This window comes from Asaia sp. A2, from assembly GCF_057319415.1.
This window is the reverse complement of record NZ_JBXWTO010000006.1, coordinates 1-57,671: the sequence shown is the minus strand read 5'-3', so window position 1 is coordinate 57,671 and position 57,671 is coordinate 1. Positions and strand designations below refer to the sequence as shown.

The window sequence follows — 57,671 nt, the reverse complement described above, 5'->3', positions numbered from 1 at the left end:
CATGCGCTGTGATGCATCGCACAGGCGGCGCACGTCCCACAGAAACGCGATCAGTCCGGTATCCCAGCCCGTGACGCCAGAGACATCGCAGGCCAGTATGGTGGCCTTGCCCATTGGTGCGAGTGCCTCAACCGTGCAAACCGGCAACGCTGAATCATGGCTGAGCCAGGATCCGGTCAGGACGAGTCGTGCTGGGAGAGATGCCGTGTCCCGCGTCATGCGATCAGGGGGCGGGATGATCTCGAACCGGCCGGTTGGCGTCGTCCCAGCCGTGTCGGCCGTTGGACGCGTGTTCAGGACAGGCGATGTTTGGGGGGTGTCGGGGGTGTGACGCATCAGGCCGTCACGCTGTCCGGTTGTCTAGACAGGAGGCGTCTTGTCGGGGCCGTACCGGAGGCTTTTGGTTTGCTGCCATCATAAGGGTGTATTGTGAGGGCAAGACTGCGCCCGCGCAAGAACAGCGGGCTCCACCCGGGGGCAGGCTGCCCGATATGTGATCACTGCAGACCGTTCCGGGCGGCGGCAGTCGGGTCGCTTTCTTGCCCCGACATCCCGGTCCGGGCCAATCGATCAGTGTTCCTCCATATAGAATTCCACAGGAACGGTAAGGCTCAGTGTGGCACCCGGTATGGTGTCGGGCGGGGCAGGCAGAGGTTCGGCGCGCCGGACAAGTGCGAGGGTCTCGTCATCCAGCAGGGCATAGCCGGTCGGTCTGACGAGACTGGCCGAGAGCACATGGCCTTTGCGGTCCATCGTAAAGCGCAGCATCACCGTTCCTTCCTGATGCTCGGCCTGTGCCTGTGCCGGATAGCGCTTGAAGCGTTCAAGCCGCGCCAGAAGGCTGCCCTGCCAGCTTGCCTTGGCCTGCGACATTTCCCGCGCCGAAGGCGCGCCCTTGGCGCTGGTGGCCGATACGGTTGATGGGGGCGCATCCGAGGGTGGGGGTGCGGTATTCGCTGTTGACTGCGTTGGTACGAGTGGAGCGACGTGGCGCGGTACGGGCGGTGTGGGCGTCACCTTGCGGCGCACCGGCGGCACCTTGATCCTGGCAGGCACCGGCACGGGCGGCAGGGGGGCGGGCGACGGAGGGGCCATGATTTCGGGAGGTTTTTCAGGCGCGGGCAGTTCCGGCGTGGCGACCTGAGGCGGCCCGGGCGGCCGCTCCTGGGGCGGTGAAGGAATACTGGCGGGCTCGGGTGCAAGATCGATGGCGATCGCAGCAGGCGGGGGCGCGTAGGGAAGGGGCGGGGTTGCGCGTAGCGTCGAGGCTGCCCAGACCCCGAGACCCGTCACGGCAAGGATGGCGAGTGCGGAGCAGCCACCAAGACGCCTTTGCCTCTGCCCCTCAAGCTTCTGATGAAGCTGGTAGACAGCGCGAAAGGACAGCATGTCTCCTGCTGCGGGTGAAGCCGCTGCCGGGGTGGCTGGCGCCGTGCGATAACGCCTTGCGGTCACGGTTCGTCGCCCTCCTCCTGACCTTGCAGATTGACGAGCGCCACCTTCAGGAACCCTGCCTTGCGCAGCAGATCCATGGTTTTCATCAGCGTCTCGTAATCCACGGTCTTGTCTGCGCGCAGGAAGATGCGCTCATCCTTGTGGCCATTCGTCAGGGTCATGAGACGCAGGGGGAGTGCCTCATTGCTGATATCGTCCTCACCCAGAGCCAGGGATTTGTCGGCTTTCACCGTGACGAAGATCGGATTGGCCGGACGCGGGGCAGGTTTCTGGGTTGAGGAGGGCAGATCCACCGGAACGTTGACCGTGCTCAGCGGTGCCGTCACCATGAAGATAACTAGAAGCACGAGCATGACATCGATCAGCGGTGTCACGTTCAGCTCATGGGCATCGAGCGCCGTGTCGTCGGCATGACGCATACGCAACGCCATGATCAGCGTCCGACCTGCTCGGCACGCGGTGTGGCAAAGCGCAGCACCTGCCCACCGCCACCCTGCACATGCAGGCGGCTCAGGTCGCGTGAGACGAGACGCAGAATAAGCGCTGTGAGATCACCCACCTGCGCCTTGCAGCCAAGGCACTGTCGCGACAGGAAATTATAGATCACGACGGCTGGAATGGCCGCCACGAGCCCCAGCGCAGTGGCAAGCAGGGCCTCGGCAATGCCGGGGGCAACCACAGCAAGGCTCGTGGCCTTCGTGGCGGCAATACCGGTGAACGAGGTCATGATGCCCCATACCGTGCCGAAAAGCCCGATAAACGGCGATGTCGCGCCGATGGTGGCCAGAATTCCCGTGCCGCGCATGAGGCGGCGCCCTTCTGCCGCTTCCAGACGCTCGAGATGCAGCATGATGCGCTCTTTGAGTCCTTCGCGGTCTTCCAGCACATCGGCAGAGCGTGTCCATTCATTGGAGGCTGCGAGCAGCAGGGCGCGGACAATGCCGATATCGGGGCAAAGCGACTGGGACTCGGCAAGCGAGGCTGCGTTTTCCAGCTTCAGTTCGGCCTGCGACAGCGCACGCCTGACGCGCATGACCTCAACGACCTTGGCGACAAACACCGCCCAGCTGATCACGCAAGCCACGATCAGCAGCATCATGACAAAGCGCACGACGGGGCCGGCACCGAGGAACATTTCCCACGGGGTGAAGGGAAGTGAGGCGAGGTCGCCAGCGGGCGCAGCCATGGGGCTCTCCTGTCATTCTGAGGGGCGGTCACCCATCCGGGGACATTTTGCTCTTGTTACGGGGTGTAACCATCCGCTGAGTACCTGTTAATCAGATTCATTCTCAATTACAAGAAAACGATTGCACAGGAGAGCGCCCATGCTGGTTCACATTCCCAATGTCCTGACACCTGAAGAGCTGCGTCATTGCCGTCAGATGCTTGAGCAGGCGTCGTGGCTGGACGGCAAGGTGACCGCCGGGCAGCAATCGGCAAAAGCCAAGCACAACCTTCAGGTGCCTCAGGATTGCGAGGCCTCGCGCGAACTGGGCGAGATCGTGTTGCGGGCGCTGGGACGAAACCCCGTGTTCAATAGTGCCGCCCTGCCGCTGCGCGTCTTCCCGCCGCTCTTCAACCGCTACGATGTGGGCATGAAATTCGGCGCCCATGTCGATAACGCCATACGCCCCATCCCTGAGAGCGGCTTCAGAATCCGGACCGATGTGTCCTCAACGCTCTTCATCACCGGGCCGGATGAATATGACGGGGGTGAACTGGTGATTCAGGACACTTATGGTGAGCAGCGTGTCAAACTGCCCGCTGGTGACATGGTGCTGTATCCGTCTACCAGCCTGCATCGCGTGAGTGAGGTGACACGCGGCTCACGCTGGGCCTCGTTTTTCTGGAGCCAGTCCATGGTGCGCGACGATACGAAGCGTGCCCTTCTGTACGACTTCGACCGTTCGATCATCGAGACCCGGAAGGCACTCCCCGATGATCATCCGGGTGTACTCGGGCTGACCTCGACCTATCACAACCTGTTGCGTCAGTGGGCGGAGCTCTGAGCGCCCCTCCGTTCGCGCTTCCGCCTTGCTGGAGTAAATGAAGGGGGGGGTGCTTTGCCAGCGAGGCTGACGCCCTGACTGCTTCATTTGTCCCGGCGGCAATTGAGCCGTGATATTCAGGACTGGCCCCATGATGGCACTTGCCGTTATGTCCGGGGTTCCGGTCTCCTGAATCCGAGTGTGCCATGTCGCCCCGTTTTTCCCCTCGCTGGCAACGTCGCCTGCTAGTGGGAGCCCCGTTCTGCGCGGTTCTGCTGCCCATGCCGTTTCTTTATGGGGCTTCATGGCGCCTGCTTGGTGTGCCGGTGGTCCTGTGGTGGCTGTTTGCCTGTCTGCCGTTCACGACGTTCTGCCTTGCCGTTGCGGCCGGGTCTTCGGGGCCGATCGCTGAACACGCGCCACCTGTCGAAAGGGCGGGACGTTGAAGCTGGCGGGTTTCATTGTTGTCCTTCTGCTCGCTCTGGGTCTGGCCTGCGCGCCGCTGAGGGGCCGTATCTTCCGTGACCCTCGCGCCTTTTTTGCCGCACGAGGTCAGTTCGGCGTTGCGCTCTTCTTTCTGCTTTCACTGGGCGAGACCTACTCGATTGGTTCGGTTCTGGGCTTTCCCGGAGGTATTGCCGCAAGCGGTTCCATCGACGTGGCACTGTGGTTTGTCGGGTATATCCTGCTCGCCTTCCCGGTCGGGATGGTGCTGTATCCACGGTTATGGCAGGTAGGAAACCGCTTGGGCGCCATAACCCTGCCAGACCTTCTGGGGGGGTATTTCCAGAGTACGCTTGTCGGGCGGGTAACAGGTCTTGTGCTCGTGATTCTGATGCTTCCGCTGGGGACCATGCAGTTTATAGGGCTGGATGCGGTATTCTCGACCCTCGCCCTACCAATTTCCCCTGTCATGCTCAGTGCGTTCGCAGCATTGCTGGCGTTCCTTTTTGTGGCGGGTGCCGGATTGCGCGGGGCGGCGCTGAGTGCGGCTCTGAAGGACGGTCTGATTCTCCTTTCCATCGTCTGTGTGGCGTTTGCAGCCCTTGTGGCCTGGCCCCACCAGGCGACGCGTCCTCTTGCCGTGGCGCTGCGTGGTGCCAGTCCGCATCCTTTTTCTGCCTGTGTAATGATCATGAGCACGATCGTGACGCAGGCTTTCGGCTTTTGCATCGCGCCTCAAACCGCGGCGGCCGTCTTTTCCGCCCGTGATCCGCAAACCATTAGACGCGCCCAGATCTGGATGCCGCTCTATATGGTGTTGTTTCCCCTGCTGGTTGTCATTGCCTGTTACGGCCTGACGCATCCCGTATTCATGGGAAAGCCCGATTCAGTTTTTCTCTCTGTAGCGTCGCATCTGTTGCCAGGTTGGGGTGTCGGAATCGTATCAGGCGCGGTGGCCCTGACTGCACTGGTCTGGCTTGGGGCCGTATGCCTCAGTCTCGCTGCCATCGTGACGGGCAGTTTCATGCCGCATCTAGGGGCTTCCTCGCGCAAGCGCACAGGGCTGGGGGTTATTGCGCTCTATCTCGGTCTTTCGGTCCTGACGGCCGCCATGCACACCGCGCTGATCGTGACGCTCAATCGGCTTTTCTATGTAGGCCTGGCGCAATTGCTTCCTGCCGTACTGATCTGCGTGATGGGGTATCGGGTTTCGCCCGGCCGGTTAGTTGCTGCGTTGGCTCTGGGCCTGCTGTCAGGCGGGGTTGTTTTTGGGTTGGGCTGGACACCCTTCGGGCTGAGCCCTGCATTGCCTGGCTTGCTGGTCAACGTCGCAGTGCTGTTTCAGGCAGGAATGCTGCGCAGGGAACCTCTTGCAGTCTGGACGCAAGGTGAGGAGCACGGTTCCTCTCAGTCGTGATGGCAGTTCATGATGCATCGGGGCATTGATCGCATCAGGTATCCCATCTGGCTCTATCTTGCCTGGAGAGTGAGCTACCCGTCTGCCTCGCGGGGGTGCATCAGATGGCCAGCATAGGTCTGGCAAGAGTGAAGGATGAGAGAGGGCGCTTAGTCGAATGATAGCCTGATCGAATCAGCTGCGTGTACCTGTCCGATAAAGCTGCCTGTCTTATGTGAAAAAACAAGGATGAATCCTGTCGTATCATGGCCATTGGAAGGCTGGGCGGTCTAAACGACACAAAACATCACACTTGTGCAGTTTGCTTGGGCGCAGTTCCCTGCCTGCTTATCCTGCCGTTTGAGCAAAATCGATAAACAACATATTGATACCATTATATATTATATCATTTTTCGAGATCGAACGTTGCCGGAAATTCAATCTGGATCGCCCCAGTCCCACATAATAGGTAACGAATATAACTCTCGTTAGTGTGATTTCGTTCATAACTGCTGTTATGGTTATGGTTCTTGGGCACTTAGGGTGTTTTCCCGGCACACAGTATGGGGCCCATTATGGTTCATTCAATCGTTCACGCAGCGCATACCGGCCATGGTGATGGCGCTTCGTCCCAGTCTTCCGCAGCACGGCCCAAGCTGGACCGCATCTTCAACGATCCCGATGGTGTGGTCGAAGACGGGGTGCGCGGCGCACTTCTTGCCCATCCCGACATCATTGTCGAAACGGCTAATCCGCGTGTCGTCAAGCGCGCCAAGACCACGGGCCGTCGCAAGGTCGGCGTGATCACGGGTGGCGGTTCGGGTCATGAGCCGGCTTTCCTTGGCTATGTCGGTACGGGCCTTCTGGACTCGGTTGCCATTGGCGAAATCTTTTCTTCTCCGACGGCTGTGAGCTTCCTCGATGCCATGAAGGAAGCCGATATGGGCGCTGGCGTTGCCTGTCTGTTTGGCAACTACGCGGGTGATACGATGAATGTCCGTATGGCGGCGCGTGATGCGCAGCAGGCTGGCATCAAGGTCGAAACCGTAGTCGCTACCGATGACGTCGCTTCGGCTCCGGCAAGTGAGGCAGAGCGTCGCCGTGGTGTCGCTGGCGAAATCCTGATGTGGAAAGCCGCCGGCGCACGCGCTGAAGAAGGTGGCTCGCTGGATGAGGTGATTGCCGTGGCGCGCAAGGCCATTGACAATACACGCTCCATCGGTGTCGGCCTCACGCCCTGCACCATTGTCGCCAACGGTCATCCGAATTTCTCGATCGAACTCGGCACCATGGAAGTCGGTATCGGTCATCATGGCGAGCCCGGCGTGTCGGTTCAGGAGCTCGGCCGCTCGCGCGATATCGCCAAGCTGATGCTTGAGCACATCCTGCCCGACCTGCCCTTCACCAGGGGCGACCGCGTGACGGTGCTGCTCTCGGGTCTGGGTGCCACCCCGATCATCGAACTCTATGTGCTTTACGCTGACGTTGCCGATCTCCTGAAGGAGAAGGGCATTGAGGTGGCGCATCGCTTCGTTGGCAATCTCTTCACCTCGCTCGAGATGAAGGGCGCCACCCTGACGATCATGAAGACCGATGAAGAGCTGGACCGCCTTATGGCTGCGCCCGCCGAATCCATCGGTCTGGTGCGCGTCGGCGCCGGTGCGGCACAGGTTCAGGCTGCTGAAGCGCCGACGGCCAAGGCCGACCCGGTCGAAGCACTGGTCAAGACCGCGACGGGCGAGAAATACGTGCCCAAGAGCGGTATTCCCGTTGCCGAAACCACGAAGGTCATCCCGGCCTTGGTCGATGCCATCGTCAAGGCACGTGACTGGCTGAGCGAGATCGACGGCAAGATCGGCGATGGCGATCACGGCATCAACATGGCCAAGGGCTTTGCCCGTTGCGGTGATGCGCTGGGTGCCAACCCACCGGTCATGGAAAAAGGCCTCGATGCCCTGTCAGACTCCTTGATGGCCGGTATCGGCGGCTCGATGGGCCCGCTTTATGGCCGTTTCTTTGAAGGCATGGCGATCCCGCTGCGCAATGTCGAATTCCTTGATGGCAAGCTCTTCGCCCAGATGCTTGATGGAGCGCTGGCCGGAATCAACAGCCTTGGCAATGCCCGCGTGGGTGACAAGACCCTCGTCGATACGCTGCAACCTTCGGTTGAAGCCTTCCACAAGGCACTGGATGACGGAAAGTCGTTCGAGCAGGCCCTGATTGCAATGTCGGAAGCGGCAGAACGCGGTCGTGACTCCACGATTGATCTGGTGGCCCGTATCGGCCGCGCCAGCCGACTGGGCGAGCGGTCACGCGGCGTGCTCGATGCCGGTGCAACCTCCTGCTGCCTGATCCTTCAGACAATCGCCAAGGAGCTCGTGGCTCCGGCGCGCAACCACAACGCCTGATACGCCACGAACCGAAAGACCAAGACCATGAACAAGATTGTTACGCCAGATCTGGGTGCCCTGCAGAAAGAAGCAGCCAGCGTCGCCCTGCCGGAAAAGATGATGGCCGTCGTCGCCTACGAACCCGGCGATTATCGCTGGGAAGAAGTGGATGTGCCCCGTGCCGGTCCCGATGACATCATCATTGAGGTCGAGACCGTTGGCATCTGCGCCGGTGACATCAAGTGCTTCCTGGGCGCCCCTTCCTTCTGGGGCGACAAGGAACAGCCCCGCTACGTCAAGCCGCCGATGATCCCGGGCCACGAATTCATCGGGCGCGCTGTCGAAATCGGCGAAAACCTGCGCGGGCAGTACAAGGTGGGTGACCGCCTGATCAGCGAGCAGATCGTCCCTTGCGACGATTGCCGCTACTGCAAGGGCGGTCAGTACTGGATGTGCGAGCGTCACGACCTGTACGGTTTCCAGAACAACACCAACGGCGCCATGGCGAAGTACATGCGCTTCCCCAAGACGTCGCGCACCCATCGCGTTCCGGAGGACATGCCTGCCGAGGCGGCTGCCCTGATCGAGCCCTATGCCTGCTCCGTTCACGCTGTGAACCGTGCGAACATCCAGCTTGATGACGTGGTGGTTCTGGCCGGTGCGGGTACGCTGGGTCTGGGCATGGTGGGCGCTGCCCGCCTGAAGAACCCGAGCAAGCTGATCGTGCTCGACACCAAGCAGGATCGTCTGGATCTGGCCAAGAAGTTCGGCGCAGATATCGTGATGAACCCGCTTGAAGAAGACGTGGTGGCGAAGGTCAAGGAACTGACTGGCGGTTATGGCTGCGACGTGTATATCGAAGCAACCGGCCATCCCTCGAGCGTTCGTCAGGGCCTGCACATGATCCGCAAGCTCGGCCGCTTCGTCGAGTTCAGCGTGTTCGGCGATGAAGTGACCTGCGACTGGTCGATCATTTCCGACCGCAAGGAACTGGACGTACTCGGCGCGCATCTGGGCCCGTATTGCTACCCCTTCACCATTGCCGCCATTGCCGATGGTCGTCTGCCGGTCGAGGGTGTGGTGACCCACTCCCTGCCGCTGGACCAGTGGAAGGAAGGCTTCGACCTGATGAAGAAGGGCGACAAGTCCATCAAGACGGTCCTGATCCCATAAGATCAAGCCTGTTTCAGGTGAGAAAGGCGGTTCCGAAAGGAGCCGCCTTTTCTGTTTTCAGAGTGTCAGCGTGCCCGCAATGCGTGGCGTGACAGTTCCCCCGACCCAGATCGTCTCCCCGTCCCTGACGATTGAGACGCGGCCATTGCGGCCCATCGCAGTGCCCTGGCTGGCAATGTAGCTCTCCGGGGCTGCGCCCTTGCCAATCATCCACTGGGCCATGGCGGCATTGAGGCTGCCTGTCACCGGGTCCTCAAATCCCTGGTTCTGACCGACAAAGGCCCTGATCTCGAAGGCAGCGCCCGTCTCATCACGATCTTCCTGCCAGGGCGCTACGATCCCGTAGAGATTGTCGCCCATTCTCGACCAGTCAGGCCTGACCGAAAGCACATCCTTGCGCTCACGAAGGGCAAGCAGTTGCCAGGGTGGGCCATTATCCCCCCAGGCAGCATCCAGAATATCATCTGGAGCAAGGCCCAGCGCCGCGCAGGCGGTGTTGCGCTCCTCGATCGTCAGGGGGGTGGCCCGTCGCCTCGGTGGGGCTGCGAAAGCAAAACGTGTGCCATCGACCCGCACGCGCACCAGCCCCACACCACATTCCTGCACAATGGTGCCATTATGGGTGTTGCCGGGGAGGGAGGCCCATACAAAGGCTGTGCCGAGTGTCGGGTGCCCCGCAAAGGGAAGCTCACCGCCGGGCGTGAAGATGCGCACGCGATACGAGGCCTCGGGCGTCGTGGGGCGCAACAGGAAGGTTGTCTCGCTCAGATTGGTCCAGTTGGCGATGCGGGCCATCAGCGCATCATCAAGGCCATCGGCATCCAGAATGACCGCCAGGGGATTACCGGCGAAGGGCGTGGCGGCGAAGACATCGACCTGCCGGAAGGGATGGTCGCTCATGATCGACCCTTTCGTAGAGCGGGAGAGACAGAACACAAGCGTAACAGACAAAAGATTGCACAGGCCAGCCCGGCCGAAAATCGCCACAAACCGCCGCTTGAACCACGGGACGATAGAGAGGACCTGAAGGCAGGAGGAGCACAACCATGAGAGGCGTGTCTAGACTGGGCGTTACGCTCGGGGTCAGCATCATCATGGGTCATCCCGGGATTGCGCGGGCTGATTCTCTTGCCATGCTCGGTAGTCTCTCGGCGTTACGCGAGCACGGCGTGATGTTTCACGTGCAGCATACCAACGAGACGCAGGCGATGATCGGCTCTCCCACGCCCGGGCTGGGGCTGGAGAAGGGCGTCGGCAATGTCGGTATCTTAACCTATGGCAGCGATATCGACTGGGAACGTCTGGCGGACCTGCAAGGTGTCTCGACGCATATCATTCTCGCCAGTGGCTATGGCAGCCCGACGAGCCACAAATTCGGGGATTTCCTGAATCCAAGCCAGGCCACCTATGGCGGTGTCGGCAATGTCGTGATCCATCTGGTCTCGGCCTATGTCGAAAAATCCATGCTGTATGACCGGGTGAGCGCTGCCGTGGGGCGCATGACGTTTCTCTCCGATTTCTCGGCCAATCCGCTCTACTGCAATTTCATGAACGGCGCTTTTTGCGGCAATCCGCGTGCGGCATCGGATAACAAGGCTCATGCGCCATTCCCCATGTCGAATTGGGCGACACGGATGCGCGTGCAGATTGCCGATGAGATGGCCATCAAGACCGGTCTCTACCTGACTGAAACCGAGGCGATCTATACGCACCATCAGACACGCACGGGCTTCAAATTCAATGGCGCCACGATCGATGGCATGGCCCTGCCGCTTGAGGTAAGCTGGACCCCGGCCTTCGGGCCGAGGAAGGGCCTGTCGGGTCTCTACAAGCTCGGCTTTGTTTACGACACGGCGCGTCATGACAGCCGTTTCGAGGGCATGGGGGGGCAGAACCTCTATCTGGTTGAAGCATCGCCACGCCAGATCAAGGGGGCATGGTCGGCATGGGTCATGGCGGATCAGATGGTCTGGCGCTTCAATGGGCGTGGTCGCGATGCCGGGCTGACCCTGCTGGGAGCGGCCTACTGGAATGCGCCACGCACAGCCTTGCGCAAGGCCCAGTACTCTCTGGGGTTGTTCATGAGAGGCATGATCGCATCCCGCCCGAGCGATGCCATCGGGCTTGATATGACGGTCATTCAGGTCTCACGTGCTGCACGCCTTGTCCAGCTTGCCGCCTATGCCCAGGAGGGGCGTTTGCGGGGGCATACCAGGCGACCTCAGGATTGGGGGGGCATCATCGAGGTGTTCTATCAACTGCATATCTGGCGTGGTGTCTCGATTGCGCCTGACATCCAGTATTACATCAACCCTGGACTACAGCCCGGGCTGCGGAACCAGCTTCTGATGGGCGTGAAGACGCATATCGAGTTCATCTGACAAAATACACTCTGCCTCGCGTGAACCAGGCGCCCCTCGCCAGGCAAGCCTGCTCGCGCTGTGCCGACGAAATGTTGCAGAAAAAGCACATATCCGGCCCGAGTTAAGAAAGATTTTAAGAATCGTTTGCATCTGGATGTAACTTGATCGAAACACAGCATCGAAGGCCAAGCGCCACGACTCTGAGTATTGATTCCTGCATGGTCAGGTAATGGACGGACATTACTGAATTACATTCGGGTATGTCAAAACATGTCAGGTCGTTTTGTGCCTCGCTTTCGCTGTCATTAACGGATTTCTGGTGAGTCGTATGCCTGAAGACTGCACGTTCCCTTGTGGAACGCTGAATAATAGCGCCCCCCGCACAGTGGTATCCGGTAGTTGCTCAGGTAAACAGAAACGTCTTCTGCTGCTGGCGCTCACGGCCGGTATGGGGCTTGGCGCTGCCGACGACGCTGAAGCGCAGGATGCCGTCACGACAGACCAGAAGGCGAGTGATGGGCAGTCCATCGCGCTGCCAGCCGTGCGCGTGCATGGCAAGGAGCAGATCAACACGCTCAACACCAACACGACGACGCTTGATATCGGCCGTATGCCCGATAACGTGCGTGAAACACCCCAGACGGTCAGCGTCGTGCCCAAGCAGCTGATCGAGGAGCAGCGTCTCTTCACGCTCGATCAGGCGCTGTCCAACGTGCCGGGCATCACCATGTCTGCCGGTGAGGGCAATGGCGGCATGAACGGCAACCAGTTCCGTATTCGTGGCCAGCAGGCACGTGGCGATATCTATGAGGATGGCCTGCGCGATTTCGGTAATTATGTGCGCGACGTTTATAACACCGAGAGCGTCGAGGTGGTGAAGGGACCGTCTGGCGAGTATTTCGGTGCAGGCAATGTGGGCGGCGTCATCAACCAGACGCTCAAGAAGGCGCATAGTGGCAACGCTTTTGGGGCTGATCAGTCCTTTGGCAGCGGCATGCAGTATCGTGGTTCGGCGGATGCCAATTACGAGATCAATGCCCATACCGCGCTGCGTGTGAACGGCATGTACAACAAGCAGATGGTGGCAGATCGCAACAATGTCCGCACCGATCGCTATGGCGCTGCTGCCGATCTGGGTGTCGGGCTGGGCACGAAGAACACCTGGCATCTGAACTATCAGTGGCTCGGCAGCCGCGGTCGTCCCGATTACGGCGTGTCGATGATCCAGATTGGCAAGACCTATCGTCCAATCACGGAATACGGCCTGCCGCGCGACACGAATTATTCGCGCAATTTCGACCGCGACATGGGCAATGTGCACATGGTCACCTCGAAATTCGCTTCCGTGCTCTCCAAATGGTTGACCCTGTCGAACGACACACGCTACTCGCATTACACCCGCAATTTTGCAGCGACGACGCCCGCAGCCTGCTCCGGAGCGTGCGCGACCTCCTTCCTGGCTGGCGGTAACCCGACGCTGGCTTATGGCGCCGGTGGAGGCATGGGGTATGATCAGGCCGGCTGGGGCGTGCAGAACGTGAGCATGGGCCATTCCAAGTTCCGGACCGGCTTCATGCACCACGATATTCGCGCTGGTGTGGACATCAATTATACGAAGGATGACCGACTCTACGGCACCTGGATCAATCGGGTGAACAACCAGCAGATCCGTACGCCGCAATTCGAATATCCGGGCACCATGCTGACCTTCCCGGCAACGGGCAGCCGCACGGCGGATTTCCGCGATCTGGGCCTGTTTCTGGCAGACAAGATCCACCTGACCAAACAGATCTCGGTCTATGGCACAGTGCGTTGGGACGATTACCGCTCGACCTATTGGAGTGCGGCTCAATCCTCGATTGGCGTGCAGAAGCAGAAATCGAACAAGTTCAGCCCGTCAGCCAGCCTGATGTACGAACCGCTGGAGAACACGACCTTCTATTTCACCTTCTCGCAGTCCTATAAGCCTGTGGGTACGGATGTTTCCTCACTGACCATGAGCTCGACAAGCATCGGCGATGTGGCGGCCAATGGGCGCGACCTCAAGCCGCAGCGCAGCGACCTGTATGAACTGGGTGGCAAGGCCGATTTCTTCAACAAGCGCCTTGGCGTGACTGGCGCGATCTTCCAGATCGAGCAGAACAACTCCTTCACCTATGACGATGACGGCAACATCATCACCGGCTTCCAGGATGCAGGCTCCGGTCGTCGCATTCGCGGTCTTGAAGTCAGCGCCACAGGCAAGTTGACCCGCGACTGGGAGATCTATGGTTCCTACGCCTATATGGGGGGCAAAGTGACCAACAGCGCGCTTTATGGCGGCAATCGTGCACCGCAGCTGCCTGCGAACAGCCTGTCGGTCTGGAGCACCTATGATGTGTCCAGTCTGGTCCTGAAGCCCAATAATGGCAAGCTGCAGGCCGGTGGTGGTGTGCAGTATTCGTCGGGCTACTGGTCCAACGAGGGCCGTACAGGGCGTATGCCGGATAACGTGTCGCTCAATGGCATGATTTCCTACGACATTTCGCACTACCATGTTCAGTTCAACGCCAATAACCTGACCAATCATCGCAACTACGCCTCGGCCTTCTCGACCTCGCGTGCTGTCCCGCTTTCGGGTCGGACATTCCTCGGTTCGGTCGGTCTGCGCTTCTGAGCCATGCAGGCTGACGTTTCTGATCTGGATCGGGACAATCAGGAAGGGGAGGCAGGCGTGAAGCCTGCCTCCCCTCAGGTTATTGCGCCGCGTTTGCCGCCGCTCGAAAATTCGGCGGCGGCGCAACTCTATCTCGCACAATGGAATCTTGATCGTGGGGCGGTGAGCGAGGCCTTCTGCCTTTTCTCACAGGCCGCGCGGTCAGAACATCCGACATGTCTCAATATGCTGGGGCGTGTTTTCGAGCAGGGCTGGGGGACGAAACGCGATGTGCATGAGGCGCGTCGCCTTTTCGAGCGCGCAGCGTCCGGCGGTGAGGGATGGGCGTTTTATAATCTGGCCGATCTTTATCTGAACGGTGATGGTGTGGTGCAGGACCGCGCTCGTGCCTGTACCCTCTACATGGAGGCAGCCCGTCGCGGTGTGGGCAAGGCGTTCAATATGCTCGGGCTGATTCATGAGGAAGGATATGGCGATGTACCTGCCAATTCCTGTCATGCCCGGCAATATTTCCAGGCGGGGCACGATTGCGGTGACGTGGCCGCGATGATCAATCTTGCAAGGCTCGATGCCTTGTCCTGAACCAGAGGCCCCCCCCCCCCGACAACGAGGTGACCTGCGGATAGCGTGGGTTCAGAGTCAGTTGACAGAGGCCTCCTTGCGTTCCCCCATGGCAAAAGCCTTGAGGATGGATTCAGCCAGGAGCTTGGCCGCTTTGGGGGTCAGGCGCAGATGAGCGGTTGGCGCCACGACGATCTCGTTACCATAAGGGCGCTCGGCTGCCAGAGTGACGGTGATGATACCCCCGACATGACCATAGACCGGAACATTATCGGCAAAGATGATTGGCGCGGATTCCGCACTGAGAGACGCAATCCCCTGCGCAATCTGATGCAAGATGTTGTCTGAAGTGTTATCTGCCATTTGCAGCGTGCCTTTGATTATTGATTGATGCAGCTGGATTGAAGTATCACGAAGCATGTCACAATGTGCACACCCGAACAAGCGCTGTCACGCAGGCAGAGTGGTATGGCATGTCGTCCAGACAGCGAGCGAAGATCCGCTGCTTGCTATCTGAATACATGACTGGACGGACAAAAAACAAGGTTTTTAGCACTCGATATTCGGAATGCGAGAAAAGCAGTAGATGGTATGGGTGCTGTTCAACTTTTATTTTGGCCAGGATAGGTGCTCAGAAGTCAGATCATGAGACCCAGACCCGTGGCAACTGGCATCTGCGTGTCTCCCGAGGAGACAATGGCAGATTTCTCGGACAGTATGTTCCCAAGTGTCAGATCGGCCCGTATCTTGCCACTCGGAGTGCGGATCACGAATCCCTTGCGAATAAAGTAGAATTTGAAACGGGCAATACGATAGCTGTTCATTGTGTTGATAAGACATTGGCGTAATGCCTGAATATTTGCGATATCGTCCTGTTCGATGATCAGGCTTGGCAGATCCCGCTCCGGCAGGGCGGGAGGCACAACAACGCAAAGCGCACCGTCAAGGGCCTGGCTCAGTGCCAGCGCAACGTCATTCGTGTAATAGACATTTCCTTCGTAGAAAAACTTCTCGCTCAGGCGGCCCATATGGAACAGTTCGCCTTGATGCATGAAACCGAAATCCTGCGTGCGCAGATAACGCTTGCCGCTATGCTCGACAAAATGTTCCTTGTTCCGGAGCGGATTATTGAAATATCCAACACTGACGCTGGGGCTATCAATCCAGATCTCACCAACGCTCCCCTCTGACAGAAAAGACTGACTTTCCTGATCGACAATGTGGACAAGCTGGTCTTCATGCGGTGTGCCACAACTGGCAAGTACAGATATCTTTCCGTTATCAGCCTTACCCGGCACGATGCTGGCAGGAACAGCAAGGCCGTGACTCAAGGCCTCACGATCAAAGGCGATGAGATTGACGCCGCCTCCCTTATGTCCGGACGTTACAAGAAGCGCGTTTTCCGCCAGCCCGTAACATGGATAGAATGACGTCTCGCGAAACCCGTGGTGATCGAAACGCGCGCTGAATTTTGCCAGGGTGTCCGGGTTGATATTCTCCGAACCGTTGAACGCGATGGCCCATCGCGAGAAATCCCAGTCCGGAGAGATTTCCTTCTCAGGTAAACGCGCACAGTAGCGATAGGCAAAATCCGGACCGCCTGAGATGGTTGCCCCATACCGGCTAATGGCTTGGAGCCAGCGCGACGGTTTTTCAATGAATTTGTCAGGACCCATGAAGTAGAAAGGGTTCCCAGCTGCAAGCGCTGGCAATACCGCTCCAACAAGTCCCATGTCATGTGTGAAGGGCAGCCAACTCAGTCCAGTATCGTCATTCTGATATTGAAACGATATCAGTTGTGCATGTATATTGTGACAGATATTTCGATGGGTGAGGCAAACCCCTTTTGGATTTTCTGTCGAGCCCGAGGTATACTGAATGACAGCCAACGCATCAGATCGTGGCTCTGCCGGCTCGATTGGTTTATGAGCATTGAGAGCGCTCTCGAGCGGAATCCATTTTACGTTACTTCTGTTGCTCGGACCCTGATGAAAAAGGGTAAGCGTATCACGTTTGCCCAGAACAGCTCTCGCCTGACTATCCTGCAGGATGAAGGCAAAGCGTTCTGTCGCACTTATGGAACTCGGATAAACACCTGAAACCGGCACGTTGCCTGCATAGAGGCAGGCGAAGAACGCGACGATATAATCAATGCCGTTTTCAAACAGCAGAAGCACGTGAGCCTCTTTCGGGACAATGCGCGACAAGTGCGCGCCTGCCACAGCAGCCCGCTCGTGCAACTCGATCGCACTGAGTGTATCGGTGACGTTTTCTCCGTCGCCAAGAAAGAGGAAGATCGGATTTTTCTTTTTTGTCAGGCAGCGGAATCTCAGCAGATCGATCAGGCTGCGTTCCTTCCAGGCTTCTGCCCCGATGAGTGACTGCTCATCCTCATACATCGTGTTGAACCTGTTTGTTTTTATTCGTAGAGGCAGGATCGAGGCACAGGCGCTGTGCATGTAGCTGGTCGCAAAAAGCAATGACATGTTCGGGCGCAATCAGCCTGGTGCATTCAAAGTGCCTGGGCGTGCCTGCATGGCGCGGGCAGAACAAGAGGTTGCCGTGCTCGAACGGTGTTCTGATGTCGTGCCAGCAACTATTGCAGATATGAGGATTGAAGATGCGATACGGGGTGTGAAACTCGTTTGACGGATGAGTAAAGCCGCTGATCATGATGACTGGCGTTCCTGCGGCCCACGCCAGCCAGGATAGTCCGCTGGACAATCCGATAAAAAATGCAGCATGGCGCAACCAGTAGGCGCGTTCGGCCAAGGGCCTGTCGCCTGTCTCGTCACGCGTACCATGTGGGATGTGGTTCCAGTGATTGCCGTGCCCCGAGACGTGATTTCTATCGATGCAGACGACTTCGTAACCGAGCTTGTGCAAGTGATTGATAACCGAGGACCAGCCAACCGGGTTGTTCCAGTATTTGCACTGGCTGGATGCCTGAGTGGCTATAACCACATAGGGTTTGTCTATGGGTGGCTCTACCACGGGCCATTGAGCAATACGCGGTGGGATTTCCCTGTCATCTACATCAAGAATATGAGCTGCCGTTCGATGCAGGCCAACAAGCCGGAAATCCGAGGGCTGCCAGTTATGTTCATCATCCTGGAAAAAGAGACCAATATGATAGGTGGCATAAAATTTATCACATTCCGCTTCGTATTCCGACAAGGTGCAGCATCTGATTCCCGGATACTGGCCTGAGAACAGTTTGCAGGCATCGGGGTTCATGCCGATTGTAAGGCGGCACTGATGCTTCTCCTGGAATTTCAAGGCGTAGGAAAACCAGCCGATCGCATCACCTAGTGTGCTGCCGGGAAGGAGGATCGCCACTTCTTTGTCGCGGCAGTCGTAATCATGGACGAATACGGTCTCGTTAGTATCGACGGAATCAACCTCGATACGTGTGCGAATGAAGTAACGCTTCGATCCCAGAATTGTGCAGTTACTGGCCTCGGCATCGTAAAGATAGAGGCCACGGTCAATGTCCAGCAGCCTGACGCGCCAGCGGCCCGGCGGAATGCTGATACGTGCTCCTGCGTTGAAATCGAAGGCGATATCATGCGTTGCCCGTTGAGTTGGAAAGGGGGGCGGATTAGGAAACGCCTTGCCGTCATAGGATTGAGCCGTGGTGCTTTCGCATTGAGCGCTTGGTTCTGTTGATGAAGTGTCCGGGCTATGCGTTCCGGCTTCAATATCAGTTGCCGTAACGATGTTTTCATCGGTCGAAACGGGCGATGTATCTACCGTCTCGAAATTCAGTATCGAGTCGATAATCGCATCGATCTTGCTCATGTCAGCCTCGATCCTGTTGGTCTGCGATAACCTGATCGATCATCGATGCGACCTGCTCGGGCGAGATCATTTTTGTGCATTCAAAATCGCGCTCCGTATTGGCGTGACGCGGACACCACATGTAATTCGAGCGCTCGAACTCGATGGTGACATCGTTGGAGCAACTATTGCAGACATGGCGGTTGATAACCCGATAGGGCGTCTCGAACTCGTTGAAAGGTTCTGTAAATCCGCTGATCATAATGACGGGGCAACCGCTTGCCCATGCCAGCCAGGAGAGACCGCTCGATAGGCCGATGAAGAATGCGGCATGCCGAAGCCAACGTGCACGCTCGCTCAGGGGGATTGTGCCGGTCATGTCCTCCACGCCGTGTGGTATATGATGCCAGATGGTGCCCTGACCTGAAACGCGGTCGCGATCGATGCAGACGACGCGATACCCCTTTTCCTTGAGATAAAGGACGGTTCGGTGCCAGCCCTCCGGGTTATTCCAGTATTTATTGTGGCCCGTCGCCTGGGTGGCGATGCAGACATAGGGCTCGTTCAGGGGGCGGCCACCCTCGGCAATATGGATAGATGGTTTGCGCTCCCTGACCGGTAATCCCAGTATGTAGGCGCCGGTAACGGCAAGCCCGACCTGTCGGTAATCAGTGGGTTGGTGGTCACGATTCGTATCGTTGAAAAAGATGAGCACCTTGTAACGCGCGTAGAAACCACGTTGTAGAATGGATTCGTCGTCCGTGATGATGATGGAGTCAGCCTGATTGGCGAAAAGCGCGGCGAGGCCTGGTCGCACCAGGCAATACACGCGGCATCGATGTCTGGCAGCGAAAGCCTCTACATGACCCATCCAGGCCAGATGATCGCCCACGCCCCCCAGATGCATATCCACAAGGATATCCCTGTCAGTCAGATCTATCCGGTGCTCGAAGACGACCGCGCCCTTTCGCGAAACCGTCAGGGCAAAGGGGATAAAATATTTCTTGGTACTGCTGACGATTCCCCCTGAGAGATCTTGGGAAAAAAGCACGGTATGCGTGGCAGTGTCACGGATTTCGGTGTGCCATTCGCCTGGAGGCAAGCCGATGCGGCATCCATCCTGAAAATCATAGCAAATGCCTTCGGGGCCGGTCTGACTTGGCAAGATGTCCATTAATGGCGCCCTTGGTTATCCAGCTCGCATTCGTGTTTGGTGATCGTCAAGTATTCCTTGATAGATTTTCAAAACAGCCTCGTTGGTTGCGGCAACAGAATATTGAAGTGCAGTCTTCTCAGCGTCGTCCAGCATTCTTGCTATATGAAGAGAAGAGTTTCTGAAGCCTGATATCAGTTGAGCAAGGCAGTCGACAACTTCTTCGCATTGCTCGGGTGAGAACCAGTGACCATTGCGGTGAGAGGCGTAGTCCTTGCCGCCTGTTCCATGAAAACCAACCAGAGCGCATCGAGATGCCATGGCCTCAAGCGGCGTGAGAGGGAGTGCTTCCTGTCGGGATAAAGCCAGGAAAATGGCAGAATGGCCCATGATTTCGGCTACTTCAACCTGGGATCTGTTCTCAAGCAGTTGCCACGGAACATCGCGAGTTTCCGGATACTTCAGGTGGAGCATAGACATGATAATGAAATACAGCGGGGAATTAACGCCCTCTGCCGGCCATTTTCCTGGATTGGTAGCAATGCAGAGATGTTTCTGACGCGGGTAGAACAAGGTTGTATCGACAGAATTCGGTACGCTGTACACATTGGGTACACGCAGGACAGAACTTACTGATTGAGCTGCTTCTCGGCCAGGCACGATAAAATGCCTGAAGCCCATATTAAGTAGTGCTTCTCCGCTCTGATTATAGCTGTAAAGATAAAAAGGATTCTGACAAAAAAGGATTTTTGTGCCCTCGAAAGGCGTCTTTGCCATATCAAGGATAATATCCGTCAGAATTTCCGGGAAAACGAGCACATCTTCTTTCCCCGCCTGGAAGCTGTCGCACACCGTTACAGCATCGGAAATGCTCAGCCATTCCGGCTTGCCGGAAGGCTGATAGACTTCAACCTGATGACCCTCCCCCGCAAGGATTTCTGCGTGCTGATAAGTGACCTTGATGCCGCCAGATATGGTCTCCGGGCTGAACGGGTTGAGAAATATGATCCTGGCCATGAAACGTGTCCTTTTGACGGGGCGGGAATGGCTCAGGTGCAGCAAACCCACGCAAGTGAAAGTCGTAACTTACCTGAATTTGTGAATCTCTCAATAACGTGATCGATAGCGGCAGTTATTCACTGACTATGGAGACAAGAAATTACTCGTAATACAGGCGGTAGCTCGAACAGTTTTGCGATCGTCCAATTTCTGAACTGGGATAGATAATGAAATTGAGAATCATGCATTGTATTATGAAAAAGAAATATTAATATACATTAAATGGGTTTAACATTTAATTAGAAAATAAACATACAAAAATTAACGACATGTCAAAGAGTTTTATTTTGTATTAACGTTTTAATACTTCTAAATCATAAAAATTTTTCCAGATTCTGTTTTTAAAAACAGAATTGAATCATCCTCGTTGTGAGATAATGTTTGTATTGTAAAAAAGTTCGTGACATCGGTTGTTTGGTAATCGGTAACCAAATGACCGCATATGGGATGATCAATATCATGGTCGGCGGCTGGAGGTGTTCCGAGAACATCGATCATGCTGCGCGGGGTGGACGAACGTAAGCGTCACGCCGCCTTTCTCGAGGATTTGAAATGGCTATTACATCTGACCTTACCGCGAGCGGCGCAACGATTACCAGCTCAGGTGGCATCTATAACATTCTCAGCGGCGCGACACTGATTGTCCAGAATGCGGGATTTGTCACAAATGGTGCGGTGATCTCTGGCTTCGGTGACGGGCCAAATAACTCCAATGCCCTTCCTGGGCAGTCAGGTGGTACCAATTACCCGGCGCTGCTTGTTGCCTCTGCCGGCGGTATCGCATCGGGGTCGACGGCACTGTTTGGTGGCGTTGGCCTGGGGGTGTATGGCGGCACCATTGCGGGCGGTTCGGCTTATGATAGTGGTTCATTTGTCGCTGCGAATGGTGGGTATGTCAGCGGTGTGAGCATTGGGTCAAACGGCGGTGTGCTCGCGTCCACCATCTCTGGTGAGGGCGGAGGCATGGGCACTGTGCTGGATTCCCATGTGTATGCTGGCGGCTATGCAATGGCCGGTGGTGGTTTCACTATCAAAGGGCAAAAATTCGCAGGTTCGGGCGTTATCTCCAAGAGTCGCTTCGATGTTGGCTCCACTGAAATTCTTGTTTCAGGGGGCTCTGACGTTGGAAGTATCTTAGGTGGTACCCAGATCATCTCCTCCGGCGGCAGTGCGATGGCGAGCATTTTCAGCGCCGGAACTCAACTTATCTGGTCTGGTGGTTATGCAAGCGGATCGATCGCGTCCGCTGGTGGTCGCATTGAAGTCTATTCTGGCGGGACAGGGCTTGGGCTCCAGATTGGCTCGGCTGGTTCGCTGCATGTCAACAACGGTGCGGGCGTGAGTGGCGTTCAGGTGCTCGCTTATGGGGCAGTGACCGCAGAGCAGGGCGCTGTGATTTCGACAGCAGTGATCTCTGCCGGAGGTACGTTAACACTCAATTCCGGTGCGACGCTCGCAGGGGGTACGCTCACCAAGGCGCTTGGCGAAGGACAGGCGGGTGGCCTGCTGGTGCTTGAGTCTGGTGCCGTGTTGAGTGGTGCGATGCAGATGGGGTGGAAAAGCCGCCTTGATATCGACGGGTTGCTTTACACTTCCGGGGCAAAGATCACTGCTACTGGTAGTCGTGTCACAATTACGGATGCTGCAGGAAATGTTCTGTGGGTGGGCAACATATCCGGTACAAATGGTATTGGATACCATCTGGAGAGAGATCCTGTCGATGGTAGTATGGTGCTGGTTTACGATAACTGCTTCCTGAAAGGGACAATGATCCGGACAGACCGGGGCGAAGTTGCCGTCGAAGATATTGTTGTTGGTGATCGCGTGCTGGCCTTTGTTAATGGCAAGGAGGTTGCACGTGGGATTATCTGGACCGGGCATCGCGCCACGGTCGTGCGTCAGGGGCTGCCGGAAGACGAAGCCGGATATCCCGTGCGTATCAAACGCCACGCTCTGAGTGAAAATATCCCGCACAAGGACCTGCTTGTCACACCCGAGCACGCGATGTTCCTTGATGGCGCTTTCATCCCGGCCCGCATGCTGGTGAACGGGCGTAGCATCTTCTTTGATCGTACGATCACCCATTACGACTACTATCATATCGAGACAGACGTGCATTCGATTGTGTGGTCGGACGGGGCGCTCAGTGAAAGCTACCTCGATACGGGTGGTCGTAGTGCTTTCTCCATGAACAGCCCGACCATACGCCTGATGAATGTAGCCAGACGCGACTGGGCTTCTGATGCTGCGGCGCCGTTGAGAGTTGATCGCGCCTTCGTGGAGCCTGTTCATGTCCGCCTGGCGGAGCGCGCCCGCGGGCTGGATCTGGAATCCGTGGCATCAACCATACAGACGACCGACGATCCGGACCTCCGCCTTATCGACCCGACAGGGCGCGTTCATCGGGCGATCCGGACTGTAAACCGCTCACATGTGTTTATGGTCCCCGCGGATATCGAGGCTGTTCGTATCGTGTCGCGTGCAGCGCGGCCAGTTGATATGATTGGCCCATTCCTTGATGATCGCCGTTATCTCGGCGTGCTCGTTGGTAGAATTCAGGCATGGGAGGCCGGCGAGACGCGTTGCATCGATGCGCATTTGCAGTCTGACGATCTCGCAGGGTGGGCCAATCGTGAGCCAGGGGAATGCCGTTGGACCAGGGGCGATGCCGTGCTGCCTCTTGCAAATCTGCGTCCTGGTGTCATTGCGATGCTCTCTGTGGAGATACTGGCAGGGGGGCCGTACCCTCTGGTTGATGACGCTCCATCCACGGAATTGGCCGCCGGCTGATATTGGGGTAGGAAAAGACGGTATTGGGGGCAATCGCGCAGGTCCTTACTGTATCGATTGCTCCAGGCGTAAACCTCGGTCCTGATTTTACTTGCAAGACTGAGAGAAAACAAAAATTTACGATATTTTTACGAGTAAATTTGTGTTTTCCCACTGCGCTCAGGCACCGGTCATGCGATTCTTCAGAAAGATATTCCATCTTTTTCAAAGAGATAGCCGAGTTTCATCATTGTAGTTTGTATTTTGAAAATTTCCTATCAGAGTATACTATAATAATATCCGATACATCTCGATGTTGCGCGGCTATTTCTTCTATGTCAGAAAATAATTAGTTAACTAATTGTGAATGATTTCGCGGCGCGTTCCGTTTTTATTGCGTGTGCTCAAGATGTTTACGGAGTGTCTGCTCGTAGATATTGGAGCCCGGCGCATGCCCGAAACGTTCCTGGTGGGGAGGATGGTAGGTGGGTATTACTTCAGCAGGCATGAGTGGCAACGCGTCGATCATTACGGCAGGAGCGGGGTCATACAAGGTTCTCAGTGGCGCGACACTTATCACGACCGGCGCCGGGTGTTCGACATCGAATGTCTGGGTAGAAGGCTTTGGCCTTGGTGGAACGACCAATCCTGCCATGCTCATTGCTTCCGCTGCTGCGGTTGCCTATGGCGCTACGGCCGTGTCGGGTGGTGTGGTTCTGGCGGGTGGCCAGGGCAAGGTTGCCGGGGGGACTGCTTACGACAGTGGAGGCTTTGCCGCCATCAATGACGGTGTGGTCAGCGGCGCGACAATCGGCAATCTGGGTGGTGTGCTTGCCAGCAAGATGTCCGCTCACGGCGGCGCGGCTGGTCTGGTGGTTGATACTCATGTCCAGGCGGGCGGTGTTGGTCTGGCTGGTGGTGGTTTCACGCTCAAAGGGCAGTCATTCGTCGGGCCGGGCGTGATCTCTTCATGCAAGTTCGATATCGGATCGACCGAAGCGCTCGCCAGTGGGGGTACGGATATTGGCAGTATTTTAGGCGGTATTCAACTTGTCTCGGGTGGCGGCTCTGCGGTCAACACGCTGTTCAGTGCAGGCACGCAGCTTCTTGGTGCCGGTGCATGGGCAAGTGGGTGTATCGCCTCGGCGGGGGGACTTATCCACGTTGGTGGCGGTGCCCAGAGCATCGGCACGACACTTGGTGCTGGGGGAAGCCTCGTTGCTGATGCTTCTGCAAAAGTAAACAACCTGACCATTCAGGCTGCTGCCGCGGCAACGCTCCGGGCACAGGCCTATCTGACGAGTGCTTTTATTGCCGCAGGTGGAACGCTGAGGGTTGATTCGGGCGCGACACTCAACAGTGCTGTCATTTCAGGTATTGGGGCAGAGGGCGAAGGTCCGGGGGGCTTGCTGATTGTTGAATCCGGTGCCGTTCTAAAGGGGGTCACGATCGGCTGGAAAGGGCGTATCGATGTCGATACACTCAGCTGGACCGACGGTCAGCGTATTCTTTATGGCAATAATACGATCAGCATCATTGATGCTGCGGGTAATATTGTCTGGAGTGCGGATGTTCGCGGCACAAAGGGAAATGCTGCGACAGATTACCATCTTGAGCGGGATCCAGCTGATGGCAGTACGATCATCGTCTACGATAAATGTTTCCTGAAGGGCACCCTGATCAAGACTGATCGCGGTGAAATCGCGGTAGAGGATCTGTCCGTAGGCGACCGGGTGGCCGCCCTGGTTGATGGGGGGACCGAGTACCGCGAGGTTATATGGATGGGTCATCGCTCGACGATTGTACGCACGTGGCTTGATGACGACGAGGCGGGATATCCGGTGCGCATCCTCCGAAATGCGCTGGGTGAGAACGTGCCGAGCAAGGATCTCCTGGTCACACCTGAGCATGCCATGTATCTTAACGGAGCCTTCGTGCCAGCACGCATGCTCGTGAATGGCCGCAGTATTTTTTATGATCATTCAATTACGCATTTCGATTACTACCATATCGAGACAGATGCGCACTCGATCATATGGGCCGACAATGCCCTGAGCGAGAGCTATCTGGATACCGGCGATCGCAAGCGTTTTGCGCAGCCCGGAGCAGTTGTTCATCTCCTGAATGCGCCTGAAGCGACATGGGAAGGCGATGGTGCCGCGCCATTACGGGTCGATCGTGGTTTTGTTGAACCTCTGCATGCGTCACTGGCACATCGCGCAGCATCACTGAATCTTGGTTCGACCGTGCCGTTGCCGGAAGTGACAGAGGATCCCGACCTTCATCTGGTTGATGAGAAAGGGCGTATCATGCGCAAGATGCGTGTCGTCAATCGATCGAGTGTGTTCATGGTGCCTCCTGACGCCAGGCGCGTCAGACTGGTCTCACGCGTTTCGAGACCGGCTGATACCATAGGGCCGTTTCACGATGATCGCCGTCATCTCGGTGTGCTCGTGGGGGATATCCAGATATGGGAGTCTCACAGGACACGTCATCTCGCAGGTCATCTGACTGAGGAAAATCTTGATGGATGGTCGAATATCGAGGACGGTCGTCAACGCTGGACGACGGGTTCTGCAGTGATCGATCTGAGTGATCGGCAATCGGAAGCGGTCTGTATCGTGGCCGTTGAAGTCTTGGCAGGTGGGCCGTATCTCGCTCACGTCCCTGCCGAGCTTCATGAGGCTCAGGTGGGCTGAGTTTTACGTCTTTCATCGGCCCCTCTCTGAGCAGGGGATCCAGGGCGGCCATTACGGCCGCCCCGTTTGCGTTTGGGGATTGTTATCCATGTTCCATGTTATGGCTTTGCGTTATGCACGGCAAAATCCACAATCCCTGGCTTTTGACAGTCTCGCGCAGGACTGGACCTATGGCCAGCTGGAGCGGGACGTTACATGCGTAGTCCAGGCCTTCGTCAAGTTGAAAGACGCCAACCCGAGGCTTGTCGGTGTTCATTGCGGAAATCTCTATTGGCACTGGGTGTTTATTTTGTCGCTTGCGTCACTCGGTCTCGCGAGCGCATCGTTTCCGGAAAGTTCCGACCCTTCCTTTCTGCGCGATGTACAGTTGCTCGAACCGGATATCATGATCTCAATGGGGGGGCTGTCCCTCCAGGACGTGCAGGTTCTGGAGATCAACGAGAACTGGCTGGGGCGCGTTCGTCAGATCAAGGCCGAGTACTGTAATCACGCGATCGATCATGACGCCATTTGCCGCTACGCAATTGCTGCAGGAACAGATGCGGAAAGACAGGTGCTCGCCATGTCTTTTCGGCAAGCAGAGATGGCGATCATGCATATGGTGATGCAGGATCAGTCGCTGAGAGCTCTCGCAGCCGCGCAGCCGCATATCCTCTCCACGATTGGCGTGATTTCGCTTACTGGTTTTGTCGTGGGGTGCAGCGGGCTATGTAGCGGGTCCCCGCTCAATTTCGTGAACCACACCGATATTGGTATCCTCATTGCCAGAAGGATCCCGACGCTCGCTATCGTGACGCCCAGTCATCTTGCCCACATTCTCGAGGTGCTACCGCCGGGGATGAAACCGCTCGATACGCTCAGACTGATTGTTACGGGTGGTCGGCTCAACCACGTTTTGCGTGCCCGCGCGCTGGCTAGGCTCACGCCTCATGTCGTCTCTGCCTATGGGGCTGATGAGTGCGGTGCGCTGGCTTTCGGCCATGCGGCAGACCTTGTGACCGAGCATATGGTCGGGGTGGTTCTCCCGTGGGTGACGTTCCAGATTGTTGATGAGCGCAATGCCCCTGTTGCGCCGGGTCAGGAAGGGATTGTCCGTATCAGGAGTTCAGGGCTGCTCAACGGCTATGTCAGCGAGACATCGGGTCAATCGCGCCGGTTTTCTGATGACTGGTTCTACCCCGGCGATCGGGGGCAGATCAGCGAAGATGGCATGGTTTGTATCACCGGACGCGTTGATGATCTGGTATCGATCGGTGGTGAAAAATTCGATCTCGGTGTGATCGATGACATCGCGCGGGACCTTCTCGCTATCCCGGAGCTCGGCAGTTTCCTCTCTCTCGATGAAACCGGGCGTACGCGCATCAACATTGCGATGGCTTCCTCGTCAGGGTTTGATGCCGAGCGCCTCGCACAGGCGCTCAGGGCTTTTTATCCCACGCTGCCCCCCGTACGGGTGATGCCTGTCGATCATATTCCCTGGTCGCTGGATGGTCGTGTCGATCGCGAGCGGCTTTCAGGCGCCTTTCTGCGCTCCGAGAATGCACAAGTCTGATTGAAAGACGGGTCAATAGGGATGACCCGGGACGAAGCCCGCAGGGTGCGCAACCCTGCACGCTTGAAATGACAGGTAAGGTCCAGGTTACAATATGCAGCGCAACAAAAAATCTGATGTCGCCATCATCGGGATCGGATGCCGGCTGGCACCCAACATCACCAATGTTGACGAGCTCTGGTCATTTCTTTGCGCCGAGGGGGAAGCGGTTACCGACATCCCGGAGGAGCGCTGGAGCGTCAAACGCTTCTATGCCGAGGAAATCGAGTCCCCGTCGAAAACCTATATGCGCAGGGGGAGTTTTCTTAAGCGCAACATACATGAATTCGAACCGCTCTTTTTCGGAATTTCGCCACGTGAGGCACAGATCCTCGATCCCCAGCAGCGCTTGCTGCTTGAGGTGACATGGGAAGCCATGGAGACGGCGCGTATCTTGCCGTCTCGTCTGTCCGGTCACAAGACGGGTGTGTTCATCGGCATTTTTGCAATTGATGCCCATGCTCACACATCGAGCCCCTATAATCTGCCGACCGTGCGTGATCATTTTGCGGCCACCGCCACGCCCTCAACCATGCTCTCTGCCCGTCTGGCACATGTGTTCGATTTCCAGGGACCATGCATGTCGATCGACACCGCATGTTCGTCATCCCTTGTGGCCCTGCACCAGGCCTGCCGTGCCTTGAATGAGGGCGATATCGATGTCGCCATCAGCGGCGGTGTCAGCCTTATGGGATGCCCCCAGACGTCGATCTTCATGTCAAAGGGGCATTTCATCGCGCGTGACGGTCGCTCGAAAAGCTTCGATGCCGCAGCCGATGGTTATGGTCGTGGCGAAGGCAGCGTGGTGTTCATTCTCAAGCGTCTGGAAGACGCCGAGCGCGATGGCGATACAATTCATGCTATCGTGGGCGCAACCGGCGTCAATTCGGATGGACGCACGCAGTTTCTGACGTCGCCCGATGCTGGCGCGCAGTCGCGTCTCATGACCGAAGTTCTGGAACGCGCCGACGTCGATCCGCGCGACGTGGCCTATGTCGAGACGCATGGCACCGGAACGCCGGCAGGTGATCCGATCGAGACCTACGCGCTGTCGCAATCCATTGCGCGTTTCAAGGACGAGAAACTCGTTATCGGTGCGGTCAAGGCCAATCTTGGTCATACCGAAGCAGCAGCCGGTGCGCTTGGTACGCTCAAGGCGGCACTCTGCCTGCGTCATCAGGCGGTACCACCCCAGCCGGGGCTCAAGACGATCAACCCCTCGATCCATCTGGACGAGTGGAATCTGGAGATCCCGCGCGGCTCGACACGATCGCTGGGTGAGGGGAAGATCGCGCGTTTTGCAGGCGTCAACTCGTTTGGTTACGGTGGTACCAACGCCATTGCGGTCCTGCGTCGCCCCGATGACAAGGCCCCCGTTCGCAGCGGGCACAAGGCTGCCCGTCGCATCAACGGCAAGATTCCGTTCCTGCTCACAGCGTTCTCCAAGACCTCGCTACCGCTCATGGCAGCAGCCTATCGCGAGCGTCTCGATGGTGAGGCACAGCCTGCTCTGGGCGATCTCGCTTTCAGTCTCGCCACGTCACGCACCCTGTTCCGTCATCGCCTGCTTGTCATGGCGCGTGACGAACAGGAACTGGCGGACAGGCTTGATGCCTATCTGAAGGACCAGCGCGAGGAAGGGATGTTCCAGGCAACGGTCGAGGCAGAGTCCGGCCGTGGCATGGTGTTTGTCTATTCCGGCGTCGGCCCGCAATGGTGGGGTATGGGTCGTTATCTGCTGCGTGAGGCGCCGCAGGCTGTTCTGGACAAGGCGCACGCATGTGACGCCTTGTTCAAGGCGTTGTCAGGTTATTCGATCTGCGATGAAATCCTGCGTGAGGAAGCCGATAGTCGTATCGACAACACGGCCATTCTCCAGCCCGCCATTTTCCTGATCCAGGTTCTCGTCACCGAATATCTGGCCTTGCAGGGTATTCTGCCGGATGCCGTGGTTGGTCACAGCATGGGCGAGGTTGCTGCCGCCTATGTCTCTGGCGGCCTCAGCCTGGAAGACGCCGTCACCGTTATTTATTACCGCAGTAACCTTCAGGGTACGCTCGACGGCACAGGCCGCATGCTTGCTGTGGGCCTCTCCGCAGAAGCGGCAGCCGAGCTGATAGCGGCTGAAGCACTGGAACTCTGCGTGGCTGCTGTCAACGCACCGACCACCTGCACGCTTGCAGGGCCGGAGGAGGCGATACGCCATCTGGCCGCGCATCTCACGCAAAAGGGTCTTTTCAACCGCGTTCTGAATGTGGATGTTCCCTTCCATAGCGCCGTGATGGACCGGATCGAGGGGGATCTCAAAAAGGCTCTCTCAGGGCTCGCACCGGGTGCGGCATCGACGCCATTTTATTCGACAGTTTACGGCAAGCGTGCCGATGACGACCACCGGGCAGATTCTGGCTACTGGTTCAGCAATGCCAGACAGCCCGTCCTTTTTGCCTCCGCTATCGAAGCCTGTCTGGCCGATGGCTTCACGCAGTTTGTCGAGATCGGACCGCACCCGGTCATTGGGCGGGCGCTGAAATCTGTCGCGGACAAGCAGCAGGCCAAGCTCAGTGTCATCAGCACCCTCAACCGGCAGGAAAGCGAGGCAAAATGCCTTGAGAAAGCCGTTGCCAATATCATCCTGCATACGGCGCGCCTCGATTGGGCAGCCATTACAGGGGGGACGCTGATCGACCTGCCGACCTATCGTTGGTCACGCGAGGTTTTCCATGCGGAAAATGAGCGCGAGCGACGGTTCCGCCTGGGCGGCACGGGCCATCCGCTGATCGGCTTTGGTGCCATGACACCGGGGAAATCCTGGGTTGTTGATCTTACCGAACTGGGCGTGCCCTGGCTCAAGGATCACTGCATCGACAATGTTGTGCTTCTGCCTGCCGCGGGATTCATCGAGTCCGCTCTGGCGGTCGGTCACGAGATCGAGGGTCAGACAGGTGTCGTGCTCGAAAACCTCGAGATCCTGGCGCCGCTGGTGGTGCAGTCGGGCGATAACCCGATCCTTTATCTCGATTACGACGAAAGCCGCCGTACGCTTCGCTTCCACAGCGCCAAGGAAGAATTCTCTGAAATGTGGATCGACCACGGCAAGGTCGATATCCTCTCCGCAGCGCCGTGGCCCATGCCGGTCATCGACCGTGCGATGGTCGAGCAGGCGCTCGAGCAGGGCGTGGATGGGGCCGGGCTTTATGAAAAGATCCGCAATCACGGCTTCCATTACGGGCCGCGTTTCCAGACCCTGCAGCGCCTTGCTGTGCAGGAGCGGGTGGCCTATGCGCGTATCGGCCTGACTGAAGACGAACTGGGTTCGGCAGAAACCTATTATCTGCATCCGGCCCTGCTTGATGGCGCGATGCATGCGCTGATCGGGCTCGTCCCCGAGAGCTTCTCTGATCATATGTATGTACCAGTCGGCTTTGATCGTCTGAGCTGCTTCGGCATGGGCACGACCGAGGTGCTGGCGCGGGTCGAGATCACGGCGATCACCAAGAGCCAGATCGTGGCCTCACTGCGCCTTTACTCCACGACCGGTATGCCGGTCGCCGAGGTCAAGGGCATGCGCCTTGCCGAAGTGCCGCGCATTCACAAGGAGGCCGCTACACGCGTCGAGACGCAGGAATATTACACCAAATGGATCGAGTCCGAGGCGTCGATCCTGTTTGCCGAGCCCAAGACCGTGCTCCTCGTCGGGCACAAGAGCACGGCACAGAAGAAGCTCTGCGCCTTGTTCGAGGAAAATGGTGTGACGGTTCTCTCGACGCCGCGCAGCGGAGAGATCACGCCCCAGACAATCGGGCTTGAGGCGGGCCTTACGCTGGATGCCATCATCTACATGGCAGGCCCGACCCCCGACGCGGATTTCGAAAAGCTCGTCGGACAGATTGATGACATGGTGACATTTGGCACCCGTCTTCTGATGGAGGGGCAGGACAAGCAGCCGAAATTCATCTGCGTTTCTGAAAACGCAATCTTCTTCGATCCGGAAGATGTGCTGGCCCACAAGGCCAAGGTGCATCCGGATGGGGCCGCGCTGGTCGGGTTCTTCAAGGGACTGGTCGATGAGCGCCCCGACCTTCAGGGCAAGGTCGTCGATGTCGATACACTGGCCGGTCATGAGGCGCTGACGGCGCTCGCGGCTGAAATCCTGCACGAGGATAACGAGGCTGAAGTCGCCCTGCGCGAAGGACGCCGTTTCACGCCGCGTTTCATGCCTGTCGAAGGGCAGCCTGATCGCCCGCTTGCGCAGCTTCCCGGTACGCCGGGCATCAAGCTGCAAAAGAGCCGTACGGGCACGCTCGATGGCCTGTATTACAAGGCTTTCGATGTCCGCCCACCGGGACGTGGCGAGATTACCATTCGCGTGCTGGCCACATCGCTGAACTTCAAGGACATGCTCAAGGGCATTTCGGTCCTGCCCGACAAGTTCCTGCTTGATACCTATCACACCACCGAAATGGGCATGGAGTGCTGCTTTGAGGTTGTGGCCGTTGGCAAGGGCGTCAAGAATTTCGAGGTGGGCAAGCGTTATCTGACCTGTCATCCGGGGTGCTTCACCTCGCATATGACACTGCCGGTCAAGGGCTTCCGCGTGATGGCGCTCGACCTGTTCGAGACGGCCGGTCGCCCCCTGACTGTTGCCGAGGCAACGGGTCTGCCGATTGCCATTGCGACAGCGCTTTACTGTCTGCACGACCTTGCGCGCCTCAAGAAGAACGAGATCGTCCTGATCCATTCGGCGGCAGGCGGTGTGGGTCTTGCTGCGATCGAAATTGCCAAGATTATTGGCGCACGCATCTTTGCAACGGCCAGCAGTGACGAGAAACGCCAGATCCTGCTCGATCGGGGCTGTGAAGCTGTGTGGGATTCCCGCAGCCTCGCCTTCTATGACGGTATTCTGGAAGTAACCGGTGGTCAGGGCGTCGATGTTGTCCTGAACAGTTCCCCCGGTGAAATTCAGGCTCATAGCCTTGCGCTGCTGTGCAATACCGGTCGCTTTGTCGAAATCGGCAAGAAGGATATCTGGGAAAAGCGCGATCTGTCACAGTTCAGCTTCAACGGCAACGTGTCTTTCCACGCCTTTGATCTTGACCTGATGATGGCGCGTGATCACCGCAAGGCGGTGTCGATCTTCGACCGGATTCCCTATCTGTCACGCAAGTTCGACACGGTCATTCTGCCGCACAAGGTCTATCCCGCTTCCGAAGTGCGCGATGCCTTCAAGTTCATGTCGTCCTCCAGGCATATCGGCAAGATTCTTGTGTCGTATGAGGACCTGACGAATGTGCGCGCGCAGCGTCAACCGGTTCGGCCTGTCGATCCGGCGGCTGCCTATCTGGTGACAGGGGGGCAGGGCGGCCTTGGTCTCGCTACGGCGGCCTGGCTGGCGGCCAGTGGTGCACGGCATCTGCATCTGATGGGGCGCAGCGTACGCCGTGACAAGGAAACGCTCGACAAGATCAAGGCTCTGAAAAAGGCCGGTGCCCGCGTTATGCTGCATTATGGCGATGTCAGCGTTTACGAGGATGTGGCCCGTATCAAATCGGCCATTCTCGAGACGGGTATCCCGCTCAAGGGTGTGTTCCACGCCGCAGGTATTCTCGATGACCGACTGATTTCAAAATACTCGGAAGAGAGCCTGCGCAATGTGCTCAAACCCAAGGTACTGGGCGGGCACCATCTGGACGTGCTGACACGCGACTGCCCGCTGGATTACTTCGTGCTCTATTCCTCCATTGTGACGGTCACGGGTAATATCGGGCAGAGCAGCTATCTCGCGGCCAATGCCTATCTCGATGCGCTGGCCAGCGCCCGCCGCAAGGCAGGTTTCCCTGCGGTTTCTGTCCAGTGGGGCCCGATTGCCGAGGTTGGCATGCTGGCCCAGGAAGGCAGTGTCGTGCAGTTCTTCGAGAATGCAGGGTTCCGTCTGCTCGAAAGCAACGAGGCGCTATCGCTGCTACCCACACTCATTAATCGTGACCGCGATACCGTAGCGGCCATGGCGATCGATTGGGAGACATGCTTTGGTCAGCATGGCGCGATCGAGCGTAATCCCAAATTCGCTCTTATCCGGCGTGAGAAAAGCATCAAGAACACCTCGGCGCAGAAGCTGGCTCATCTCCAGAGTCTGTCACCTGAGGAGCGTTACGAGTTCGTGCTGGACAACGTGAAATCGATCCTGGGGAATGTTCTCAAGCTCGAACCAGACAGCATCGATCCGGGCGCACGGCCAAACGAGCTGGGCGTCGATTCACTGGCTGGTGTGGAAATCCAGACGGCGATCAAGACAGAATTCAATGTCGAGATCTCTCTGCTTGTCCTGTCGCGCAATGAACCGATACGCGAAATTGCGCGTAACGTGCTGCGTCAGATCAGTCTGAATATGGCGTCTGCCTGAGGCGGGACGGCATCGGGAGGGTTTGATAAAAAGGCTGGTGGACGAGAGTCCACCAGCCTTTTTTGATGTCTGACCGTATGAGGGCAGGGCGCTACACTATTCGTTTTCCATCGTTTCGCCCGGAAGCTCGTCCGGCTCTGCCCACGCAATGGCGCCCACGATCACGCTGGACCCAATGACAAAAAGCTGTGCCGACAGCGGAAGGCCGAGATTGCGCCCGAATACCGGGACAAGCTTGCCTGCAAGCCCCTGCCCAAGCGAGCCAATGGCATAGCTCAGCCCCATGCCGAAACTGCGCGTGTCTGAAGGAAAGCGCTTGGCGAGATAATGCGGCACAAGGGCAAAGACGCCCGAGGCAGCTAGCCCCATGATCACGGCCGATACCAGTAGAACCGGATAGGTCTCCGCACTGAGGAAAGGATAGATTGTAAGGATCACCACAAGCAGTGTGCCGATAATCACGCGCAGATCGCCGAAGCGGCTGGCCAGCGCCCCGCAGGACAGCTTGCCCACCAGCGAGCCGATACAGAAACAGCCGATGGGCCAGAAAACGAGCGCCGGCGTCAGGTGATGGACATTGCGCAGGATCGTCGGATAAAGGCTGTAGATGGCGGCCTTCTGAAACTCCAGAAACGACATGAGCGCAATGGCCTGCACGGCCGCCAGCGTCAGGATGAATTTGGCCTTGGGCTGGGGTGCGGCACCATTGAGCCCCTTCTGGCGCTCCTGCTTGAGCGTCCATACCGGGCTTTCCTGAACGCCCCACCGTATGAAGAGGGCGAGCACGGCGGGCGCCAGCCCGATAAAGAACAGCAGGCGCCACGAGTAATGCGGCAGAATGACCGCCTGGGCTGCGGTCGCAGCCAGAAACCCGAGTTCGTAACCCGACATCATGATGGCAGAGGCCATGGCGCGGCTCTTGCCTGGCACGCTTTCCATCAGGAGTGCGGCAGACGCCGTCCATTCGCCGCCAAAGCCAATGCCGAAAAGGAACTGGATGACAATCAGGCTGATGAGGCTATGAGAGAATCCTGTGGCCGCGGAAAACACGCCAAACCAAAGCACACCCAGCAGAAACGCCAGACGGCGCCCGTAGCGGTCTGCCAGCCATCCCCACCCGGTATTGCCAACGGCACGCCCGATGCTTTGCGCCAGAAGTACCGTGCCCATGGCGCTGATGGTGACCCCGAAATCATGGGAGATGTCAGGCAGGGTGAGCAGCAGCGCTGTCTGGTCGAAGGCGTCGAGAAACCAGCCGAGGAAGGCGGCAAAGGTGACGCGCCAGAAGGGTTTGAGCGCGACCAGCGGGGGGTAAGTGAGGATCTGGGACAGGTAGGATTGGCGGGCGGAGGCCGACATGGTCTCGTCCTTGAAATAGGGGGCAGGTAAGAAGCGGGAAAACTGGAAGAGGAGGTAGAATCGGCTAACAGCGAAACGGTTCCTTCCATACTGAAACTCAATGTGACGGAAGGCAGCTTAACAGGTAGTTCTGATTGAGGACTGTTTCACTCCTCATTCTGCCCTGATAGAGCTTGGGAATCGAGTCCCGTTTCATAGGCTGAGGGTATTGTATCGTTATGAAAGATCACGATTTAGCCCAAGACCGTGATCATAGCGTTAAGGCCATATTATCGTTCTCGCTCTAGCATCGGGATAGTCACCCTGATCGCGAGGAGCTACGCCGCGTTGCCACCACATAGCAGCCTGATGAAAGATCATGCTTTAACAGGATTTATCAGCCCCGTGCTGTGTGATGTGGCTTCTGAAGAGCGCCCACGCGCGGCGGTAACGGAGGTGGATTCGTGTCAGTCCCTACCGGCTCTTGCGACTTTCATGCTTCCCGATCAGGCGTTGCAGGTGTTTGATCAGACGGGTGTCCATGTTTCCTGTGTAACCCTGTCGAATATGATGCTCCCCGGTATGAACGAACCCGGTGGGTGTAAGTCATCAATGACGTCGCCAGGCCTGGCCTCTTCCTCTGGAGGAGACACAGCTTCTGGTGCAGTGCCGTTCTGGGCAGAAGGGGCAGCGTCGGAAGGTAATAAATGCCGAGCCCGGCCCGGCTCGCTTACAAGTCAGGGAGCAAGAGCAAGAGCAGGGAACGAGCGGTCCGATTTGCGGTGGATGGGCCGATATGGTCGTGTAAAGGGGCATATCAGGCTTATTGGGTGGGACGTCACGTCATGCTCGGCGCAGGGGATTCGTCGCACAGCTTGCAAGAGACATGAAGTTATTAACGATGATATCGTTATGTTGCGTGAAATCTGTCGTCGCATGGTCCCTCTCGAAGGGCGCTACCTGGTCAGCATGACTCTGTCGGCTCATACTGTGCCGCATGAAAATTTCGTGCGAGCCATGCGCGACGTTTTTCTGGAGACCGGCCTTCCTCCGCAGGTCCTTCGACTTCTCCTTGATGAACGCCGGCTTTCTTTTGCCGGGCATGAGGAGGCACTTTGTCTCGCGACACTGGTCGATTGGGGGGTAGAACTGTGGATCGAGCGTTTCGGGCAGGGGGTATCCAGTCTAAGCCTGTTACGCGAGCGCGCTAAATCGGGACTGATTGCCGGGGTGAGCCTGGAAGCCGGTCTGGTATCAGCGCCATCTGGACTTTGGCGCACAGCTCATCAAAGGCGGGAACAGGCCGAGGAAAGACTCGACCCGGTTGCGGCGAAATTCTTTTCTGCCTCGTGCGGGGCCTTGCAGGCACTTGGAATCAGGACTCATTTCGGCCGGATCACCAGTTCTGCTCAATATGGTTACGCCCTGGCCGCGGGATTTGACGAGATGACCGGTTCTTGCCCCGAGCTTGACGGCATTGCGATGGAAGCAGAGCCGCTCTGCGTGTGAAGCGGGACTGGACGCAACGCCCTTCCTGTTACAGGTTTGCCCCAGGCGCGCCACAGGCGAGCCCAAACCCATGACGTGAGTTTAACTTGCCCTGCAACGCGGTTGGCTGTTCTGCGCTATGGTTCGACAAGAGGGAAGAACGAGATGGCGCAAGTGGATACAGTCTATGACAAGTATTTCCAGACAGCTCTGGACGGTCTGAAGGCCGATGGTAGCTACAGGCATTTTGCCGAACTCGAGCGTCACGCTGGTCAGTTCCCCCACGCCTATCATCATGGCCTGAAGCGCGATATCACCGTCTGGTGCTCCAATGACTATCTTGGCATGGGCCAGCATCCGGATGTGCTCAAGGCAATGCATGAGAGTCTTGCCCGAAGCGGTGCCGGTGCAGGTGGCACACGTAATATTTCGGGCACCAACCATGAGCACGTTGCGCTGGAGAAGGAACTTGCGGCCCTCCACGGCAAGGAAGCGGCGCTGCTGTTCAATTCAGGCTATCTTTCCAACTGGGCCACGCTGGGCACGATTGCGGCGCGGCTCAAGGGCTGCGTTGTGCTTTCTGACGCCGCCAATCATGCGTCAATGATCGAGGGCATACGCCACTCACGCGCCGAAAAGATGATCTTCCGTCATAATGACGTTGAGGATCTTGAGGCAAAACTCAAGGCGATCCCGCTTGAGACACCGAAAATTGTCGCCTTTGAGTCGGTCTATTCGATGGATGGCGATATCGCCCCGATCGAGGCAATCTGCGACCTTGCCGATCGTTACAACGCCCTGACCTATCTGGATGAGGTTCATGCGGTTGGCCTTTATGGTCATCAGGGTGGTGGCGTCGCCGAGGAACGCGGTCTGGCACATCGTCTGTCGGTGATTGAGGGAACCTTGGGGAAGGGCTTTGGCGTGGTCGGTGGTTATATTACCGGCAGTGCCGCACTGTGCGATTTCGTCCGCTCTTTCGCCTCGGGTTTCATATTCTCGACGGCACTCCCGCCGATGATCGCAGCAGGGGCGCTGGCGAGTATCCGGCATTTGCGTCACAGCCAGAGCGAGCGGGCGGCGCATCGTCAGGCAGTGGCATGGCTGCGCGAAAGCCTCGACCATGCCGGTATCCCCCATCTGGACAACCCATCGCATATCGTGCCGGTCATGGTGGGCGATGCGACCCAGTGCCGTGCGCTTTCTGACGCCTTGCTTCAACGCTTTGGTCATTATATCCAGCCGATAAACTACCCGACCGTCCCACGGGGCACCGAGCGCCTGCGCATTACACCGGGGCCTTTGCACAGCAAGGAAGATATCGCCTCCCTTGTCAGCGCTCTGGCTGCACTGTGGCGCGAGCATCGTCTGGCCAACGCGGCCTGACGAGCGGGTCATCAGGGCATCTCACCGAACGTGCTTGACGTGCTGACCTGATGAGCATCGGCCAGAGGTTGTCATTGCGGTGCGACCTGTGGGGCCCCCTGACGGGTTTACCCACCACCCGTTGTCCATCGCTTACGCGTCGGCTGCGGATTACTGTATGATCCGGCGGCACGCAGGCGAGACGGCAGATCACACAGGCTGAGCCGCCTGTCTCACCATACTGCCTCATTCAGGCTTGTTTGGCCGTTGCAGCTGGTCGAGTTTCATTTTCCTTCTTGTTCGCGAGGATATTCCTGATGCTGTCCCTTTCGCGAGCGCCCAGATCGGGCGCCACGTTCCTGACACTCGAGAACAGGGATCCCGCGCGACGAACCTCCTTGCTGGTATTGTTTGTTTGTTTGATTGTGGGGGGCTTCTCCCTGCAATCGGGCCGTGCGCTTGCCCAGACGCCCTCTGGCACCTCAATGCCGGATGCGCCGCGCATCTCGGCCGATCAGGCGCGACAACTGGCATCGGTGCTCAACAACGAGGCAAAGCGACGCGAATTCCTGACCACGCTGCAAAATCTCAGTCAGGCACAGCAAGTCGCGAGCCCGTCCAATACGAGCGAGAAGGCGGGGCCCAAGCTCAAGCCCGATGGGCTGGGGGCTGAATTGCTTGGCAGCGCTTCTGACTGGACTCACGCAGCGAGCGTACAGGCGCATACGCTTTTGCGTACGGTCGTGGATGTGCGCGCCATAGCACCGTGGTGGCGTCACATGCGCAACGATCCGGCTGCCCGCCAGGAATCGCTTAAGCTGCTGCTGCGTGCCTTGATTCTGGCTGGCGTGAGTACCTGCCTGTTCTATGCGCTGCGTTTCCTTCTTCGCGGCGTGCGTAATCGGGTGGAGGCTCTGGCGCGCATCAAGGGACGTTCAGCGCTGGCGCGTGAGATTGACGATCGCCAGGCGGCGGAACAGGCTGCGGACGACGCAGTGAGAGAAGATAAGATTTCTGACGGTGAGGGGGCATCGGCCACCGAGCTACCTTTTCCGAAGGAGGCCTCGTCTGACGCGCAGGACCATGGTGATGCGTATCAGCAGGCGGCAGACGAGACGTTGTATAACAAGCCTGACGCCCGGACCGATCATGCAGAGGATTTGGCTGGTGGAAAGACACCGCAGTCCGATAGTCAGGATCGGGAACGTCTGTCGCGTCTGCGTCATCAGGGCGCACTTGCCCGGCTGACGCTGGTTCTCAAGCGGCTTCCCTACAGTTTCATGTGCCTGTTGCTCGACTGCCTTCCGGTTCTGGTCGTGCCGTTCATCGCCCTGCTGATCATTATTGCCGATCCGGCGGCCGATGAGTTCACAACCGCACTCTTGCGCGCACTCAGCCTGACAGCCTTGGTGGGCGGGGGGCTTATCATCGCCATACGCACCATTCTTGCGCCTGGCCGCCCTTGGCTGCGCCTTGCCCTACTGTCGGAGTCGGCCGCCAGCTTCCTGTTTGACTGGTTGCGTCTGCTGATTCTGACGACAGGAATTTCCGCGGCTGCGCTCGAGACGCTCGATGATTGTGGGTTGCCCGATCGGGTCATTGAAGCGCTGCTCAAGATCCTGACACTCGTGCTGCATCTGATGGTCGCCGTCATGATCATTCGCAGTCGCCCCAAGGTCATGCGTTTTTGCGAGCGCAGGGAACGGCGTGGTTTTGGCGCCAGCATGTTGCACCTCTTCGGCCGCACCTGGTGGGTGGTCGCGCTCTTCTTCGATATGGGCCTCTGGCTTGTCTGGGCGGCGGAAATCCATCACGGCTACGCGGCAATCTGGAAGCTCTTTCTGCGCAGTGCTATGGCGCTGGTGGTCATGCGCTGCGTCAGCATCGTGTTGTTTGGGCTGCTGGAGCGCGTGTTCCGCTCGGCCCCTGGCTGGGTCACGTTGAGCGAGGATGCACAGACACGCTTCAGCCGCTATTACGCCCCGGCACAGCGGGTCACGTCTGTCATCATCATCGCACTGACCGTTCTTGCTTTGGCTAGCGCCTGGGGCGCGCCTATCAAGGCCCTGTTTGGCGCTGGTGGTCTTGGCTATCGTCTGGCCTCGTCATCCATGACCGTGCTCATCGCCTGCCTTCTCGGGGTTGTGGTCTGGGAGGCGAGCAACATCGTGCTCGAGCGCTATGCCCGCAAGGTGGGCGGCCTTGATGACGGTGCGGCAAGGGTGGCGCGTGTGCGCACATTGCAGCCCATGATCCGTATCGTCCTCATGGTCATTCTGGTGGCCGTCATCGGGCTGACGGTGCTGAGCGAGATCGGCGTGAATGTCGCCCCGCTTCTGGCAGGCGCCTCGATCTTCGGTGTCGCGCTGGGTTTCGGCTCGCAGAAGCTGGTACAGGATTTCATCAACGGGATTTTCCTGCTCATGGAAAACGCCCTCACGGTTGGCGATGCCGTCACGCTTAACGGTACCTATGGCGTGGTCGAGCATCTCTCGCTGCGCACGGTTCATGTGCGTGCCAATGATGGCTCCATGAACATCTTTCCGTTCAGCTCGCTTGGTCAGATCATCAATTACAACCGCGATTTTGCCCGTGCCATCATCGTGGCTGAAGTCGGGTATGAGACGGATACCGATGAGGTCGTGCAGGTCATCAATGATATCACGGCCGAGATGCGGGCCGATGAAAATTTCAAGGCCCTGATCATCGACGACTTTCAGATGTGGGGTGTGGACGCGCTCAATCAGACCTCTGTCACCGTGCGCGGTACGTTGCCCACAATCACCTCCGGGCGCTGGCCTGTTCAGCGCGAATTCTATCGCCGCCTGAAAAAGACGTTCGAGGCGCGTCATATCCATCTCCCTTATCCAACGCGCTATGTAGAGGTTACGGGGCTGGCAGGTATGGGAAGCAGCGATGGGTCAGAGCGCGACCGGCAATCAGCTGAAGATGGTGCCACAGCGCGAGAGGGACGCGTCCCATCCTCCCGACCCGAATGACAGGTTGTGCGGCCTCAGGGAGGCTCGTAGTTGCCTTGAGGCCAGGCGGCCCGTGCCGCATGATGGGCGCTGAGACGTTACGCTGTAACGACGGGGCAGTGTGAAGATGGGCGCAAAAGCGCCTTGCCGCAGGGGCTTTGTCGCAGGGGCTTTTTCGCAAGGAATCTGGCCGCTCCAGGCCGGTCGGCACGGAGAGTAAGACCGATCGGCTTCTTCTGTGAGGCTAGCCGCGCCTGAGGGCGCTTCTCAGTTTCTCGTCAAACATGGCCGTGGTAAAGGGTTTGGGCAGGATATGGATTTTCTCATCCTGTCTGCTTCGGTCGAATATGGCCTGTTCTGCGTAACCCGTTATGAACAGCACCGCGAGCGACGGCCGCAGCACAAGCGCCGCATCTGCCAGTTGCCGTCCATTCAGACCACCCGGCAGGCCGACATCGGTAATCAGCACATCATACAGGCGTTCCCGGTCATTGAGCAGGGCGAGGGCTGCCGTGCCATCGCTTGCCTCCTGAACAATGGCGCCCCAGTCTTCGAGCGTTTCACGAACGGTAAAGCGCAGCGTCTCCTCATCATCGACCAGCAGGACACGCAGGTTACGCAGGGCGTCGCCATCCGGCGAGAGGTCAGGCGCGACGACGGGCGAGGGCAGGGCGGCGGCATGGCTGGGCAGCCAGATATGCACCGAGGTTCCCGCGCCGGGGATCGAGGCAATGCTGACCCGTCCCCCCGATTGTCTGGCAAAGCCATAGATCATGCTCAGCCCCAGCCCGGTCCCCTTGCCCAGAGGCTTGGTGGTAAAGAAGGGGTCGAAAGCGCGTGCCATGACATCGGCGCTCATGCCCACACCCGTATCTGTCACTGAGAGCACCTGATAGATACCGGGGCGCACTCCCCATTCCTCGGCCTGAAGGACACCGAGCGTGGCGCGTGATGTGGCAATTGTCAGGTGTCCGCCCTCGGGCATGGCATCACGGGCGTTGATGGACAGATTGAGCAACGCATTTTCAAGCTGGTTGGTATCGACCAGGGCCGGCCCGATGGTATCGTCAAGGCAGAGTTCGAGCACGACAGCTGGCCCAACCGTGCCGGCAATAAGGTCCTGAAGCCCAAGGATGAGAATATTGATGTCAGCGGGTTGCGGGTCGAGCGTCTGACGACGTGAAAAGGCCAGAAGGCGATGCGTCAAAGCGGCGGCGCGATCCGTGGCACCCTGCGCCGCGGTGATGTACCGGTCCAGCCCCTCTGTACGCCCCTGGGCAATACGACGCGTCAGGAGCGAGAGTGCACCCCCGATCCCGGCCAGGATATTATTGAAGTCGTGGGCCAGGCCGCCTGTCAGCTGTCCAACTGCCTCCATCTTCTGTGACTGGCGAAGCTGATCCTCCAGAGCGATGCGATCGGTCACGTCACGTCCGATCAGATAGATGTCTTCTCCCTCTGTCGAGCCGGACCAGTTGAATGTGTGCCACTCCCCGTCCTGATGCAGGAAACGCAGATCAACGCCATGATCGAGCCTGCCTTCACGCAGCAGGGCAAGGGCCTCGTTTGCGCGCGCCATATCGGCTGGATGCACCAGTTGCTCGGCCTTGCTGCCAATCCAGTCACGCGCCTTGTCGCCAAAGCAGATCTGCCAGCTCGGATTGAGGTAGCGCAGCCTGCCGTCACGATCGGTAAGGGCCAGCAGGTCGGCGCTGATCGCCCACAGCCTGTCGCGTTCGCGCGTACGGCGCAGGACCTGCTCTTCGAGGGTCTCGTTCATGCGGCGCAGGGCTTCCTGCGCACGCATCTGGCGTATGGCGGCCCAGCTTCTGTCAGCAATCGTACGAACGAAGGAGAGCGTGATGTCGTCCCAGCAATGGGCATGGGCAAAATGGACGATCGCGACAGCCTGCAGAACACCGTTATCCATGATCGGCACATTGAGCAGGGCGCAGATCTGAAGCGGTGCAAACTGTGCAGCCTGCGCAGCGGTCAGGGGATCAGTCCTGACATCATCGATGGCGACCACCTCGCCGGCCTTGAGCAGATCGATATAGGAGCCGAAGGACCGGAAGGCATAGAGCCCCGAAACGTCGGGGGTTTCAGGGTCCCTGCGCCAGCAATCGGTGACCTGCGCCAGTTCGCGCTCATGATCCACGTCGGCAAAACCGGAACGGTCTGCCTCGATGGTCATGCCCAGCGTCCGCGCTGTAAGCGCCAGAATGTCAGCCTCACCCGTCAGCGCGCGCAGCTCATCACCGAAAGTAACCAGCGCCTCGCGCTTGAGCGTCTGGCGTTTGGGCGCGTCGATATCGAGCAGAATACCGGGGAAATGACTGATCTGGCCGTTATGGTCATAAGTGCACGAGCCATTCGCCTCGATCCATCGGCTGCCACGTGAGCCGTCATCGCACAGACGAAACTCGCAGCGAAACGGCTTGCGCTCCTGCAATGCCGTGTCGAGCGCTGCCCGAAGAACCGGACGATCTTCAGCCGTGATGCAATCCAGCAATTGCGTGAGCGTCATTCCCTCGCCCAGTCGGGCCGGGGAAAGACGGAGCGTCTGCGCCATGCGCAGATCGCCCGTTACAAGCTGACGTTTGGCGTCCCACAGCCACATGCCGATGATGGTACCGGCCGCAAGTGCAAGCTCAAGGCGCTCGTGCTCCTGATTGGCCACCGTCATGTCACGCGAGACACCGAGGATACGCTCGGGCCTGCCCCCGGGGCCAAGTATGGGTGTCACCACGACATCCCACAGGCGTTTGCGCCCATCGGTTGTCTCGACATATTCCTGAAAATGGCTGGTAAGCCCGTCCCTGGCAGCGTTGATCGCGTCCAGCGACAGCTTGCGCCCGCGCTCCTGCCAGACATCGGGCCAGTAGATCCCCAGCATGTCGGCGGGCGAGCAAAGGCCAAGCACCAGAACAGCGCCGTGATTGACGAAGGTGATATTGCCGTCGAGATCTAGGATCTTCACGCAGTCACTGGCGCTGACGAGCAGCGAATTGACGAAAGACTGGCTGGCGCGCAGTGCAGCCCGTTCATCCGGATCGATCGTGGTGTCGATGACCGTCCCGGTGCAGCCATCGGGATGGGGATGCACACTGATATGAACGGCTCTCGGTGGTCCGTCCGTCTGCCGGAAGGCTACATCGCCTGTTTCAGCCCTCGTCAGCCATGCGACAGGATCGGTTTCCGGCAGGATTTCAGCATTTTCATGGAAACAGGCCAGAAAAACCGGCCATTCGACACCGAGACGTAGGGCTTCAGGGTCGAGGCCACAAAGAGACGCGAGATAGGGATCGCCCGTCAGCAGACCACTCTTCGCATGCCAGAGCAGAAAGCCGAGCGTGGCCTCGCGTGAACGGTTCTCGCCGGGAGGGAGGGGCGCAGCCCGTGTGACGGCAGGCGTCAGTGGCTCACTCTGCAATGGTGCATGGAGGGTACCACCCCGGCCTGGCACAGCGAGGGCACTCGCGTCCCTTTGGCCCATCGTGCCGAGAAGGGTGGCATGAGCCTGAACGATGCGCTTTTGTTGCGGGGTTAAAGGGTTTCGCCGAGCCGCCGCTGCAATCAGCCCTGCGACAGGCGTGCCGAAGGGAAAGAAGTCCCAGCCTGCAAACTCATCCTTACCTGAAAAGGATGTTTCGCGGGTCCAGCCCTGTTCCGTCGTGCGTGAGAGGTCGGGAAATACCGGTATCGCGTCACGGGTTTCAGACCCGCCCTGTGCCCTTGCGACAAGATGCGCATGACCGCCGCTGACAGCAATGAGCGCGAAACCGATCTCGGGGAAGGTTTCGCACAGGGGGTGCAGTGCCGGGTGTGTTGTGGTGGCGGGTGAACCTGTCAGGTTATCCGGACCGGGACGCTCCCAAAGCAACATGTGATACGCCCCCGGATGTTCAGGCTGCCCCCGGGTTGCGGGGGCAGGACAGGCGTCTCAGGCACCATACGATGAGCCCGCTTGATCCGGTCCAGTCATAGCCCCCTGAACGTGAAAGCGTAAATACAGAATCCGGGGCCGATTACACGGATGCCGTCAAACCCCCGTCAACAGTCAGTATATGCCCGTTGACGAAGCTCGATGCCTCGGAGGCGAGAAAGACAGCGGCGCCTACCAGCTCCTCACTCTTGCCCCATCGTGCCGCGGGGGTACGCTGGCACAGCCATGAGGAAAAGGCGGGATCAGCAACGAGGGCTGCGTTCATCTCTGTTTCAAAATACCCAGGGGCGAGCCCGTTGATCTGTAACCCGTGCCGTGCCCAGTCGGTCGCCATGCCCTTTGTGAGCATTTTCACGGCCCCTTTGGTTGCGGTGTAGGGGGCGATGCCGGGACGCGCCAGCTCGCTCTGCACAGAACAGATGTTGATGATCTTGCCGCACCCACGCGTGATCATGCCTTTCGAGACCGCCTGGGCAACGAAAAACACTGAGCTGAGATTGGTGGAAATCAGGCGGTCCCATTCGGCACGTGGAAACTGCTCGAGAGGCGAGCGGAACTGGATGCCGGCGTTGTTGATCAGGATATCGATCGGACCTTCGGCCTCGATCGCCTCGATCCCTGCAATGACCTGATCCTGATTGGTGACATCGAAAACGCTGCCGCGTGTCACAATACCCTCACCCTCCAGACGGGCCCGCGCGGAATCGAGATGTGCAGGGTCACGCCCATTGAGAATGATTTCGGCCCCGTAGCGCCCCAGACCCTGTGCGAGCGTATAGCCGATGCCGCGCGAGGCGCCGGTGATGAGGGCGCGCTTGCCCTTGAGGGAAAAAAGGGCGGGCTCGGACATGGCTGGATCCTTCTCTGGACGGTCCGCCCCGTAACTGTCGGGGCGGACATGATCTGGCGGCTCGCTGAACAAATTTATCGTTTCGAGCCGCTCATATGCTGGGCATGGTATCAGGGATGGTCAGACTGCCCAGCCGACATTTTCGTGTGGTTTCTTTCAGTCATCCTTAGCCTGCACCCTCGTTATGTCAGGCAAAGGGATGACTGGGGCCTGCGCGCGAGGGTTTTTCAGGCGCCCATGTCGGGGCCAGCAGGTGGGCGTGTGTCGTCGCCGATCTTGGCGCGGCGCATGGGGCACGCCATACAGGAGAAATGACCAAGGAAGCGACCTATCTCCCTATCGCCCTGCGCCTCGATGACGGCCGCGCCCTCGTAATCGGGGGCGGGCAGGTGGCCGCCAACAAGCTGCGCCTGCTTCTGGGGCGCTGTGATGATATCGCCCAGATCGGTCCGGTTCATGACATCGAAATCCGCCAGGCGATCGACAGCGGCAAGGTCACCCATCTCGGCGAAGCCTTGGACGCGCGTCGTATCAGCGCGTTGCTGGGCGGGATGCGGATTGTTTTTGCGGCCACCGAGGACGCTGCGTTCAACCGTGTCATTGCGGCACAGGCGCGCGAACAGGGGGTGAATATCTGCGTCGTTGACGACCCTGAACCATCCACCTTCATTACCCCTGCCATCATTGACCGGACACCGGTTCAGATTGCGATCTCGACCAATGGCGCAGCGCCCGTACTGGCCCGGCGCCTGCGCACCCAGATCGAGGCGCTGCTTCCCGACGGGCTCTCGCGCCTGGCGCGCTTCATGCAGGCGCAGCGCGCATGGATACGCCATGCTCAGCCAGACACCATGATCCGGCGACGGGCATGGGAGGATTTCGTGGATGGCGCGGGTGCCGAGCAGGCCCTGCGGGGAGAAGATGAGGCGGCAAGAGCCAGTCTCGAACGCAGCCTGGGCGGCGTGCCGAGAGAAGGCGAGGTCTGGCTGGTCGGTGCCGGGCCGGGTGATCCGGACCTTCTCACGCTGGCGGCTCTGCGCCTGATGCAGAATGCCGACACCGTTTTGTATGACCAGTTGATTCCACCTGCAATCATGGACCGTGTGCGGCGTGACGCTGAGCGTGTGTTCGTTGGCAAGAAGCGCAGCCACCACACCTTGCCGCAGGAAGGGATCAATGACGAGTTGATACGCCGCGCCAAAGCGGGTGAACGCGTTCTGCGCCTGAAGGGAGGCGATCCGTTCATTTTCGGGCGTGGTGGTGAGGAAATGGAGGCGCTGGTGGATGCCGGTGTCACTGTACGCGTCATCCCCGGCATCACGGCAGCCAGTGGGTGTGGCGCGGCGGCAGGCATCCCGTTGACGCATCGGGACTGCGCACAGAGCTGTGTGTTTGTCACCGGTCACGCCCGCGCCGATGGCACGCTCAATCTGGATTGGCCGAGTCTGGCCAAGAAAGGGCAGACACTCGCCATCTATATGGGGCTCGCGCCGATGGCGGATCTCTGCGCCCAGCTTCAGGCCCATGGCCTGCCCGCCGACTGGCCCGCCGCTGTAATCGAGCATGGCACGCGTCATGATCAGCGCGTGCATGTGGCAACGCTTGCGACGCTGCCTGCGTTGGTTATCGAGCGCAATGTGGCAAGCCCGGCGCTCACCCTCGTGGGGGAGGTGGTGAACCACCGCCGCTCGGGGCATGGGAAAGCAATTCACCATAAAGAAGCGTGAGTTTGTAGTTTACCCATTGCACGGTGTTGTCTGAGGTATTATGTCGAGCGTGATGGCGCAATAAGCGATTTTTCAGTGTGGATTCAACCGATCATGGCCCTGACCCAGACCGAACGGCAGATCCTTGAAACGACCGGCGAGGAAGCAATCCTGGAGCGCTCCATGGAGGTGCTTTCAGGGCGTATGGCGCTTGTCTCGTCCTTTGGGGCCGAATCCGCGCTGCTTCTTGCTCTGGTTGCCGATATCGACCGCGATTTTCCGATATTCTTTCTCGATACCAGGCGTCACTTCCCCGAGACGCTGAGCTATCGTGATGCCCTGATCGATCACCTTGGACTGACCGGGGTTGTAAATATCGCGCCCTCGGCCAAGGCGCTGCATGATCGTGATCCGCAGGACATGCTGGCCGATTTCGACCCGGATGCCTGCTGCGCCCTGCGCAAGGTCGAGCCTATGGATGACGCATTGAACGATTTCGATGCGTGGATAACCGGGCGCAAACGCGGTCAGGCAGCGACACGCGCCTCGATGGCCGTCTTCGAGCCGCTTGCGGACGGGCGAGCCAAGATCAATCCACTTGCCTCCTGGACGCGCGAGCGCATCGCAAGCGAAATGACCCGGCGTAACTTGCCGCGTCACCCCCTGACGGCCCTCGGTTTCAAATCCATCGGCTGTGCGCCCTGCACACGGGCCGTGGCTGAAGGTGAGGACCCCAGAGCCGGACGCTGGGCCGGCCAGACCAAAACCGAATGCGGCATTCACCTGCCAGCGCGATAACGGAGCATAAAATGAGTTTGGCGTCCCCCACCCTCGCCACGCCGCGTGCCATGGATGACCTCGATCAGCTTGAGGCGCAGAGCATCTTCATTCTGCGTGAGGCCTATCGCAAGCTGCGTCCGCTCTCCCTGCTCTGGTCTCTGGGCAAGGACAGCAATGTCATGGTCTGGCTGGCGCGCAAGGCGTTCATGGGCCGCGTGCCGTTTCCGGTCATGCATGTCGATACGGGCAAGAAATTCCCTGAGATGTATGCCTTTCGCGAGGAATACACCAAGAAATGGAACCTCGACCTGATGTTGGGCGATTGTCCGCCGGTTGAGGAAATCGACCCGTCCCTGCCGCCTGCAGCGCGCTCAGCCGCGCGCAAGACCGCCGGTCTGGCCAGCCTGATTGAAAAGCACAAGCTGCGTGGCGTCATTGCCGGTATCCGACGTGACGAGCAGGCAACCCGCGCCAAGGAACGCGTGTTCAGCCCGCGTGGGGCGGGTCATCGCTGGGATGTGCGCAATCAGCCGCCGGAATTCTGGGATCAGTACGCCACCCCTTATGAGGACGGGATGCATATCCGTGTGCATCCGCTGCTGTCATGGCGCGAAATCGATATCTGGCGCTATATCGAGCGCGAGAACATCCCGCTGGTCGATCTGTATTTCGCGAAGAACGGCAAGCGTTACCGCTCGCTGGGTGACCAGGACATCACGAGCCCCATCGACAGCAATGCCTCAACCCTCGCCGAGGTGATTGCCGAGCTTGAAAACAGCAAGACATCCGAGCGTGCCGGTCGCGCGATGGATCATGAATCGGAAGACGCGTTCGAGCGTCTGCGTGTTGCGGGTTATCTCTGAGCCATGGGCGAAATCATGAAAAACAACGACCTCCCAGCCTCGCTGCGCGCCGCTGCCACGCCGATCGTTATTGTTGGCCATGTCGATCATGGCAAATCGACGCTTATCGGCCGTCTGCTTTACGACACGGACAGTCTGCAGGACGGCAAGCTCGCTCAGATTGTCGAGAGCAGTCGCAAGCGCGGCCTTGCCGTCGAATGGAGCTTCCTTCTCGACTCGCTCCAGATTGAGCGTGATCAGGGCGTGACCGTCGATTCCACCAGAATTCCGTTCCATCTGGGCGGGCGCGAGTTCGTTATTGTCGATGCGCCGGGCCATCGCCAGTTTCTGCGCAACATGATCACTGGTGCCGCTGACGCCGAAGCCGCCGTGCTGGTGGTGGATGCGCTTGAAGGCGCTCAGGAGCAGACGCGTCGTCACGCGATGCTCCTGCGCCTGATCGGCATCCGTCATGTGATCGTGCTGCTCAACAAATCCGATCTGCTAGATTTCGATCAGGCGAAGATCGCCCATGCCGAAGCCGATGTGCGCGACTTGCTGGGTCGTCTGGAAATCACAGTCGAGGCCTTCGTCCCGGCCTCCGCGCGTGATGGTGATAACATTGCCAGCCGTTCGGAGCGCGCGCCCTGGTACACGGGCCCGACGCTGGTTGAGGCTCTGGCCGCCGTACCGGCACTGGCTTCACGTCTGGCTCTCGATTTCCGTATGCCTGTGCAGGATGTCTATCGCTTCGACGATGTGCGCTATGTCGCCGGGCGGATCGAGCGCGGTGTCATTCGCGCAGGCGATCGCATCATGATCGGCTCACAGGGTCAGCAGGCCACAGTTGCAGAAATCTGCCGCTGGCATGCGCCGGAAAATCCTGTCGCGGGAGCAGGGGAGTCCATCGCGTTGCGTCTGGAGCCCGATCTGGTGCCGGACCGTGGGGATCTGCTTTATCCGGCACAGGAAAATGGGGCGGCACCGATCCGCACTGCGCGCCTGCGCACACGTCTTTTCTGGCTACGTGGTGAGCCCCTGCGTGTGGGTGAGAGCTTTACCCTGCGTCTGGCCACGGCCGAACACGATGTGACGGTTGCCTCGATCGATGCCGTCGTGAACCTTGATGATCTCACGCTTTCGCCCGGCGACGAGGTGCCGCCGGATGGTTTTGCCGAGATCACCCTGGTGGCGTCTCACGCCATTCTGTTCGACCCGTTCTCACCAGGTTACAGCGATGGGCGTGGTGTGCTGGTGGATCGCTTCCAGCGCATCGTGGGCGGTGCCCCACTGCTTGGGGCTGCTGAACTGCCGGACGGGGCTCATGCCATCCACCCGACAGCCAGCAAGGTGACTGCCGCGCAGCGTCAGTCTTTGCATGGTCACAAGGGCGCTGTGTTCTGGCTGACTGGCCTGCCGGGTTCGGGCAAGAGCACGATTGCCCGGGCGGTTGAGACCGATCTGGTCGCGGCTGGGGTTCGTGCAACAGTGCTTGATGGCGACACGCTGCGCGCCGGTCTGTGCAGCGATCTCGGCTTCTCGCCAGAGGATCGACGCGAGAATATCCGTCGCGCTGCCCATGTGGCGCGTATTCTGGCAGAGAGCGGGCAGGCTGTTATCGTGGCTCTTGTCTCCCCTCTGATCGAGGACCGTGCGCTTGCGGCGCAGATCGTGGGTGAGGGCTTCCACGAGATCCATGTGGATACGGCGGTGGAAATCTGTGAGTCCCGTGACCCAAAAGGACTTTATGCCGCAGCGAGAGCGGGGAAGATTGCAGATTTCACGGGCGTCAGCGCGCCTTATGAAACACCGGCTAACCCGGCAATGCGCCTTGAAACGCTCGGGGCCCTGGACGGAACGGTGCAGGGTTTCGCGTCCTTCGTGCGCGGTGTGATCATCGCGTAAAGAGCGGATCAGGCGACTTTTCGGGTCGCCTGATCTTTTCTTTCATCCAGAAGGCGGTTCGCTCAATCATCTGTAAACGGTGAGTGGGCGGCCGCTTCAGCTTCCAGAGCGCAGCGTGCCTCGTCCGGGCGGGTGTTCTCCGCCTGCATGGCAAGGAGCTCTTCACGGGCCTTTGGCATCAGGGCCCGAATGGCCGGGTTTTCAAGAGTGGCAACGGCAAAGGCCCCGGCTGCCTGATAGCCCGCAGCAACATCCGACGCCCAGTGCACGCCGCATATGATGCGGCTTTCTCCAATGACACGACCACGTTGCAGCAGTTCTGCGCTGCGTTCCGGCAGAAGTGCGGAGAGGACGAGCGCTGTGGAATAGCCGGCGATGGTATGACCCGATGGGTAAGACGGGCTTTTTGCCAGTCTCTCATCACGCGCAACGCAAATGGGCGCCTCATTGCCGATGAAGGGACGCTTGCGCTTCCAGTAATGCTTTTCTTCCGACGTTCTGCCGCTTTCGGCCTTGGCCATCATGTCGAGGATACGCGCCAGAGTCGGGGCTCGCGCGATGTCGATCGTGAAGCCTGCTGCACAGGAAAAGCCCTTGAGGAAGGGGGCAGGGCGCAAATCGGCGTCGCTTTGCGCGAGTGCCCAGCGTGGCGAGCCCTTGAGAGCGCGTGTGCGTGCGAAAATCCGATCATCATCGCCTTGCGCGGCCAGCCCGACCGATGGCGGTGTCGCGAGGGCCAGACGCTCATCCGGCAAACGGGCGGTATCGAGAGGCTGGGTGGGTACTGTGGTACACGAAGCGAGAAGGCAGAGCAGAAAACCGCCCCGAACAAAGGATTTCTGGCCGGATCTGGAAAAGGTCATGTCAAGCCTGTTCGTTCCATATGAGATATGAATGGCTGTTATCAGGATTGGGAGATTAGGAAAACTGTTCCAGCAGGCTGGATGCGCTGCGGCAATCGACCGCAACGCAACCTGAAGGGCATTTCAGGGGAGTATCGACGCGAAATGGGCACCATAGCGCGGTGGTTCGGCGGCGACCGGAGTGACTGATGGTGTTTCCCTGTCTTCAAGCAGTTCCAGGATGGTTCTGGTCCGAATCCGTTCTGCTGGTGAGGTAAAATCATAGATCACATCGCGGGCGGCGCGGCTGGAGGCGATAAGACCAGCGCGACGTAACTCGCCGAGCTGTTGTGACAGGGCAGGTTGACCTATCCCGGTGCGGGTCTCGATTTCAGCCACGGCATAGGGGGCCTCGCTCAGGACGGACAGGATCGCCAGGCGTTGCGCCTGCCCATAAAGGCGAAGTCGCTCTACAAGGCGTGCCATATGCTGGCTGTTCATGGCCGTCATCGCTCGTCATCTTGCTGCAGATTGTGAAACCAGGGTTGATCGCATCGCGCATTCATTTCTGCCACGGTGAGCGAGGGGGGGCGGAAGATGGCACCACCCGGCTGCCAGTTCTCCGGTGTCAGGGCATCGCCGTGCGCGGCGCGCTGCAGTGCCGCGACTGTGCGAAGAATTTCGTTCACCGAGCGACCCACGCAGAGCGGATAAGCCAGAATGGCTTGTATTCGCCCGTCAGGGTCAATGATGTAGGTCGAGCGTACCGTGCTGCTGTCTTGGGCTGACGCATCAAGCATCCCGTAGCCCCGCGCAATGGCCATGGAGGGATCCTCCACAATCGGGAAGCTGATTTCGGTACCGAGATCGCGCCCGATGGCATTGATCCAGGCCAGATGGGACGGCAGTGAGTCGACGGAAAGGCCGATCAGCTGACATTCGAGTTGATCGAATTGTGGCTGGGCCTTCGCGAAGGCGACAAATTCACTGGTGCAGACTGGTGTGAAATCAGCAGGGTGTGAGAAGAGCACAACCCAGCGCCCCCTGAAATCACTGAGTGTCAGGGGCCCCAATGTTGTACGGGCACGGAAATTGGGGGCGAGTGCGCCGAGACGCAGGGGTGGCTGTGCCTGTTCTTCCATCGTCATTCATCTCCTTCACCGTGAACCAGCATCGGCGCTCGCCGATTCACGATTTAACGTTGGGTGGCCGTGTTGTTCTTGACGGGAGCAGATATCACAATTACATAAATCGAGAAATATCATATTCAGTAAATATGTAATTTACGATCAGTTCAGCGGAGCGCGCATGATGGATGACGCAACGATTGCCCGGGCAGCCAGTCAGATCGAAGCCAGCAGAGCGGGCCAGTTGCCGTGCCCGGTGGTGCGCAGCTTCTTCGACGAAACAACTTTCACGGCCTCGCATGTCGTGCACGACCCCCGTACCCGTGAAGCGGCGGTTATCGACAGCGTGCTCGATTATGACCCCGCGTCCGGTCGCACGGGGTCGTCAAGCGCTCAGGCCATTCTTGAGTATATCCGCGCTGAGTCCCTGACCGTAACATGGCAGCTTGAGACCCACGCCCATGCCGATCACCTGTCGGCGGCGCCCTGGCTGCAGGAGCAGTTGGGAGGCAAGCTCGCCATAGGTGCCGAGATCACCCATGTTCAGGAGGTGTTCGGCAAGATCTTCAATGCCGGCACGCGCTTTGCACGGGACGGCTCTCAGTTCGATCATCTGTTCCGTGATGGCGAGCGTTTCAGGATTGGTGAAATCGAGGCGATTGCGCTGCACGTGCCAGGGCATACCCCAGCCGATATGGCGTTCGTGATCGGTGATTGCGCCTTTATCGGTGATACGCTCTTCATGCCCGATTTCGGAACGGCCCGCGCTGATTTCCCCGGTGGCGATGCGAGGCAGCTCTATCGCTCCATTCGTCGCCTGCTTTCCCTGCCGCGTGAGACGCGTCTTTTCCTGTGTCATGATTACAAGGCACCCGGACGTGACTGGTTTGCCTGGGAGACCACCATCGGGGCACAGCGCGACAGCAACCTGCACGTGCATGACGGTGTGACCGAGGACGAATTCGTCGAGATGCGCACGAAACGTGATGCGACTTTGAGCCTGCCCAATCTCATTATGCCCTCGGTCCAGATCAACATGCGCGGGGGGCGACTGCCGGAGCCGGAAGAGAACGGTACGCGTTATATCAAGATACCGCTCGACAAGCTTTGAGAGGACGCTGTGCGGTGTCCAGCTCGAATGGCCTGCACAGCACCTTGCTGACCCCCGCCCGTTACAGAACGCAGCATCCAGCCGGTGCGCATTGACCCGGCCCGCAATACAGCCCGAGAAGAGAGAGGCAAGCTCATGTCCCTTCGTTTCCTGACGGCCCATTTCGCCGTATCGCCCCAGATCAGGGTGGAAGATCTGCCCGCGCTCAAGGAGCAGGGCTTCAGCGGCATTATCTGCACCCGCCCCGATGGTGAGGAAAAGGATCAGCCCGGCGTGGCCGATCTGGGTGTGGCGGCGGAAAAATGCGGACTGGCTTTTGCCTATATCCCGGTGCGTATGGGGGCCACGCCCGATGCGCATAGTGTCTCGGTCATGCGTCAGACCCTTGCCGAGATGACCGGCCCTGACAATACCGGCAAGGTTCTGGGCTATTGCCGTTCCGGCAGGCGTGCGGCTGATCTGTTCGAGCTGGCCTTGACCCAGAAGGAAGAGAAGCCCGCTGGCGCACAGCGCTTTGATGTTGTTGTGGTTGGCGGCGGCGCGGGTGGTCTCGCCTGCGCAGCAGGCCTGCTGCGTCGTCGGCCGGGGCTGCTGGTGGCCGTCGTCGAACCCTCGACCGAGCATTACTATCAACCGGGCTGGACGCTTGTGGGTGGGGGGGTCTTCATGGCGCAGCAGACGCGTCGATCCGAAGTCGGGCTCATCCCGGCGCGCGCCAACTGGATCCGTCAGGCCGTCACGGCCTTCCTGCCTGAGCGGAACCGTATCGAGCTCGGTGACGGGACCCAGATTGCCTATGACGCGCTTGTCGTGGCGACCGGGCTCAAACTCGACTGGGCCGCGATTCCGGGACTGGCCGAGACGCTGGGCAAGAATGGCGTGACGTCGAACTATCGCTACGATCTCGCCCCCTATACCTGGGAGCTGGTGAGCAAGCTCGAAGAGGGCAAGGCGCTGTTCTCCCAGCCACCCATGCCAATCAAATGTGCAGGGGCGCCACAAAAGGCCATGTATCTCGCCTGTGATGCCTGGCGTCGTCGTGGGGTGCTGGGTCGCGTGCAGGTCGAGTTCGATACAGCGACGCCCAGCCTGTTTGGCGTGGCCGATTTCGTGCCCGCCCTGATGGATTACATCAAGGGCTACAGTATTGACCTCAACCTCAAGTCACGACTGGTGGCGGTCGATGGCGAGCGCAAGGTTGCAACGTTCGAGCGCGTTACCGAGGCCGGTACGGAACGTGTCGAACGCGCATTCGACATGCTGCATGTCGTACCGCCCCAGACCGCGCCTGATGTCATTCGTTCCTCGCCGCTCGCTGGCGCCGATGGCTTTGTGTCGGTCCATCCGGATACGATGCAGCACACGCAGTATGCGAATGTTTTCGCCGTGGGTGACGTGGCCGGGACGAGCAATGCCAAGACGGCTGCTGCTGCACGCAAACAGGCACCTGTGGTGATCGAGAACCTGATTGCCCAGCTTTCGGGACGCAAGCCGGATGCTGTGTATGACGGTTACGGCGGCTGTCCGCTGACGGTTGAGCGCGGCAAGATTGTGCTGGCCGAGTTTGGCTATGGCGGCAAGCTGCTCCCGACCCTGCCGGCCTGGCTGCTTGACGGCAAGAAGCCCACACGCCTGGCCTGGTTTCTCAAGGAAAAGATCATGCCGCGTCTGTACTGGGATTTCATGCTGAAGGGGCGCGAGTTTCTGGTGCGACCCGCCCGCAAGACCGAGGGCTGATCTCAAGCAATGCTGTCGACCCCGTTCATGCCCGACGCGTTCATGTCTGCCTCGTCTGTCCCTGCTCTGGCATGCGGGAGTCTGGTTGGTCTGGTTCTGGGCCTCATCGGTGGCGGCGGGTCCATTCTTGCTGTCCCGCTGCTGATCTATGTTGTGGGGGTGCGTAACCCCCATATCGCGATTGGCACGAGTGCTTTTGCTGTCGCGATCAACGCGCTGGCAGGTCTGCTCAGCCATGCGCGTGAGCACACGGTCAAATGGCGCTGCGCCGGTTTCTTCGCGCCGGCCGGGATGCTTGGCGCGGCGCTTGGGGCGCAGCTTGGCAAGGCGATGGATGGACAGCGACTTCTGTTGCTGTTTGCCGGTCTCATGGTGCTTGTCGGGATCGCGATGATCCGTGGCCGTCATGACGAGGGCATACCGGGGGCGGCGTGTAATCGTGACAATGTCTGGAAGGTTGGCCTGTTTGGCCTGTGCACAGGCGGGCTGTCCGGATTTTTCGGTATCGGTGGCGGGTTCCTGATTGTACCGGCACTGATGGCGGCTACGCATATGCCGGTCCTCAATGCCGTGGGCACCTCACTTGTGGCTGTTGCGGCCTTTGGGGTCACAACGTCTGTCAGCTATGCGTTTTCGGGCCTTGTGGACTGGCCTCTGGCCCTGTGGTTCATCATGGGGGGCGTTGTCGGATGCCTGGTGGGGACGAAACTGGCCAGCCGTCTCGGTAAAGGGTCCGGTGCCACGTTGAAACTTCTCTTTGCTGGCCTCATCTTTGTCGTGGCGGCCTATATCGCCTATCGCACACTCTGAAAGCGCAGGCATCTTGTCCGCTGCGCGCCCTCAGAACCCCTTGCCCCGACCCTGAGGCGCCATGCGGCGTCTTTGAAATATACCCGGAAAGATGAACCCGCCATGAGCGCGCCTGACAGCAGACTGACGCAAGATGATATCCTTTCGGCAGTGGAGGGGCTGGTGGCGGCCGAAAGCGACATGATCGCGAATATGGCCAATATCGCAGCAGTTCTCTTTGAGGCACTCCCGCGCATCAACTGGGCAGGGTTCTATCTGCTGCGCGAGGGTGAACTGGTTCTGGGGCCGTTTCAAGGGCGTGTAGCCTGCACCCGCATTGCGCTGGGGCGCGGGGTATGTGGCAAGGCTGCCAGCGAACGTGGTATCCAGCGTATCGATGATGTCCACAGCTTCCCCGGCCATATTGCATGCGATGCGGCATCAGCGTCGGAAATCGTTCTGCCTCTAGTCAGAAACGGTGAATTGCTGGGCGTACTCGACATCGACAGCCCGGAACAGGCGCGTTTTGGCGATGCCGAGCAGGCTGTGCTGGAGCGCGTTGTTACCCTCCTGCTAAAAGCCTGACGCTGGATTGCGCGCGCGGCCTGATCGTGAGGGAAGGGCCATGCGCGCAGTCCAGCAGGGGTATTGCTGAGGATGAAAGAGGCGGATGAGGGGGCTTTCTGTGGCTTTCAGCCTTGGTACCACCTTCCGAAAGGGCCAATGCCAACATCGTGCCCTTCGGTCTCGGCCCCGTCGCCGCCGTGCCACTCTACCTGAGGTAAATTGGGCCCGGCTGCGGCGGCATCGCATCATCCTGTTGAATGAGCGTCTCTAGAGCGTTTTCCTCTCAATCTGGCTTATATCCAGCGGCGGTGAAGAAGTTGGCGCATTCTGCGGGCGCGACCTGATCGATGAGTTTGCCGATCCTGTTCCAAAGCCCGTCGCGGGTGCGTTCGGCGGCGCGGCGGAGATGGGCCTTGAGTTTGG

39 protein-coding genes and 1 pseudogene (1 of these 40 running past the window's edge) are annotated in these 57,671 nt (G+C 58.8%); 23 read left to right on the top strand and 17 right to left on the bottom strand.

Annotation, left to right across the window (positions count from 1 at the left end; translation table 11 throughout):
- The 4 genes from ACWNRM_RS06725 to exbB all read right to left on the bottom strand — a co-directional run.
- Nucleotides 1-219: the beginning of an MlaE family ABC transporter permease gene (locus ACWNRM_RS06725; protein ID WP_485170202.1), read on the bottom strand. Its footprint begins 888 nt before the window's first position; the window shows 219 of its 1,107 coding nt (coding positions 1-219); the start codon lies at nt 217-219; its stop codon lies beyond the left edge, outside the window.
- Nucleotides 220-570: 351 nt separating this feature from the next.
- Nucleotides 571-1,455, bottom strand: a complete 885-nt coding sequence (locus ACWNRM_RS06720) for an energy transducer TonB (RefSeq protein WP_485170166.1) — start codon at nt 1,453-1,455, stop codon at nt 571-573.
- Nucleotides 1,452-1,886, bottom strand: a complete 435-nt coding sequence (exbD, locus tag ACWNRM_RS06715) for a TonB system transport protein ExbD (RefSeq protein ID WP_062165137.1) — start codon at nt 1,884-1,886, stop codon at nt 1,452-1,454. The genes ACWNRM_RS06720 and exbD overlap by 4 nt, the downstream gene beginning before the upstream one ends.
- Nucleotides 1,887-1,888: 2 nt before the next feature.
- Complete coding sequence (gene exbB, locus ACWNRM_RS06710) at nt 1,889-2,641, bottom strand: tonB-system energizer ExbB (protein ID WP_485170167.1); 753 nt, start codon at nt 2,639-2,641, stop codon at nt 1,889-1,891.
- Nucleotides 2,642-2,780: 139 nt separating this feature from the next.
- Here exbB and ACWNRM_RS06705 point away from each other — a divergent pair, with 139 nt between their 5' ends.
- The 5 genes from ACWNRM_RS06705 to ACWNRM_RS06685 all read left to right on the top strand — a co-directional run bounded on the left by ACWNRM_RS06705 (nt 2,781) and on the right by ACWNRM_RS06685 (nt 8,846).
- Complete coding sequence (locus ACWNRM_RS06705) at nt 2,781-3,464, top strand: Fe2+-dependent dioxygenase (protein ID WP_485170168.1); 684 nt, start codon at nt 2,781-2,783, stop codon at nt 3,462-3,464.
- Nucleotides 3,465-3,649: 185 nt separating this feature from the next.
- Complete coding sequence (locus ACWNRM_RS06700; RefSeq protein ID WP_485170169.1) at nt 3,650-3,889, top strand: hypothetical protein; 240 nt, start codon at nt 3,650-3,652, stop codon at nt 3,887-3,889.
- Nucleotides 3,886-5,304, top strand: coding sequence for a hypothetical protein (locus ACWNRM_RS06695; protein WP_485170170.1), 1,419 nt, complete (start codon nt 3,886-3,888; stop codon nt 5,302-5,304). Before ACWNRM_RS06700 ends, ACWNRM_RS06695 begins: the two co-directional genes overlap by 4 nt.
- 554 nt (nt 5,305-5,858) lie before the next feature.
- Complete coding sequence (dhaL, locus tag ACWNRM_RS06690) at nt 5,859-7,691, top strand: dihydroxyacetone kinase subunit DhaL (protein ID WP_485170171.1); 1,833 nt, start codon at nt 5,859-5,861, stop codon at nt 7,689-7,691.
- A 27-nt stretch (nt 7,692-7,718) separates the two neighbouring features.
- Entirely contained in the window at nt 7,719-8,846 is a 1,128-nt protein-coding gene (locus ACWNRM_RS06685; RefSeq protein WP_062165129.1) for an MDR/zinc-dependent alcohol dehydrogenase-like family protein, read from the top strand.
- Nucleotides 8,847-8,903: 57 nt separating this feature from the next.
- On the opposite strand, the gene ACWNRM_RS06680 is transcribed toward ACWNRM_RS06685, so the two are convergent.
- A complete protein-coding gene (locus tag ACWNRM_RS06680; RefSeq protein WP_485170172.1) occupies nt 8,904-9,746 on the bottom strand; it encodes a PhzF family phenazine biosynthesis protein in 843 nt (280 codons plus the stop codon).
- Nucleotides 9,747-9,892: 146 nt separating this feature from the next.
- Between ACWNRM_RS06680 and ACWNRM_RS06675 the strand changes: the two genes are divergently transcribed.
- The 3 genes from ACWNRM_RS06675 to ACWNRM_RS06665 all read left to right on the top strand — a co-directional run bounded on the left by ACWNRM_RS06675 (nt 9,893) and on the right by ACWNRM_RS06665 (nt 14,447).
- Nucleotides 9,893-11,227, top strand: a complete 1,335-nt coding sequence (locus tag ACWNRM_RS06675) for a carbohydrate porin (RefSeq protein WP_485170173.1) — start codon at nt 9,893-9,895, stop codon at nt 11,225-11,227.
- Nucleotides 11,228-11,537: 310 nt separating this feature from the next.
- Nucleotides 11,538-13,865: a TonB-dependent receptor gene (locus ACWNRM_RS06670; protein ID WP_485170203.1), complete on the top strand. Its 2,328-nt coding sequence runs from the start codon at nt 11,538-11,540 to the stop codon at nt 13,863-13,865.
- Nucleotides 13,866-13,922: 57 nt separating this feature from the next.
- On the top strand, nt 13,923-14,447 hold the full coding sequence (locus ACWNRM_RS06665) for a tetratricopeptide repeat protein (RefSeq protein WP_485170174.1): 525 nt from the start codon (nt 13,923-13,925) through the stop codon (nt 14,445-14,447).
- 57 nt (nt 14,448-14,504) lie between these two features.
- Here the strand turns inward: ACWNRM_RS06665 and ACWNRM_RS06660 are convergent, their stop codons facing one another.
- The 5 genes from ACWNRM_RS06660 to ACWNRM_RS06640 form a co-directional block, all read right to left on the bottom strand.
- Nucleotides 14,505-14,789 carry a hypothetical protein gene (locus tag ACWNRM_RS06660; RefSeq protein WP_485170175.1) on the bottom strand — a complete coding sequence of 95 codons (285 nt, stop codon included), beginning with the start codon at nt 14,787-14,789 and terminating at the stop codon, nt 14,505-14,507.
- Nucleotides 14,790-15,064: 275 nt separating this feature from the next.
- Nucleotides 15,065-16,912: an AMP-binding protein gene (locus tag ACWNRM_RS06655; protein WP_485170176.1), complete on the bottom strand. Its 1,848-nt coding sequence runs from the start codon at nt 16,910-16,912 to the stop codon at nt 15,065-15,067.
- Nucleotides 16,818-18,227, bottom strand: coding sequence for an autotransporter strand-loop-strand O-heptosyltransferase (locus tag ACWNRM_RS06650; protein WP_485170177.1), 1,410 nt, complete (start codon nt 18,225-18,227; stop codon nt 16,818-16,820). The genes ACWNRM_RS06655 and ACWNRM_RS06650 overlap by 95 nt, the downstream gene beginning before the upstream one ends.
- A gap of 1 nt (nt 18,228) precedes the next feature.
- Entirely contained in the window at nt 18,229-19,380 is a 1,152-nt protein-coding gene (locus ACWNRM_RS06645; RefSeq protein ID WP_485170178.1) for an autotransporter strand-loop-strand O-heptosyltransferase, read from the bottom strand.
- Between the two features lie 15 nt (nt 19,381-19,395).
- The gene (locus ACWNRM_RS06640; RefSeq protein ID WP_485170179.1) at nt 19,396-20,376 is read right to left on the bottom strand and encodes a glycosyltransferase family 4 protein; all 981 of its coding nucleotides are present in this window, start codon (nt 20,374-20,376) and stop codon (nt 19,396-19,398) included.
- 594 nt (nt 20,377-20,970) lie between these two features.
- On the opposite strand from ACWNRM_RS06640, the gene ACWNRM_RS06635 reads away from it, so the two are divergent.
- From ACWNRM_RS06635 to ACWNRM_RS06620, 4 genes are all read left to right on the top strand, one after another.
- Complete coding sequence (locus ACWNRM_RS06635; RefSeq protein WP_485170180.1) at nt 20,971-23,208, top strand: Hint domain-containing protein; 2,238 nt, start codon at nt 20,971-20,973, stop codon at nt 23,206-23,208.
- Nucleotides 23,209-23,672: 464 nt separating this feature from the next.
- Nucleotides 23,673-25,886: a Hint domain-containing protein gene (locus ACWNRM_RS06630; protein ID WP_485170181.1), complete on the top strand. Its 2,214-nt coding sequence runs from the start codon at nt 23,673-23,675 to the stop codon at nt 25,884-25,886.
- A gap of 88 nt (nt 25,887-25,974) precedes the next feature.
- Nucleotides 25,975-27,438 (top strand): AMP-binding protein, encoded by a 1,464-nt coding sequence (locus ACWNRM_RS06625; protein ID WP_485170182.1) that lies wholly within the window; start codon nt 25,975-25,977, stop codon nt 27,436-27,438.
- 94 nt (nt 27,439-27,532) lie between these two features.
- The gene (locus ACWNRM_RS06620; protein ID WP_485170183.1) at nt 27,533-33,877 is read left to right on the top strand and encodes a type I polyketide synthase; all 6,345 of its coding nucleotides are present in this window, start codon (nt 27,533-27,535) and stop codon (nt 33,875-33,877) included.
- 96 nt (nt 33,878-33,973) lie between these two features.
- Here the strand turns inward: ACWNRM_RS06620 and ACWNRM_RS06615 are convergent, their stop codons facing one another.
- A complete protein-coding gene (locus tag ACWNRM_RS06615) occupies nt 33,974-35,236 on the bottom strand; it encodes an MFS transporter (protein WP_051395935.1) in 1,263 nt (420 codons plus the stop codon).
- Between the two features lie 915 nt (nt 35,237-36,151).
- On the opposite strand from ACWNRM_RS06615, the gene ACWNRM_RS06610 reads away from it, so the two are divergent.
- From ACWNRM_RS06610 to ACWNRM_RS06600, 3 genes are all read left to right on the top strand, one after another.
- On the top strand, nt 36,152-36,724 hold the full coding sequence (locus ACWNRM_RS06610; protein WP_485170184.1) for a hypothetical protein: 573 nt from the start codon (nt 36,152-36,154) through the stop codon (nt 36,722-36,724).
- A 144-nt stretch (nt 36,725-36,868) separates the two neighbouring features.
- Nucleotides 36,869-38,089, top strand: a complete 1,221-nt coding sequence (hemA, locus tag ACWNRM_RS06605) for a 5-aminolevulinate synthase (RefSeq protein WP_485170185.1) — start codon at nt 36,869-36,871, stop codon at nt 38,087-38,089.
- 296 nt (nt 38,090-38,385) lie between these two features.
- Nucleotides 38,386-41,067, top strand: a complete 2,682-nt coding sequence (locus tag ACWNRM_RS06600; protein ID WP_485172179.1) for a mechanosensitive ion channel family protein — start codon at nt 38,386-38,388, stop codon at nt 41,065-41,067.
- A 223-nt stretch (nt 41,068-41,290) separates the two neighbouring features.
- Here ACWNRM_RS06600 and ACWNRM_RS06595 read toward each other — a convergent pair whose 3' ends face one another.
- A complete protein-coding gene (locus ACWNRM_RS06595) occupies nt 41,291-44,932 on the bottom strand; it encodes a PAS domain-containing protein (RefSeq protein WP_485170187.1) in 3,642 nt (1,213 codons plus the stop codon).
- Between the two features lie 142 nt (nt 44,933-45,074).
- Nucleotides 45,075-45,842, bottom strand: a complete 768-nt coding sequence (locus ACWNRM_RS06590; RefSeq protein ID WP_485170188.1) for an SDR family oxidoreductase — start codon at nt 45,840-45,842, stop codon at nt 45,075-45,077.
- 311 nt (nt 45,843-46,153) lie between these two features.
- Here ACWNRM_RS06590 and cysG point away from each other — a divergent pair, with 311 nt between their 5' ends.
- The 4 genes from cysG (at nt 46,154) to cysC (ending at nt 51,075) form a co-directional block, all read left to right on the top strand.
- Nucleotides 46,154-47,569, top strand: a complete 1,416-nt coding sequence (cysG, locus tag ACWNRM_RS06585; protein ID WP_485170189.1) for a siroheme synthase CysG — start codon at nt 46,154-46,156, stop codon at nt 47,567-47,569.
- Between the two features lie 93 nt (nt 47,570-47,662).
- Nucleotides 47,663-48,346: a phosphoadenylyl-sulfate reductase gene (locus ACWNRM_RS06580; RefSeq protein WP_485170190.1), complete on the top strand. Its 684-nt coding sequence runs from the start codon at nt 47,663-47,665 to the stop codon at nt 48,344-48,346.
- Between the two features lie 50 nt (nt 48,347-48,396).
- Nucleotides 48,397-49,191: a sulfate adenylyltransferase subunit CysD gene (cysD, locus tag ACWNRM_RS06575; RefSeq protein WP_023979512.1), complete on the top strand. Its 795-nt coding sequence runs from the start codon at nt 48,397-48,399 to the stop codon at nt 49,189-49,191.
- A gap of 15 nt (nt 49,192-49,206) precedes the next feature.
- Entirely contained in the window at nt 49,207-51,075 is a 1,869-nt protein-coding gene (gene cysC, locus ACWNRM_RS06570; protein WP_485170191.1) for an adenylyl-sulfate kinase, read from the top strand.
- A gap of 62 nt (nt 51,076-51,137) precedes the next feature.
- Here cysC and ACWNRM_RS06565 read toward each other — a convergent pair whose 3' ends face one another.
- The 3 genes from ACWNRM_RS06565 to ACWNRM_RS06555 all read right to left on the bottom strand — a co-directional run bounded on the left by ACWNRM_RS06565 (nt 51,138) and on the right by ACWNRM_RS06555 (nt 53,065).
- On the bottom strand, nt 51,138-51,938 hold the full coding sequence (locus tag ACWNRM_RS06565) for an acid phosphatase (RefSeq protein ID WP_485170192.1): 801 nt from the start codon (nt 51,936-51,938) through the stop codon (nt 51,138-51,140).
- A gap of 123 nt (nt 51,939-52,061) precedes the next feature.
- Nucleotides 52,062-52,427 carry an ArsR/SmtB family transcription factor gene (locus ACWNRM_RS06560; RefSeq protein WP_485172178.1) on the bottom strand — a complete coding sequence of 122 codons (366 nt, stop codon included), beginning with the start codon at nt 52,425-52,427 and terminating at the stop codon, nt 52,062-52,064.
- Nucleotides 52,424-53,065: a peroxiredoxin gene (locus ACWNRM_RS06555; RefSeq protein WP_485170194.1), complete on the bottom strand. Its 642-nt coding sequence runs from the start codon at nt 53,063-53,065 to the stop codon at nt 52,424-52,426. Before ACWNRM_RS06555 ends, ACWNRM_RS06560 begins: the two co-directional genes overlap by 4 nt.
- A gap of 163 nt (nt 53,066-53,228) precedes the next feature.
- On the opposite strand from ACWNRM_RS06555, the gene ACWNRM_RS06550 reads away from it, so the two are divergent.
- The 4 genes from ACWNRM_RS06550 to ACWNRM_RS06535 all read left to right on the top strand — a co-directional run bounded on the left by ACWNRM_RS06550 (nt 53,229) and on the right by ACWNRM_RS06535 (nt 57,266).
- A complete protein-coding gene (locus ACWNRM_RS06550; protein ID WP_485170204.1) occupies nt 53,229-54,155 on the top strand; it encodes an MBL fold metallo-hydrolase in 927 nt (308 codons plus the stop codon).
- A 135-nt stretch (nt 54,156-54,290) separates the two neighbouring features.
- Nucleotides 54,291-55,892, top strand: coding sequence for a bifunctional protein tyrosine phosphatase family protein/NAD(P)/FAD-dependent oxidoreductase (locus ACWNRM_RS06545; RefSeq protein WP_485170195.1), 1,602 nt, complete (start codon nt 54,291-54,293; stop codon nt 55,890-55,892).
- A 42-nt stretch (nt 55,893-55,934) separates the two neighbouring features.
- Nucleotides 55,935-56,702, top strand: a complete 768-nt coding sequence (locus ACWNRM_RS06540; protein WP_485170196.1) for a sulfite exporter TauE/SafE family protein — start codon at nt 55,935-55,937, stop codon at nt 56,700-56,702.
- A 102-nt stretch (nt 56,703-56,804) separates the two neighbouring features.
- Nucleotides 56,805-57,266 carry a GAF domain-containing protein gene (locus ACWNRM_RS06535; RefSeq protein ID WP_485170197.1) on the top strand — a complete coding sequence of 154 codons (462 nt, stop codon included), beginning with the start codon at nt 56,805-56,807 and terminating at the stop codon, nt 57,264-57,266.
- 265 nt (nt 57,267-57,531) lie between these two features.
- Here ACWNRM_RS06535 and ACWNRM_RS06530 read toward each other — a convergent pair.
- A pseudogene (locus ACWNRM_RS06530) lies at nt 57,532-57,671 on the bottom strand (IS630 family transposase); the annotation flags it as partial.

What these genes read in the sequence shown, in the direction of transcription:
- exbD (WP_062165137.1), bottom strand. Translation starts at nt 1,886, where the DNA reads ATGGCGTTGCGTATGCGTCATGCCGACGACACGGCGCTCGATGCCCAT.
- exbB (WP_485170167.1), bottom strand. Translation starts at nt 2,641, where the DNA reads ATGGCTGCGCCCGCTGGCGACCTCGCCTCACTTCCCTTCACCCCGTGG.
- ACWNRM_RS06705 (WP_485170168.1), top strand. Translation starts at nt 2,781, where the DNA reads ATGCTGGTTCACATTCCCAATGTCCTGACACCTGAAGAGCTGCGTCAT.
- ACWNRM_RS06700 (WP_485170169.1), top strand. Translation starts at nt 3,650, where the DNA reads ATGTCGCCCCGTTTTTCCCCTCGCTGGCAACGTCGCCTGCTAGTGGGA.
- dhaL (WP_485170171.1), top strand. Translation starts at nt 5,859, where the DNA reads ATGGTTCATTCAATCGTTCACGCAGCGCATACCGGCCATGGTGATGGC.
- ACWNRM_RS06685 (WP_062165129.1), top strand. Translation starts at nt 7,719, where the DNA reads ATGAACAAGATTGTTACGCCAGATCTGGGTGCCCTGCAGAAAGAAGCA.
- ACWNRM_RS06680 (WP_485170172.1), bottom strand. Translation starts at nt 9,746, where the DNA reads ATGAGCGACCATCCCTTCCGGCAGGTCGATGTCTTCGCCGCCACGCCC.
- ACWNRM_RS06675 (WP_485170173.1), top strand. Translation starts at nt 9,893, where the DNA reads ATGAGAGGCGTGTCTAGACTGGGCGTTACGCTCGGGGTCAGCATCATC.
- ACWNRM_RS06670 (WP_485170203.1), top strand. Translation starts at nt 11,538, where the DNA reads ATGCCTGAAGACTGCACGTTCCCTTGTGGAACGCTGAATAATAGCGCC.
- ACWNRM_RS06660 (WP_485170175.1), bottom strand. Translation starts at nt 14,789, where the DNA reads ATGGCAGATAACACTTCAGACAACATCTTGCATCAGATTGCGCAGGGG.
- ACWNRM_RS06655 (WP_485170176.1), bottom strand. Translation starts at nt 16,912, where the DNA reads ATGTCATTGCTTTTTGCGACCAGCTACATGCACAGCGCCTGTGCCTCG.
- ACWNRM_RS06650 (WP_485170177.1), bottom strand. Translation starts at nt 18,227, where the DNA reads ATGAGCAAGATCGATGCGATTATCGACTCGATACTGAATTTCGAGACG.
- ACWNRM_RS06645 (WP_485170178.1), bottom strand. Translation starts at nt 19,380, where the DNA reads ATGGACATCTTGCCAAGTCAGACCGGCCCCGAAGGCATTTGCTATGAT.
- ACWNRM_RS06640 (WP_485170179.1), bottom strand. Translation starts at nt 20,376, where the DNA reads ATGGCCAGGATCATATTTCTCAACCCGTTCAGCCCGGAGACCATATCT.
- ACWNRM_RS06635 (WP_485170180.1), top strand. Translation starts at nt 20,971, where the DNA reads ATGGCTATTACATCTGACCTTACCGCGAGCGGCGCAACGATTACCAGC.
- ACWNRM_RS06625 (WP_485170182.1), top strand. Translation starts at nt 25,975, where the DNA reads ATGTTCCATGTTATGGCTTTGCGTTATGCACGGCAAAATCCACAATCC.
- ACWNRM_RS06620 (WP_485170183.1), top strand. Translation starts at nt 27,533, where the DNA reads ATGCAGCGCAACAAAAAATCTGATGTCGCCATCATCGGGATCGGATGC.
- ACWNRM_RS06615 (WP_051395935.1), bottom strand. Translation starts at nt 35,236, where the DNA reads ATGTCGGCCTCCGCCCGCCAATCCTACCTGTCCCAGATCCTCACTTAC.
- ACWNRM_RS06610 (WP_485170184.1), top strand. Translation starts at nt 36,152, where the DNA reads ATGGTCCCTCTCGAAGGGCGCTACCTGGTCAGCATGACTCTGTCGGCT.
- hemA (WP_485170185.1), top strand. Translation starts at nt 36,869, where the DNA reads ATGGCGCAAGTGGATACAGTCTATGACAAGTATTTCCAGACAGCTCTG.
- ACWNRM_RS06600 (WP_485172179.1), top strand. Translation starts at nt 38,386, where the DNA reads ATGCTGTCCCTTTCGCGAGCGCCCAGATCGGGCGCCACGTTCCTGACA.
- ACWNRM_RS06595 (WP_485170187.1), bottom strand. Translation starts at nt 44,932, where the DNA reads ATGTTGCTTTGGGAGCGTCCCGGTCCGGATAACCTGACAGGTTCACCC.
- ACWNRM_RS06590 (WP_485170188.1), bottom strand. Translation starts at nt 45,842, where the DNA reads ATGTCCGAGCCCGCCCTTTTTTCCCTCAAGGGCAAGCGCGCCCTCATC.
- cysG (WP_485170189.1), top strand. Translation starts at nt 46,154, where the DNA reads ATGACCAAGGAAGCGACCTATCTCCCTATCGCCCTGCGCCTCGATGAC.
- ACWNRM_RS06580 (WP_485170190.1), top strand. Translation starts at nt 47,663, where the DNA reads ATGGCCCTGACCCAGACCGAACGGCAGATCCTTGAAACGACCGGCGAG.
- cysD (WP_023979512.1), top strand. Translation starts at nt 48,397, where the DNA reads ATGGATGACCTCGATCAGCTTGAGGCGCAGAGCATCTTCATTCTGCGT.
- cysC (WP_485170191.1), top strand. Translation starts at nt 49,207, where the DNA reads ATGAAAAACAACGACCTCCCAGCCTCGCTGCGCGCCGCTGCCACGCCG.
- ACWNRM_RS06565 (WP_485170192.1), bottom strand. Translation starts at nt 51,938, where the DNA reads ATGACCTTTTCCAGATCCGGCCAGAAATCCTTTGTTCGGGGCGGTTTT.
- ACWNRM_RS06560 (WP_485172178.1), bottom strand. Translation starts at nt 52,427, where the DNA reads ATGACGGCCATGAACAGCCAGCATATGGCACGCCTTGTAGAGCGACTT.
- ACWNRM_RS06555 (WP_485170194.1), bottom strand. Translation starts at nt 53,065, where the DNA reads ATGACGATGGAAGAACAGGCACAGCCACCCCTGCGTCTCGGCGCACTC.
- ACWNRM_RS06550 (WP_485170204.1), top strand. Translation starts at nt 53,229, where the DNA reads ATGGATGACGCAACGATTGCCCGGGCAGCCAGTCAGATCGAAGCCAGC.
- ACWNRM_RS06545 (WP_485170195.1), top strand. Translation starts at nt 54,291, where the DNA reads ATGTCCCTTCGTTTCCTGACGGCCCATTTCGCCGTATCGCCCCAGATC.
- ACWNRM_RS06540 (WP_485170196.1), top strand. Translation starts at nt 55,935, where the DNA reads ATGTCTGCCTCGTCTGTCCCTGCTCTGGCATGCGGGAGTCTGGTTGGT.
- ACWNRM_RS06535 (WP_485170197.1), top strand. Translation starts at nt 56,805, where the DNA reads ATGAGCGCGCCTGACAGCAGACTGACGCAAGATGATATCCTTTCGGCA.